This window comes from Helicobacter apodemus, assembly GCF_000765745.2.
GTDB lineage: Bacteria > Campylobacterota > Campylobacteria > Campylobacterales > Helicobacteraceae > Helicobacter_D > Helicobacter_D apodemus.
On record NZ_JRPC02000023.1, the window covers coordinates 1 to 41,187 of the forward strand.

Here is a 41,187-nt window from a genome sequence, read left to right on the forward strand (position 1 = left end):
GATAGATTATGGGCATAGTCTCTATATAGGAGGAGATCTCTCTATTATCTTAAGCCCTAAAATCACTTTAGATTTAGGAGCAGAACAGAGATTCCAAACTAAACAAAAGATTAATGGGAATCAAACCTCTAATATCCGCTCTATCCCTACCTTTTCTGTTGGTTCTACTTATAGTCTTAACCAAGATACCGCTATTTCTGTTAATGCTAACTTTGGTGGAAGCTCTGCTGCTCCTGATGCAATATTTGGATTAACCTTATGGAAAAAGTTTTAAATGATATTTCAAGCTTTAAACCTTATTTGGTTGTGTATCTATGTTTCCTTACAAGAGAAAGAATGAATTATGAAAAGACTCTTAAAATTTCTTATCTTCTTTTCTTGGCTACCCTTAGCTTTAAAAGCGGAATTTATCCTCAAATCCTATCAAGAGATAAGGAATGAGAAGGTAATAAGACAAACTTATGAGCTATCTTGTGGGGCTTCCTCACTAGCTACTTTAATAAACCTTATTGATAACCAAAAGCTTAGTGAATTAGATGTATTAAAAGTAATGAGTGAAAAAGAACTTACTACTGATATGGTAAGTTTTTTAGATTTAGAAGAAGCTATTAAAAAACTAGATTTTAAAAGTGATTCTTTTCGCATTAATGAGCAAGTCTTAAATAAACTTATTAATATTCCCTTGCTTGTTAAAATAGAAGATGATCCAAGATACCCACATTTTGCAATCATTATCAATTATCAAGGTGATTTTATTAAAGTGCTTGACCCAAGCTTTGGAGAATATATTAGCTCTAAAAGAGAGTTTTATAGTCTATGGGATAGAGAGAATAAAGGCGGATATGCTTTGGTAGTTCTTCCAAAGCAAGAGTTTAAAAGACTTGATTTTAATTTCCCTAATAAGCTTAATTTTGAAAAAAGAGTGTTTGGGAGGTTTTAGACTCATTAATCTACATAAGACTCACAAAACTAAGCTAAAAAGCTTTTAAAGCTAGAACATAAAAATCGTGCGATTTTTGTTATAATCTAGGGCAACTTTATATTCAAGAATTAGGATTATGCTTTTTAAAACTTTCTTACAAACCTTACCTGTTTTAATGGCTTATTTGCCACTTGGCATTGCATTTGGTATTCTTTTTTCTACATTGCAAGTTGCTTGGTATTTTGGAATCTTAATCGCCATTTTTGTTTTTACAGCTGCGGGACAATTTTTACTTATTTCACTCCTTAGTATAAATGCTGGATTATTAGAAATTGGTATTGCCTCTTTCTTGCTAAACATTCGCCATATGTTTTACTCCCTTGCAATTACTCCTCAAATTAAAAATTTTGGCTTAAGTAAATATTATATTCTCTTTGGATTAACAGATGAGACTTTTGCTCTTGTAAAAACTTGCCAACAAGAACAAAATTTGCAAGAACAAAATCTCTCGCTTAAAGCATTGCAAAAACATTATATAACTATTACTTTTTTCAATCATATGTATTGGGTTGTAGGTTGTGCGTTAGGGGTATTTATAGGAAAACATTTAGAATTTACACCTAAGGGCATAGAATTTTCCCTTACAGCCCTTTTTAGCGTATTAACATTATCCCTTTTGCAGAACTCTCCTAATAAAATACCTTTCATTATCGCTTTAGGAATTGGAATAGTAGGCTTATTTCTCTTTCCAAGTGAGCAATTTTTACTTTTTAGTTTGCTTTGTGGTATTTTTGTCTTACTTATTGGTAAAAAATGGATTTATCGTGGATAATCAAATACTTTATATTATTGGTGCTATTTTCTTTGCCTCTTTAGGGACAGCAATAACACGATTTTTACCTTTTTTTCTTTTAAAAGATAGAGTGGGTAGCCCTCTTTTAAAATATTTGCAAGATACTATGCCACTCTTAATTATGACTCTTTTAGTGTTTTTTACCCTTAAAGATATTCCTTGGCGGCAAACCTATGGAATCTATGAAATTAGTGGAATTTTATGTGCAATTGTTTGTTTTTTATTGTTTAAAAATTCTGTTTTGAGTATATTTTCAGGAATTATTTTTTATCTTTTGGTAATAAGGATTTTTTAAATGGTTAAAATTTATGGGATTAAAAACTGCGGTAGTGTTAAAAAAGCAATAGATTTTTTTATGAATAAAAAAATAGATTATGAATTTATTGATTTTAAAAAAACACCACCTAGCTTAGAAAAAATACAAGAATGGGCAGAAAAAAGTTCTTTAGAAGCACTTTTAAATAAAAAAGGCACAACTTACAAGAAATTAGAATTAAAGAATAAAACTTTAACTCCACCATTAATTCAAGATTATCTTTTAAAAGAACCTATGCTTATTAAAAGACCCGTAGTTGAAGTAAAAAATAAAATATTCATAGGTTTTGATAGTGAAAAATATGAGGAGATACAATGCTAAAAATCATTCAATTTAGTAGTTTTATTTCCCTTATTTTTATTTTATTGGGTTGTGCTAACATCACTCCCGCTTCTGTTTCTACGCAAATAGACTCATCCCTCCCTAAGCAAGATTTGAGACTTTATGCAAAAGATACCCGAGTTTTTAAAGATCGCTTAAAGCTTAAAGAAGACTATTTAAAGCATTTTTTCTCACCCTTTAATCAAGAGCCACAGCTTAATACTTTAGAAATTCAATGGGGATTAAGGGCTGCTTATAATAATTTAGGCTTTGGTGAAAACCTCCTCCCTTATACCATAGATTTTATAGATAATATCAAGCAAGAGATGAATCTAGAGAGTTTTCCTAACACCAAAAAACCTGCAATTATCACTCGCTCTACAAACTTAAGGGTTGTTCCAACACATAAACCACGATTTTTAGATCCTAAATTACCCGGAGAGGGATTCCCCTTTGATACTTGGCAAAATTCCTCTATTTATGCAGGAACACCTATTTTAATCACGCATTATTCACAATCTAAAGAGTGGGCTTTTGTAGAGAGTGGATTTGTAAGTGGTTGGGTAAGTGTTTTAGATATTGCTTTATTAAATCCTAACCAAATACAACTTTTAAAAAACACTCAAGATTTTCTTGTAGTTAAAAAAGACTATACCCCTATAAAAAGTTCTACTAATCATTTCTTAGAATCTGCTAGAATTGGTATGCTCTTACCCCTTATTGGAAGCACCAAAAAAACTTATGAAAGCCTTTTTTTTATCCGCACCCCTAGTGGTTATGCAAAAGTGATTAAAACCCACCTACCTGTAGAAAACTTTGTAAAATTCCCTATGCCCTTTTCTTCAGTAAATTATGCGAATCTTACTCAAGGTATTGTTGGTGAAAGGTATGGTTGGGGAGGAATGTTTGGTAATAGGGATTGTTCTATGTTTTTACGCGATACTTTAGGAAATTTTGGTTTTTTCTTATTAAGAAATTCCCAAGCACAAATTAAACAAAAAGATTTTAAAGACCGCTCTTTATATGTTGATTTATCACAAAAAACACCCCAAGAGAAAATAGCTTTTTTAAAAGAAAATGCTATTCCCTTTGCGACTTTACTTGGTATGAGGGGGCATATTATGCTTTATCTTGGAGTTTTTAATGATGAAGTTTTAGCCATTCACGATATTTGGGGATTAAGAACATTACAAGATGGAAAAGAAGGGAGAGAAATATTAGGGAGAATCATCATCACTCCCCTTGATATTGGTAAAGATATAAAAACTATTTCACAAGATTCTTTACTCATAAAACGGATTAGTGGAATGCGGAATCTTTTTGAAACAAATGAACTAAAAAATGCAAAATAGTAACTCTAAAAAAATAATTGAATGCAAAAATGTTAAATTTTCTTTTACCAAAGAACGAATTTTGTATAATGTGGATTGGGTAATTAAAGAAGGTGATTTTTGGGCTATCATTGGACCAAATGGTGGTGGAAAAAGCACTTTAGCACGTCTTTTGGTGGGATTATTAAGTCCAACAGAAGGCAGTATTATTAAAGATTCTAACCTAAAAATTGGTTATGTCCCACAAAATACTTTCTTCAATCGCCACTTCCCAATCACTGCTTTGGAGGTTGTGATGATGGGATTTTTAAAATCTAATCTTTTTGGAGGATTTTTGCCTAAAAATGCTAAAGAAACAGCCTTAAACCTTTTAGAGCAATTTCACTTACAATCTTATGCAAATAAAAAAATTGGTGAGCTTTCTGGTGGGCAGAGGCAAAGGATACTTATCGCAAGAGCATTATGTGGGAATCCTAATCTTTTAATTTTAGATGAACCAACGGCAAGTATTGATTCAAAAAATCAAAAAGAGATTTATGATTTATTGCAAAAAATCAATCAAGAAAAGACTATAATTATAATTAGTCACGATGTTTCTGTTTTATTAGGTTATGCTAGAGAAGTTTTATATGTTAATCAAAACATAAAATCTCATAATATTGGTCATTTAAAGCAAATTCATCAAACTGAACATTTTTGTGAAGTAGAAATGTTAATGGAATTTCAACATTCAAACAATTTAGGAGGTAATCAATGAATAATTCATATGATGTAGCAATCATAGGAGCTGGAATTTCTGGGAGTGCATTATTTTATGCTTTAACACATTATACAAATATTCAAAGAGTGGTTTTATTAGAAAAGTATTCAGAACCCGCAACACTTAGCTCAAGTGGAAATAATAATTCTCAAACTATCCACGCAGGAGATATCGAAACAAATTACCCTTTTGAAAAAGCTAAAAAAGTAGCACGAGATGCAGAACTTTTAGTTTCTTATGCACTTTTTCATAATTTACAAAATAAAAGCATTTTTGAATACCAAAAAATGGCAATTGGTGTAGGAGATGAAGAAGTAGAGTTTATGAAAAAACGTCATCAAGAATTTCAAGAGATTTTTCCAAATTTAGAGTTTTTCACTAAAGATACCCTAAGAGAAATAGAGCCTAATGTTGTTAAGATGCTTGATGGAAGTGATAGAGTAGAAGATATTGTAGGTTCTGGATCAAGAAAAGCTTTTTGTGCGATGAATTTCCACGCTGTATCAAATCATATGATAGAACAAAGTCTTTTTGGGGAACATAAACTAATTTGTAATTTTAAAGTTACAGATATTATCGAACAAGGGGATGGGGCTTATACCCTTAAAGCTCCCGGACAACCCCCTATCACCGCTTCTTTTGTTTTAGTTGATGCGGGTGCACACTCATTAGTCTTAGCTCAAAATATGGGATATGGATTAGATTTAGGCTGTTTGCCTATCTCTGGTAGCTTTTATTTTATACCCGGTAATAAACTACAAGGAAAAGTCTATACTGTTCAAAACCCTAAACTTCCTTTTGCAGCAATACACGGAGATCCAGATATTATCGCTACAGGAAAAACAAGATTGGGTCCTACTGCACTTTCTTTACCTAAACTTGAACGTTTTAAAAGTGGCACTTTCTTAGAATTTCTTAAAGTTTCTGGGTTTGGGGAACTCTCTACTGCAAAAATTATGTGGGATTTAATTTCTGATAGGGAAATTAGAAATTACATTTTACGAAACTTTATTTATGAAATTCCAAGTATTGGACGAAAATATTTTTGGGAAGAAGCAAAAAAGATTATCCCCTCTATTCAACCTCATGAATTATCTTATGCAAGTGGTTTTGGTGGTATTAGACCCCAAGTTCTTGATAAAACACAAAAAAAGCTAATCTTTGGTGAGAAAAAAATTAAAAGCAATAAAGGTATTACCTTTAATATGACTCCAAGCCCGGGTGCTACAAGCTGTATTAAAAATGCTCTTGTAGATATGTTAGAGATTGTAGAATACCTTGGTAAAGAAATTAAAATGGATAAAATTAAAGAAGAATTAAAAGAAGAGAGTTTGGAGTGGGTGCTTGAGTGATATTTTGCAATATACTTTTATGCAAAATGCCCTTATTGGAGCATTTTGGGCGAGTATTATTTGCGGCATTATTGGCACTTTGGTTGTTACTAATAAAATGGTATTTCTTGCAGGAGGTATTGCTCATAGCCTCTATGGCGGAGTTGGGATAGCGATTTTTTTAGGATTCCCAATTATTATTGGGACAGCCTTTTTTAGTGTTGCTTGTGCTATTTTTCTTGGAATCATGTTGTTTTATGCTAAAGAAAGATTTGACGCGTTAATTGGCTCACTTTGGGCTTTTGGAATGGCGGTAGGAATTATCTTAGTAGAATTATCACCCGGATATAATAAGGATTTTATGGGATACCTTTTTGGGAGTATCTTAAGTATCACAGATAATGATATTTACTCTATGATAATTTTTAGCGGTTTTTTATTTTGCTTTGTTTGGCTAAATTATAGAATTATTCTTGGTATTTCTTATGATAGCGAATTTACCCACTTACAAGGAATTAATACAAAAGTTTTTAATATCCTCTTAATGATTATCATTGCTTTGGGTATTGTTATTTCTATGCACTCTGTTGGACTTATTCTCATTATCGCACTTTTAAGTATTCCTGCTTATTGCAGTGAAGTTTTTACTAATTCTTTAGCTAAGATGATGATTGCTTCTAGTTGTATTTCTTTTATCGCAATGATTGGTGGCATTTTAATCGCTTATTTTTATGATTTTGCTGCTGGTGCTAGTATCGTTGTTGTGCTTTGTGTTTTGTCTTTCATTTTAATATTGGGAAATTATTTTTATCACAAACAATTTTCAAAACCTTAAAGGTAATAAAAATGGAGAATTTACAAAAAGAAATCAATCAATACAAAAAAACTGCTTCTAGGGCTGTAAAAATCGCTCTTATATCTTGTGCTATTACCATCATTTTTGCTTTTCTTAGCCTTTGGATTCTTCTTAACCAAATCACAGCAACAGCAAATCTTACAAAAAATATTAGAAATTTAGAGCAAAAAATATTAGAAATCTCTAATTCCAAAATGGAATAAAAAATGCTTTTATCCTTTTAAAAATTAAAGGAGTTTCAATGCTTTCATCAATCAATCCTTATGGATTAGGAAATATACAAACTAGGCATACTGTACCTACTACCGCAAAACAAAATGAAATAACACAAAAACCCCAATCACAAGAGATTCAAGAATTACCTACAATTTCTAATGAGGCACTAGAAATTCGTAAATTTAGTGATGGTATTAAAGGTGCTAATGAAATTATTGGTGCTATGCAAATTGCGGATATAACTTTAAACGCTCTAAGTTCTCAAGTTAAAACCCTTGGAGGGGTTAATTCTCAAAATATAGACGCCTTAGATAAAATAGCGAAGAATGCACAATTTAAGGGAGACACACTTTTTGGTAAAGAACTTACATTAAACCTTGCAGGGGAAAATGTTTCTCTTTCTCTACCTCTACCTAGTCAGTTGCTTAAAGAAAATTCCTCACTTATACAGGCATTAGCTAATAAACACGATGAAATCTCACAAAAATTAGGGCAAGTTAGCGATCTCGTAGAAAAAGCAAGTTTGCCACTTAATCAGGCAACAACAAATTTTGATTTTGAAAATTTTGATGCTAATACCTTTAAGGGCTTATTTTCTTGAACCTTAAAGTTATTATTGCAAACCTCATAAATTATTCCTTTCATAGATTCTTAGAAAAATCTATAACTTCTTCTTTAGGAAAACGAATTTTTTGAGGTATTTCATCTGTTTTCTTATGCCCAACTACTAACATTATAGAAGTTTTTTCTTTGGAAGTATCAAGCTTTAGATAAATATCTAAAGCCTCATTATTAAAGCCCCCAATAATGCAAGAGCCAAGATTTAGTGCAGTTGCTCCATTAGCTAAATTCCCTAAGGCTAAAAAAGTTTGCTCTCTTGCATAATGAAGTTTTTGCGTAGGATTCATAGATTCAATAAAAGGTTTATAAAGTTCAATACGTTTTTGGAGTTCTTCTTTTGACATATTTCTTGATTGCAGTTTTTTTACAAAATATTCCCCAAAATCTAATCGTGCTGCAACAATAATGATAGCTCCACACTTTGCAACATGCTTTTGAGAATTAGCAATTTCTGCAATTTCTTGTTTAGTTTTGCTATCTTCTATAACAATAAATCTCCAAGGCTCAAGCCCTAAAGAACTAGGAGATAATCTCCCCGCTTCTAAAATATAATCTAATTCCTCTTTGCTTAAAAGCTTCTCTTGAAACTCTCTGCACGAAAAACGTTCTTCTAATATTTTTTTAAAAATTTCTTTTTGCATATTCTCTCCTTATAAAATAAATATTTTCTAGTTTTTTTGCTTCTAAAAGTTGAAGCTTTCATCGACAATTAAATCCCCTTTTTTCAAATTTTCTAAATATTGTTGAAGCTTACGCAATAAAAAGGATTTCTCTCTTAAAGAAAGTGTTGAATCTTTAATAAGTATTTTTCTCCTCTCATTATAATGCTTATACAAAATCATAATCATCTGCCGCTTTAGCATCTCTTTGTTTTGTGTCTTAATACGTTCATCAAGTAAAATTCCAATTAATTGTGAATCTTCTAAATCTTTTTTTAAGAGTTTCTCATAAGCTTCCCTTTGAGAAAAAAACATAGAAGATTCTAAATAATTCATAACATATTCCAAAAGATCCATATCCTCTAAAACACTTTTAATAATAATCTTTTCGACAAGAGTATAATAATCTTCATTGCTTTGAAGGATTTCAGAAGTTGGTTTTATGTTATTTTTATGGACTTTTGTTGGGATTAGATGTAGGGGTAAGTGAAGTTTTTGTCCTAACCATATCCTGTATTCCTCTTGTAAAACTAAAGATAATTGGTGTAAAAACTCCAAAGATTCTTTTAAGCAAGAATCTTTTTGCATAGGATTTTTTAAATCATATTTTGCAATAATCTCCCCAAAAACAAAATCCACTAAAGAAATAGGAGCATAAAATAAATCTTTTAACTGCTTTATTTCGCCATTATTTACCATATCAGCTGGGTCTAAGCCTTTATCAAAAATTACTACACCACCTTCTTTGTGAGCTAAACTTAAAAGCATAGCGGCTTTAAAAGCCGCTATGATACCTGCACTATCACCATCATAAGCAATAATAACCTTTGGGTTTCCCTTAGCTATTAAGGGTAAATGCTCTTTGGTTAAAGCTGTTCCTAAAGTAGCCACTGCATTATTAAACCCTGCTTGGTGTAGCATAATCACATCTAAATATCCCTCTGTAATGATAATCTCCCCTTTTTTATAAATATTTTCTTTAGCTTGGGGATAACCATAGAGAAGTTGTGATTTATTAAAAAGTTTGGTTTGGGGGGAGTTAATATATTTTGCTTGGTGATTCCCTAATGTCCTCCCTCCAAAACCTACGATTTTATTTTGGGGAGAACGAATGGGAAAAATTATTCGTTGGGCTAATCGTGCGTAATAATGCTTAACTCCATTTTCATCATCTACTCCTAATATCCCTAAATTCAAAGCCTCCGGTAAAGAAATGGAATGCTTTTGTAAATATCCCATAATCTCATAATTATTAGGTGCATAACCTATTTCAAAAAGATTTCTAATAGACTCTGTAATGCCTCGTTTTTGAATATAACTCTTAGCTTCTGCATTGAGTTGTAGCTGGTAATATTCATTCATAAAATCTAAAATTTTATTATCTTCTTTGGGTTGATAAGTTTGGGCATAAGTTAAAGAAATATTATAAATTTGTGCTAGTTTTTCAAGAGATTCTTTATAAGAGATCTTTTCATATTCCATAACAAATTGGATACTATCTCCACCTACACCACAACCAAAACAATGGTAATAGCCCTTATTGGCATTAATAACAAAGCTTGGTGTTTTTTCTTGGTGAAAAGGACAACAAGCTTTATAGGTTGCTCCTACTTTCTTCACTTCTATATAATGAGAAATAACCTCTACAATATCTAACTGATTTTTAAGATTTTCTATACTCTCTTGTGTAATCAATGCTAATGAACCTTAGATTTTTAGATAAGCTTATTATAGAATATTTGTTATAATTAAAAGATAATAATTAGTTGTTTTAAGGTTTATATTTGGAATTTTTAGAAAGTATTGAATACAGAGATCCACTTTTTGGAATCATAATCCTCATCTTTTGTATAGGATTAATTAGCCTTTTTGCTTATTATTGGAATTATATTATTAGTAAAAGGCAACACCAAAATCTATTAAAATTTATGAAAAACTTTGATTATATTGGCTTTGATAAAGAAATCAAAGAATTTTTAGCCTTAAACCCAAACCCTACTTCCTCACTCATTTTTATGGCAAAAACCTATCAAAAATGTGCAGATTATGAAAAAGCTATTCGCCTTTATAACACACTTTTAAGCTCTATTAAAAACCCCGTTGATAAAATCCCAATTTTAGAAGATTTAGGCGATGTTTATTATAAAGCTGGTTTTCCTTTGCGTTCTAAAGAAATTTATTTAGAGATTCTTTACCATTATCCACGATCCCCTAAAATCTTAAAATCTCTTATTAAAATCTATGAAGAGCTTGCATTATATCAAGATGCCCTTAATGCACTAGATTGTCTAGAGGAAATAGAGGGTAAAACAAAAATGCATCATCTTTATTTACAAACAAAAATTATTGTCTCTAACCAAAATTCCACAGAAATAAAACCTGAAAAACTTGAAAAGCTCATTGAAGAGGAGCCTAAGTTATTACGTTTGGTTTTAAGTTTTTTTAAAGACTTCTATCCCTCTTATTTTTGGAGATTTATTCAAAATAAGTCCAAAGAGGAGATTTTTCAAATTTTAGATATTTTATGGAATCTTGAAAATAATGAACTTCCTAATGTAGCATTCCAAAACCCTATTCTAAACGATATTTTTCAAGCAAAAGGGTATTATCCTTTACAAAAAGGAACTAAAGTTTCCTTTGAATTAGAATCTTTATGCCTTTTACGTAAATACAGAAGTTATCAAGGGGATTTACAATTTAATTATTCTTGTAATTCTTGTAAAGCAATTAGCCCACTCTCTTTTGAAATTTGCCCGCATTGTGGAGAATTACTAAGCGCAAAAATTTTAGTTTTTATAAAAGAAAAATATGATGAAGAAAGTTACTCTTTTTTGTGATGGTTCATCTTTAGGGAACCCCGGAGCTGGTGGATGGTGTGCTATTTTATATTATAAACACCACCAAAAGATTCTAAGTGGTGGTGCAAGTAATGTAACTAATAACCAAATGGAACTTTCTGCACTTATTTTTGGGCTTGAATCCCTTAAAGAATCTTGTGAAGTCTTAGTTATTAGCGATTCAAAATATGTTTTAGATGGAATCTCTAAATGGTTACCTAATTGGATTAAAAAAGATTTTAAAAATGTCAAAAATCCAGAGCTTTGGAAGCATTTTTTAGAGGTTTCAAAATATCATAATCTACAAATACAATGGGTAAAGGGGCATAGCGGACATAGCGAAAATGAACTTTGTGATAAAATCGCTAAAGAAGAAGCCCTAAAAATTAAACAAAAGGGATGAGAAAATGCATTTAAAAAATTTTCAGCAAAGTTTAGGATATTCCTTTAAAAATACACAATTATTAAAAGAAGCGCTAACGCATAAAAGCACAAAAAAAGAAATGCATAATGAACGTTTGGAATTTTTAGGAGATGCGGTTTTAGATTTAATTATTGGGGAATTTTTATATAAAAAATTTCCGCATTCTCCAGAGGGAGAACTTTCTAAAATGCGTGCTTCTATCGTGAATGAAAAAGCTTTTGCTACTTTAGCAAAATATTTAAAAATTGGAGAATACCTTTATATCTCTAGTGCAGAAGAACAAAATAATGGGAGAGAAAAAGATTCTATTCTCTCTAATGCTTTTGAAGCAATTATGGGGGCAATTTATTTAGAAAACGGCTTAGAATCTGTGCAAAAATTAGTGCTTAATTTACTTGATAAAGTTTATACCATTTCCGATTTTAAGAATCTTTTTTATGACCATAAAACTAATCTACAAGAACTTACACAAGCTATTTTTGGGGTAATACCTGAATACATTGTTTTAGATTCTAAAGGACCTGATCATAATAAAGAATTTTTAGTAGGAGTTTTTATACAAGAGAAAGAATACGCAAAGGCTAGTGGAAAGAGCAAAAAAGAAGCACAACAAAATTGTGCAAAAATTGCTTTAGAAGTCTTAAGGGGACAACAATGAATACTTTCGGAGAATATTTAAGATTAACAACTTTTGGAGAAAGTCACGGAAAAGGAATTGGAGGGGTTTTAGATGGGCTTCCAGCGGGATTAAATATTGATGAATCTTTTATTGCGACTGAAATGGCTAGGAGACAAGGGGGAAGAAACCATTACTCCACCCAAAGAAAAGAGCCTGATAAAGTGGAAATTTTAAGTGGAGTCTTTGAGGGTAAAAGCACAGGAACGCCTTTAGGGTTTTTTATCCACAACACCTCTAGCAAAAGCAGTGATTATACTGCTTTAAAAGATATATTTCGTCCAGGACACGCAGATTTTACTTATTTTTACAAATATAGCATAAGGGATCATAGGGGAGGAGGACGCAGTAGTGCTAGAGAAAGTAGTGCTAGAGTAGCAGCAGGGGCTATCGCAAAACTCCTCTTAAAAGAATTCCAAATTACTTTAAGAAGTGGAATCCTTAGCATAGGAGATGTTACAGGAGAGGATATAGACTTTAATTTTGCCACCAAAAGTGAAATCTATGCTTTAGATAAAAAAGTAGAAGAACAACAAAAAGAAGCTATTACACAAGCTAGAAAAGCACATAATAGTATCGGTGGAGTAGCGATTGTGAGTGCTTTAAATGTTCCTATTGGGTTAGGCGAACCTCTTTATTATAAATTAGATTCTGCTATTGGGAGTTTAATGCTAGGGTTAAATGGAGTAAAAGCGGTTGAAATTGGGAGCGGTGTAGAATGCTCTAAAATGCGGGGCTCTCAACATAATGATGCGATTTATAAGGGGGGATTTGAAACTAATCATAGCGGAGGAATCTTGGGGGGAATTAGTAATGGTGATGAAATTTTGATTAAAATACATTTTAAACCAACCCCTAGTATTTTTATCCCACAAAACTCCCTTAACATTGCTAAAGAGGAGTGTTCTTGCATTATTAAAGGGAGGCACGACCCTTGCATTGCCATTCGTGGAAGTGTTGTGTGCGAATCAATGCTTGCTCTTATATTAGCAGATATGCTGCTCCTTAATAGTGCTTCAAAGCTAGAAAATCTCAAAAAAATCTATGCAAAAAACTCCTAAAAAAGCCTTTCTTTTTGCGGATAAAAAGTTAGGTATTGGTTTAGGTCATATGAGCCGCACTAAAGCATTAGCAAATTTATTAGAACAAAATCACTATCAAGCTAAAATCCTTGATTGCATATTCTTAGAATCGTTCAAGGAATCTTGTGATTTAATGAGTATTGATTCTTATACCTTACCTATAGATTCCTATTATCAAGCCACTTCTTTAGCAAGAGTTTGTATATTTTTTGATGATACATTAAGACTACCCTACCCTAAGGGCATACTATTAAATGCCTCTTTAGGGGCAGACTTACAATCTTATAAAAACAAATACCCTAACCATACCTTATGGATAGGCAAGGGATATACACTTTTGCAAAAACCCTTTTTACAGCTCCTTAATACTCCTCATAAACTACATAAAACTATAAAAAATATTATGGTTACTTTAGGGGGTGCAGATATTTTGGGTTTAACCAAATGGCTTTGTGAAGAACTTTATACTTTCAATCCAAATTTTCAAATCCATTATATTCATAAAGATAAACATCTCTTTAAAAAAGCAAAAGGTTATAGCAATCTTAATGCTACACAAATGGCAAATTTATTCTCACAAATGGATCTTTGTATTTGTGCTTGTGGGCAAACACTTAGTGAAAGCATTGCTTGTAAAGTCCCAACTTTAGGATTAGAAGTCGCTATCAATCAAAGAGCAAATTTAATAGGCTATGCAAATTGTATAGAAAGTATTAAGGAAGTTTGGACACTTGATAAAGAAGCATTAAAAACACAACTTTTACAAAGTATTATTAGATTTAAAGATCTCTCTTATAGAGAACTTTTAGTAAAAAGAGGGTTTCTCCTCTTTTGTGAAAATACTCAATGGAAAGAGGGTTTTAAAGCCCTAAAAACCCTCTTAGAATAAAAGCCTAGAATAAGCAAAAGAATGAGAGCTTTTAAAGATACTCTTTTGCTGATTAACCTCTAAGGAATGAAAAATTAATGCATTGAGTTTAGAATAGTAGTCATCATCAAATTTTTTTACTAATTGCTCTACGATATTCTCTCCTTTTTGGGTATTAGATTCAAAACTAAGAAAACTCTCTTCTAATTGATTCCACATTTTTGAAATTTCTTGAGTAACACCATTAGTGGCATTACTAAGTGCCTCTAAGGAAAAAGAATTGTTTTGTGAAAAACTTAAACTACTTTGTTGATTGCTTTGCGCGCTAGAAAGCGTGAAATGAAGGCTAATATTTTGAATATAAGCTTTGTTGGCAGAAGCTTGTAAGCCTTGAAAATTGAATTTATCATAAGAAGCTTGTAATTTTTTAGAATCTTCTTCATTATCTTTAGCGATTAAATCAATATGGTGAATTTGCCCTGCTTTACCGTCATTAAATAAAAAATCTGCAGTTTTTTGTTTAATACCTAATAAGTCTCCCTCTTCTCCTCTCATCATCTCTTGAGCTTCTTTTGGGTTAAGATAAATCACACCAATACCTTTTTCTCCAAGACCAACTAGCTCTCCCTCACCCTTTGGGTTGGGAATCCAAATTCTTAGCTTGTCATAAATGGGATCGTTTTTATCAATTCTTCCATCTCCATTGGTATCATATTTTGCTAAGTCTTTAAAACCATCTCCACTTTGAGTTCCAAAAAGCTCACTGCCATTATTAATAATTCCATCATTATTTTTATCTAAAGCTAAAAATCCTGAACCCTTCTTTAAAGTAGAGATTTGATCTTTTTTACCATCACTATCTAAATCAAAACTCATCGTAATATCACTAAGCTCTGCTCCATTTCCCTCATAATCAATAACCAAAGGATCAATAGGTTCATTGTATTTAGTGGGTTGTTGAATCCTATCATTTGTAGAATTAATTTGAAGATTTTGCATAAAACTTTGTGAGAGATGAATATTTATATTCAAATCTCTTTTTATCCCGTCTTTCCCTATAATGCTTCCTTGTATAGAAAGATCTAAAGATTGATAAAACCCCTGCTTAATGCTTAATCCACTCCCTAAATTAAAGCTGGGACGACTAAAATTTTTATTCAATAAAGACTCTAAATCATCAAAAGAAGACTTAGGGGGATTAGCATTCTTATTAGAAAATAATTCCTCCCAAATCTTTACCATTTCATTTTTTATTTCAGAGACTTTCCCTAATGCTTGATTAATAACTGCTTTTTGAAAGTCCTCTAATTTTTGATTTGACAAATCTATTGAGGAGGAAATATTAGCTGCTTTTTGCCCTCCCTCTTTTTGATTGGTAATTTGTGGAACACTATTTGCTTCTTTTTTTGTAATCTCTTCTCCTAAAGCACTCTGGTTGGTCGTAATAAATGAGGCTTGTAGAGAAGAGAAGCGAATATTTGCTTCCATTGCTTCTCCTTGTTTTAAATAAATTAACATTGACTATATCGACATTTTATTGAAAAACTAAATCTTTTTACTAAGACCCCAAATCAATAATAAAAAATTATGAGTTATTTTTAGATTTTAAAAGCACTCCACTTTCTAAATGTTGCGTATGAGGGAATTGATCAAAAAAGGCTAAAGCAGTAATTTGGTGTGTTTTCCTTAGACACTCTAAATCTTTTAGGAGTGTAGCTGGATTGCAAGAGATATAAAATATCTGATTGAATTGCTGCAAAAATCGACAAACCCTCTCCCCTACTCCACAGCGAGGTGGATCTATTAAAATAGTGCTGAAAGTATATTCTTGCAAATTAATGGAATCTAATCGCCTAAATTTTCTTTGAAAGGTCAATGCTTCTATACACTCCTCTCCACTTAAACGCACAAATTCTATATTAGAAATTTTATTTTTAGAAGCTGCAAATTTTGCTGCTTGAATCGAAGTTTTAGAAATTTCAGTAGCCAGTATTTTTCTAAATTTTTGCGATAAAGGGAGGGTAAAATTCCCACAACCACAATACATTTCTAATAAATCTAAAGAATCTTTTTCTGCCTTAGACAAAATCCATTCAATCATTTTTACATTAATACTAGGATTTGGTTGTGTAAAACTCCCTTCATCATAACGATAAAAATAATATTTATCGGCAACCTCTAATTTCTCTATAACATAATCCCTATCTACAACTAGTTTAACTCCTCTGGAGCGACCAATTAATGCTATTTTCATCAAAAGCTTTTCTTCTAATATTTTCTTTAATTTTGTCGCTAAAACTAACCAAGATTGCTCAAGTCTCCTATGGTAAATAAAAGTTATTAATAGTTCATTTTGCTGTGTGGATAATATCTCTAAAGCAAAAAGCTTATTAATAAACTCCCTAAAATCTCTTTGGTGAAGAATGGGGTGCAAGACTTGTAAAAATTGTTGGATATTCAAAACCAAATTTGGGCAATTTTGTATGCAAACAAACTGCTTACCCTTACGCATAGTATAAAAAAACCCATTATCTTTATGGTAGATTCCTAATTCACAACGTGCTCTAAAACTACTCTCTGAAGATAAAAAAACTTCATAGGGATCAAAAGCAAGAGATTTTGCGACTAAAGCTATTTTATCCTCTAAAGGATATTCTATACAACCCCCACAAATTCCCAAATAATCACAAGTCATAAAATATTAATGAAAACTTTGCACGAGGTTTATTGTTAAGAGATTAAACCCATCTACTAAAATAAAAATTAAAATTTTAAAAGGTAGAGAAATCATTGTTGGTGGTAACATCATCATACCCATAGCCATTAAAATAGAGCTAATTACCATATCAATTACCAAAAAGGGTAAATATAATAAAAATCCAATTTGAAAAGCGGTTTTCATTTCACTAATAATAAAAGCAGGTAGAACTATACTTAAAGGGACATCATCGACACTTTGGGGATTCTCCATTCCCCTAATACGATAAAAAATGGCTAAATCTTTAGGTCTAGTATTTCTAATCATAAAATCTTTAAAGGGGGCTGCTGCAAGCACAAAGGCTTCATCATAAGGTATTTCTTTGGCAACATAAGGCTTAATGCCTTTTTCATAAGCCTCTTTTGCGATAGGCTCCATAATAAAAATTGTTAAAATCAATGCAAAAGAAACTAAAAGTTGTGTAGGGGGAGATTGTTGCGTTCCCATAGCGGTGCGTAAGAAAGAAAATACAATAAGAATCCTAGCAAAACTTGTAGCCATTAAAATAAATGAAGGTGCTAAAGCTAGTAAGGTGAGAATAACGACAATATTTAGGGTCGTTACTAAATCTCCTGGCTCTGTTGGCACCCCTAGTGTTAAATTTACCATTGGAATTGTAGGAGTTTCTGGAAGTTCAGGTGGTGCAGCTAACAGAAAAGATGGGAAAATTTCAATTAATAACCATAAAGAAAAAAATAGCTTCATAAAGTCTCATTTGGGTTGTTGGTTGGGATATTGCTTTCCCGTTGTTGTATAGTTTTTTCTAAAATATTTTGATTTTTATGCAAAGATCTATTATCAGGATAAAATCTAAACTCTACACGACGATTAATGGCACGATTCTCTTCATTGATATTGGGAAATACAAAATTATTGGCTCCACCCCCTAATGCGGTTATTTTTTGTGGATTTACATTATTTTGCATAAGAATCCTACTAACACTTGCAGCCCTTAATGCACTTAAGCCTAAATTATCTTGATATTGTGCGGTGGGTTTAACTACTCTATCATCGGTATATCCAATAACATCCATATGAGTATTAGGTGGAATTTTTTGTAAAATTAGAGCAAGTCTTTTTAAAAATAAAATCTCATCAGCACTAGTAACACTATAGTCATCTGGCTTAAAAAGTAATTTTCCATGAAACCTTAAAATAAATCCTTCAGTCCCATTATCAATAATACTAGAGGGACCTAAAGAAACTTTTACATTTTCTTTAAAATCTAAAATCTCACTTTCTATTTTTTTAACTTCTTCTGTGGTTTCTGGATCTTCTACCATATCAGCTTGTTGTTGAATCCTTGTATTATCAACTTCTATCTTAATGCCACCACTTAAAAGGCTTAATGCACCATCAACACTACCTTCGGCTTCTGATAACTTTTTAGCATCAAAGGTAACCATTGAAAGCAATAAAATAAAAAAAGTGAGGATTAAAGTAACCATATCCCCATAAGTTCCAAGCCATAAGGGTAAGACATTAGGGCAATCACAAGGTGGACAACGTTTTGCCATATTATCTCTTACTCAAACGAACTTACGCGTTGATTAGGGGGTAAAAAGGTCAAGAGTTTTGTTTCTAAAGAGCGTGGATTATCTCCAGCTTGAATTGACATAACTCCTTCAATAACAAGAAGTTGCACAAGTGCTTCATCATTAGCCCTAACGACTAAAATATTAGCAATAGGCGCTCCTAAAATATTTCCAATAAATGAACCATAAAAAGTCGTTAAAAGGGCAACAGCCATAGCAGGTCCAATAGATGCAGGATCAGACATATTTAAAAGCATCGCCACTAATCCAATAAGTGTCCCAAGCATTCCATATGCCCCTGCATAAGAACCCCAAGTATCAAATAATCCGGCATTAGTTTTATGGCGATCTAGAGTTCTATCCATTTCAATTTCTAACAAATCCCGAATGCTATCAGGTTCTGCCCCATCAATTGCCATACCAAGCCCTTTACGCAAAAATGAATTTTCTTCTTGATTAACTTGTTGCTCTAAAGATAATATCCCATCTCTTCTTGCTTGGGTGGAATAATCTACCAACCTTTTAATTAATGCTGGAACATCAAAAGTTTGTGGTTTAAAAGCAATCATAAAAAAAGCAACACTTTTTTTCATCGTTTCCATTTTATAAGCAATAAATAAACTTGTAATTGATCCACCAACTGTAATCAAAATGGAGGGGGGATCCAAATAAGGTGCAATTCCTACCCCAAGCATCATCGCCGTTCCAAGCAAGATAAGTGATAATGACATACCAATAACCGTTGCTATATCCATTGCTAAAATCCCTTATAAAAATATTCAAATTACTTTAATGTATAAAAGATTTAATTTTAAAATTTATTGTGTTAAAATCTTATTAAATTTTTCTAACTAAAGTATGGACTTCAATTCTATGAAAAATACTTCTTTATCAATTATTATCTTAGCTGCTGGAAAAGGCAAAAGAATGCAATCACAAACCCCAAAAGTTTTGCATAAAATTTGCGGAAGGGAAATGCTCTATTTTAGTATAAAAGAAGCCTTAAAATTAAGTGATGATGTGAGTATTGTTGTAGGCTTTGAAGCTAAAAAGATTCAAGCAAAAATGAAAGAATACTTTGATAATAATATTGTCTTTTTAGAACAGGACTTAAAGAATTATCCCGGCACTGGCGGAGCGTTAAAAAATTATCATCCAAAATACCAAAAAGTATTAGTATTAAATGGCGATATGCCCTTAATCCAATCCGAAGATTTAGAAAAGTTTGTTTCTATACAATCTGATATTATTATGAGTGTTTTAGATTCTCCTAATACCTATGGATATGGTAGAGTTGTTATAAATAATGAAGAGGTTTTAGAAATCATTGAAGAAAAAGATGCTAGTGCAGAAATTTTAAATTTGAGCACTCTTAATGGCGGTATTTACTGCTTTAGTAAAAGTATTTTAGAAGATTATCTCCCCAAACTTCAAAATAATAACGCACAAAAGGAATATTATCTCACAGATGTTATTTCTCTTGCTAAAAAAGATTCTAAAAAAATCACGCCTATTTATGGAAAAATAGAAAATTTTAAAGGTGTCAATGATAAGCTAGATTTAGCTAAAGCAGAAGAAATACTCGGTAATAGGATTAAAGAATATTGGCTTAAAAAAGGCGTTAGAATGAATCTTATAAATACCATTTATATTGAAGATTCTGTAACCTTTGAAGGAGAATGCGTTATAGAAAATGGAGTAAGTATTTATGGGGATAGCAAGATTATTAACTCTCATATCAAAGCTCATAGCATCATTGAATCAAGTATTATTGAAAATAGCGATATAGGACCCTTAGCACATTTAAGACCACAAAGCATACTTAAAAAAACTCATATTGGTAATTTTGTCGAAATTAAAAAATCTACACTTAGTGGAGTTAAGGCCGGGCATTTAAGTTATATCGGAGATAGTGAGATTGATATAGGAACAAATATCGGAGCAGGATTTATCACTTGTAATTATGATGGCAGAGATAAACATTTAACAAAGATTGGAAAAAATGTATTTATTGGGAGCGATACTCAAGTAGTATCCCCAATTTGTATTGAAGATAATTGCATCATTGGGGCAGGAAGCACCGTTAGAAAAGATATAAAAGAAGGAGAATTGTTTTTAACAAGGGGTGAGGAAGTAAGAAAAAAAGGGTTTTTTTATGATTTTTTTAAGAAAAAAAGCATAGAATAATTTTCATTAAACACTACAAACACTACCCAAAGTAGAAAAATAAGGAGTTTTATATGCAAGTTAGATTAAATGGAAAAAATATCTCAACACAAACAACAACTCTACTTCATCTCTTACAAGAATACAAAATTGACACTAAAAGCATTGCTGTTGCCATTAATTTAGAAGTTATTAAACGAGATAAATGGGATACTCACTCTCTCAAAGAAGGTGATACTATTGAATGTTTAACATTTTTAGGAGGGGGGTGATCAATCATAAATTTCAAACTACCCTATAAACTTAAAAATCATTTAAGGAAAAATAATGAAAATTGCTGCTTCTATTATTGGAGCTGGAGGTTATACAGGGCTAGAGCTTATAAAGCTACTTATTAATCACCCCATTTTTGAACTCGTATCTATTTATGGCACAGAATATCATGAAGAATTAAGCACCCTTTATCCTAGTTTTAAAAAAATTCTTTCAATGCCAGTTTTACAGACCAATATCCAAAGTATTGTTCAAAGTTCTAAGGCTGTTTTTTTAGCATTGCCTCATCAAAAAGCTATGGAATACATTAAAATACTCTCAAAATACGAAATTAAAATTATTGATTTATCAGCAGATTATCGATTATCTCTTAATCAATATGAAGCTTTTTACACACGACATCTTGATGCAGAAAATCTTAACAATGCTATTTATGGTCTCCCAGAATACAACCGCTCTTTGATTGCTAAAAGTAACTTAATAGCAAATCCAGGTTGTTACCCAACAGCCTCACTTTTAGCCATATTGCCTTTTATTCCTTATTTAGATAACACACAGACGCTTTATATTGATGCAAAAAGTGGCGTAAGTGGAGCGGGTAAAAAACTTGTTCATGCCTCACATTTTGTAAATATTAATGAAAATCTTTTTGCATATTCTCCTATCACTCATCGGCATTCACCTGAAATTGATGAACAAATCACAAAAATTACCAAGACCTCTATCAAAATCCTTTTTGTCCCCCACCTTATTCCGCTTACTAGAGGAATGCTTGTCTCCATTTATGCTAGACTCAAAGAGATTATTAATCCTTTAGAAATACTCCAACAACATTATAAAGAAGAAAATTTTATTAGAATCTGTGATCATTGTGTCAAAATTAAAAATGTTGTAGGAACGCATTTTTGTGATATTTATGCCAAAAATGATGGGAAGGATTTATTTATTACTGCAAGTATTGATAATCTTTTACGAGGTGCTAGCTCACAAGCAGTAGCTAATGCAAATTTAATGTGTGGTTTAGAAGAAACTTTAGGTTTGCCAAAAATTGCCTATGTTCCCTAATCTTATAACTATTAAAGAGAATGCTATATTTATTGCTGATTCTCATCATCATAGCCTTTATCGTAATACTTTAGATAAATTTTTTCAATCTCTCCTGCTTCTCCCTAGAAGACAAATCTTTTTAATGGGAGATATTTTTGATTTTTTAGTTGGTGATATTTCTCAATGCTTAAAAGATAATCAAAAAACACTAAATATTTTAGAGCAACTTGCCTTAAAACATGAAATCTATTATTTAGAGGGAAATCACGATTTTCTCCTACAAACAATCCCTGCTTTTAAAAATATTCGTTGTTTTTCTATCCAATCTCAACCTATTTGCTGTTTTTTAAACCAAAACAAAGTTTATTTGGCCCACGGGGATATTCTCTTATCGTGGCATTATAGATTTTACACAATATTAATACGTCAAAAAATCACTATTAAATTTTTACATCTCTTTAAAAATATCCTTTATCCTTTCTTAATTAATCATTTAAAGAAAAAGACGCTAAAAGAATCCTCTAAGGATTCTTCACATTTCATTACTCAAAGAATCTTAAATTATATTAAGCAATATAATATTCAACAACATTCTTATATTATTGAAGGGCATTTTCATCTTAATAAAAATGTAAATTTTCATACTATGAACTATATTGGACTACCTCTTTTTGCTTGTAAAAAAAAATATTTTGTTGTAGAATATGAGAATAATTACCTATCCTTAAAAATGAAGGAGTTTTAGTTGGCAAGTTTTGAAAAACAAGATACTTTAAAAGCAAGCAGTAATGAAATAGAGCTTGTTGATTTTCGAATTTATAAATTAGAGAAAGGTAAAATTTATGAAGGAATTTATGGGATTAATGTCGCTAAAGTTAATGAGATCATCCGCCTACCACACTTAACTGAATTACCTGGTGCACCTGAATATATTGAAGGTATTTTTGATTTGCGTGGGATTGTCATTCCTGTGATTAACCTTGCAAAATGGATGCATGTGGAAGTCCCAAAAAACAAAAAAATTAAGCCTCGTGTTATTATAGCAGAGCTTAATGATATTGTAATTGGCTTTATTGTTCATGAGGCAAAACGTATTCGAAGAATCAATTGGAAAAATATAGAACCCGCTAATTTTAGCTCCTCATCTAGCACAAATTCAAAATTAGATAAGGGAAAAATTACAGGTATTACACGAATTGATGGAGGGGAAGAAGTTTTACTAATTCTTGATTTAGAAAGTATCATTCAAGATTTAGGTCTTTACCGTCCAGAAATTAACGCTGATCGTAGTTATACACAATTTGGAGGTTTAGCACTAATTTTAGATGATAGTGCAATTGCACGAAAAATTACCAAAGAATTTTTAGAAAAAATGGGCTTTGATGTTACAGAAGCTAATGATGGAGAGGCTGGTTTAGAAAAACTTGAAAAACTTTATGAAAATTATGGTGAAAAACTTTCGCAATTCTTAAAAGTTATCATTTCGGATATTGAAATGCCAAAAATGGATGGTTTTCATTTTGCCAAAAAGGTTAAAGAAGACCCAAGATTTGCTAAATTTCCTATTATCTTTAGTTCCTCTATTAGTGATAAATTTAGTAAAGAAAAAGGTGAAAAAGCAGGAGGAGAATCTTATCTTGTGAAATTTGATGGAAATAAACTTCACGATGAGATTTCAAAAATTGTTAGTAAATATGATAAAGAATTAGAAAAGTTCTAATTTATACTTTAAAAGAAAGGGATTTATATGGATGAAATGCAAGAAATAATGGAAGACTTTTTAATCGAAGCATTTGAAATGATTGAACAGCTCGATCAAGATTTAGTTGAGTTAGAAACTAGACCAGAGGATTTAGATTTACTCAATAGAATTTTTAGAGTTGCTCATACTATTAAAGGTTCAGGTTCATTTCTAAACTTTTCAGTTCTTACTCATCTTACACACCATATGGAAGATGTTTTAAACAAAGCAAGACATGGGGAATTAACAATTACTCCTGATATTATGGATATTGTTTTAGCTTCTATAGATTTTATGAAAAAACTTCTTAATGCAATCCGTGATACAGGAACAGATGCAAATACAGGTTTAGATTCAGATATTGCTGTAGTTGTAGAAAAACTTGATGCCATATCAAAAGGAGAATCGCTATCGACTCAAACGTCTGCAGTAGAATCTCCAGTTGCTGATACTATACCCATAGAAGAAGAGCCTGAACTTGATTATGCCAATATGTCTCCAGAGGAAATCGAAAAAGAGATTGATCGACTACTTAGTAAGCGTCAAGAAGAAGATAAAAGAAAAAGGCAGCAAAAAAAAGCAGAGGGCAAGAGCGAAGAAATTCAAGCTCCAGTAGAAATTAAAGAAAATGCTCCAGTTACTCCTGAACCCGAAATTGCTACTGCTACACCAGTAGCATCCACTCCTGCAAAGCCTGTAGCTACTACAAAAGCCCCCCCTAAAACAACAACTCCATCGCAAGATACTAAAGCTCCTGCTACTGCTGTTGAACAGACTATTCGGGTTGATGTTAAAAGGTTAGATAGCTTAATGAATCTTATTGGTGAGCTTGTATTAGGAAAGAATCGACTGATTAAAATCTACAATGATGTAGAAGAGCGGTATGAAGGGGAAAAGTTCTTAGAAGAACTTAATCAAGTTGTGGCAAGTGTTTCTATGGTAACAACTGATATTCAATTAGCAGTTATGAAAACAAGAATGCTACCTATTGGGAGAGTTTTTAATAAATTTCCAAGAATGGTTAGGGATCTCTCAAGAGAGGTTGGTAAAAACATTGAACTTATCATTAGCGGAGAAGAAACAGAACTAGATAAATCTATCGTTGAAGAAATAGGCGACCCTCTTGTGCATTTGATTAGAAACGCTTGTGATCACGGAATAGAAACCAAAGAAGAAAGGGTTGCTGCGGGAAAAAGTGAGCAAGGGACTGTGGAATTAAAAGCTTATAATGAGGGGAATCATATTGTTGTTGAAATAAAAGATGATGGAAAAGGAATGGATCCAGAAGCTCTCAAAGTTAAAGCAATTGAAAAAGGACTTATTAGCGAAAAAGAAGCAGATACTATGAGTGATAAGGAGGCTTATTCTTTAATTTTTAAAGCTGGTTTCTCCACAGCAAAAGTCGTTACAAATATTAGCGGACGTGGTGTTGGTATGGATGTTGTAAAGACTAATATTGAAAAACTCAATGGTATTATTGATGTAGAAAGTGCTTTTGGAGAAGGCACCACTTTAAAACTCAAAATTCCTCTTACACTTGCTATTATTCAATCTTTACTAGTTGGTGTGCAAGAAGAATATTACGCTATTCCGCTTGCTTCTGTTATCGAAACTGTTAGAATCTCTCAAGATGAAATTTACACGGTAGAAAACAAAAGTGTTTTAAGACTTAGAAATGAAGTGCTTCCACTTGTGAGATTAGCAGATATTTTTGGGGTCAATGCTGTTCTTGATAATTCTGAACAAGCCTATGTTGTAGTAATTGGTCTTGCGGAAAATAAAATAGGAGTAATTGTTGATTTTCTCATTGGGCAAGAAGAAGTTGTTATTAAATCACTTGGCTCTTATCTCAAAGGAACTGAAGGAATTGCTGGTGCAACCATTCGAGGAGATGGTAGAGTAACGCTTATTGTAGATATTGCAGCAATGATGCAGATGGCAAAACAAGTTAAAGTTAGCATTAGTAATCTCATACAAGAAAATGAATCTAAAAAAGGAAAAAGTGCTCCTAGCGATTACCAAGTTTTAATTGTGGATGATTCAATGACTGATAGGGCTATTATGAAAAAATCGCTTAAACCTCTAGGAATTACTTTAACAGAAGCCACAAATGGGGTAGAAGCACTAGATATAGTTAAAAATGGAGATAAAACTTTTGATGCTATTTTAATTGATATTGAAATGCCTAAAATGGACGGCTATACATTAGCGGGTGAAATTAGGAGATACGCTAAGTTTAAAAATCTACCACTTATTGCCGTTACAAGTAGGACAAGCAAAACTGATAGAATGCGTGGAGTTGAATCAGGTATGACAGAATACATTACTAAACCCTACTCTCCAGAATACTTAATGAATGTTGTAAAAAGAAATATCAAATTTACTATGGAGGTAACTGAATAATGAGTAATCAATTACAAGATATTCTACAAAAACAACAAGAGCAAAAAAAACCAGCTGCAGAGAATGAAGATGTTATTCAACTTGTAGCTTTTGTTGTAGGCTCTGAAGAATTTGCTTTACCCATCTTAACTATTCAAGAGATTATCAAACCTTTTGAATATACTAGAGTTCCAGGAGTTCCAAATTATGTTTTAGGTGTATTTAATATGCGTGGTTGGGTTATTCCTTTGATTAATTTACGTCTCAAGTTTGGATTACCTTTTGAAAAACCGACAGAGGATACACGTTATATTGTTATTAAAATTCAAGAAGAGAGAGCGGGATTTGTTATTGATAGATTGACAGAAGCTGTAAGAATTAAAGAATCAGATGTAGATCCCACTCCTGAAACCATTAGTCAAGATGAAAGCCTAATTTATGGAGTAGGCAAAAAAGATGATAGGTTAATTACTATTTTACGACCTGAAGAGCTTCTAAAACGTACTTTTTAGACTTTCTATTGTTAGAATTATTTAGGCTTATGATTTCGTAGTAAAATATTATATCTTTGTTGTAAAATCGGATTATTAGAAAGGTCAAAATTATCAATAATCTTTTTTACATCTCTTTCATCCAACAAATCTAGAGCTTCTTTTAATAGGATACTAAAAGCTAATTCATCTTCACTATTAACAATTTCAGCAAATTTCTTTGTATAATCCTTAATTAATGTTTTTTCTTCATTTTCCCTATCTTTATCCTTTAGCAAAACCGCTTCTATATTTTTTAAAACAACAATTTTTTTATTTTTAAGAACAGCCTTTTTATAAGCATTGGTTAAAGACATAATACGTTCTATAATCTGATTCTTTTTATCTTCATCTTCATAATATTCCTCATAATTCTCATATAAAAAATCAGGGAAATAATCATGAATAATTTCAAATTTTAGTTGGGATATTTTAGTAAATTTGCTTTGATTATTATTTTTTTTCATTGTATGAATAATATCTCTTAAAAAAGCAATATCCTCTCGTTTTTTGCTATAAATACTCATTTGTTCATATTGTTCTTCAGGTGGATATTCCCTACATAATTCTTCTATTTCTTCTAATAAACTTTCTTGGTAGTATCTATACACTAATTCTATAATCTGTGTTATTTGTTTATAATACTTTTCGCTAACTTGGGACAAAACTAATTCGACAGCTTCATTCAGTCCATAAAAAGCAAAGATTTTTTCAATAGCTTCATAAAGTGTAAAAAAATCTATTTCTTCTTTTATAGCGTGGGATATATTCTCTAATTCCTTGCTAATATACTCACTTGTATTATCAGAAATAATCTCCACTTGCTTCTCGCTAGGCATCATTTCTAAAAACTCTAAGATTCTATTTTTACTGATTTTTTTTGATAATTGAATAAGCTCTCTTGTTGACATTACTTCTAAGGTTGCTTTAGAATACCCATAATTAGATAATTGGTAAATCATCTCTTTTCGTTCAATCAATGTAACTCCTGCCAAACCCTTAAGGCTTGAATATGCTCTTTGGTATCGTGGCACCGAATAATATTAGCCCCATTATTGAGTGCTTCTAAATGAATGGCTAAAGTGCCAGCTAAACGCTCATTAACATTAGATGGAATAATTTTATCAATCATAGATTTACGACTAGCACCCACTAAAAGTGGATAACCAAAATGAAAAAAATGCTTTAAATGCTTGATTAGTTCGCAGTTATGCTCTAAGGTTTTTCCAAACCCAATCCCGACATCTAATATAATATGTGTGTTTCCATTTTTATAAAGTTTTTCTATTTGTCGCATAAAAAAACTATCAATTTCTAAAAATAAATTTTCATATTGCGGATTATATTGCATTTCTTTAGGGTTTCCTTGCATATGCATAATCACACATTCACATTCATAACCACGAACAGCTTCAAGCATTTTTGGGTTTGTAAATCCTGTAATATCATTAACCACGCAAAAACCATTTTCTAAACAAAGCCTTGCAACTTCTGGAGTGTAAGTATCAATACTAAATTTTACCTTGTTTATTAAATTTTCTGCAACAATGAATTCTACAATAGGTTTAATCCTACTCCTCTCTTCCTCTGCATTTATCCAAGCACTTCCAGGACGAGTAGAGGCGCCACCAATATCAATAATATCAACACCCTCCTCTATCATTTCTAAGATTCGTTTTCTAGCACTTTGTAAGTTTTGCCTGGAATATTCATAAAAACTATCAGGGGTTACATTAATAACCCCCATAATACCAAAAGGATATTCTAATTCTTTGAAGTGCTTCTTAATTACTAAAGCAAGATTTTTTAACCCAAAAGGTTGAATTTGCAACTTTTTTAAAAGCACTTTAGCTTGAGATTTGGTAATCATCAAAATCCCATCATAAAACTCTTTAGCATAGACTATGGCATCTTTTGGGAGAGCAAAATCTCCTCCACAAGCTAAAGCTTCTTGTTTAAGAATATTTGCTGCAGGCGCCTTAATACCATAAAGATAAAAACTAAAAATCTCATCTTTTAAGGAGAGTATCTCATAACCTATTCCATCACAATGAAGTTTTTTTAATTCCTTTTTGCAGTTTTTTAATCGCTTCACAAACATATTATTCCCTAATGATGACTTCTAAAGTCTAAAATTTCTTTGTTTAACTTTTAAAACCATCAATAATAGCACTAATAAAATATTATGATGTTTTTCTTTTTGGCTATCCCACACTAGAGCTTCTTCAAATACCCTATGTTCTTGCTCATTAAAAAATAGCCCACTTTTGATACAATCCATATATAAAGCTTCAATCTCTGATTTTCTCTCGCTGCTCCCAAACTCTTTTTGCCTTTCTTTTAAAAAATCATAAACTTTTTGGAGATTTAAAGTTTGAATCTCTAAAGGAAATGGGGGTAAAGGAGTTTTTTGTATTTTATTCATAATAGGGATTCTTGAACGTATTGTTGGCAATAATAAAGATTTCATTTTTGTAAAGAGGATAAAAATAATTTGGCTTGGTGGCTCCTCTAAAACCTTTAAAAGAGCATTTTGCGCAGGAATATTAAAGCTATTTGCGGCAATTACAAGTGTCTTTATTCCATTACTTGCAATATAACTCTCATCAATAATAGCCCTAGCTATTTCTATATTCAAATCCTCTGCACAAAAAAGTCTAAAAAACTGGGGATTATTATTCTCATAATAAATATTTGCTTCTTCTATGGGGTTTTTAGTCAATAAAATATGGCTAAAAGGATATTGCATATTTATTCCAAAGAGATGCGCCCAAACATTGCTGCATCAATAGTTAAATTAAAGATTCTAAACATTTGCATAAGTTTAATATCTATAAGAGGATCTGTAGATTGCAAAGTAAAACTATTTTGTAAATTAGTATCAAATAGCCATAAAAATCCATCTTCACGATTAAACACAAATTTAGCCCTTGGTGCATCATTTCTCCCAACATACCAAAAGAAATAACGTCGCATAAAAATATTATCAAAATAATCATCAATAAGAGCCATTTCTGTATCATCTTTATGGAATTTGTCAATTTGAGGAAATAAAGAATGAATGCTTAGTATGGGCAAATAAGGACGATTGCTATTTTTATTAATAGAATTAATAATATAATGGATAAACCATTCCCTATCCCTATCAGTAATTAAAATCAAACTCTCACCATTAAACATTCTTTGTAAAGTTCTCTTAATAAGAGGAATCCACTCAAACTTACGCTCTTCTAACCAAGTAGGACGACTTACATCGTGCCGAAGCGTATGAATGGTCCAAGAAGCAATATCTTGCATTATTTTTCTAATTTATAAATGCTATGTAGTGTCCTAATAGCAAGTTCTGAATATTTAAGTTTAATAATCATAGAGATTTTAATCTCACTTGTGCTAATCATCATAATATTGATATTATCCTCCGCTAGTGCTTGAAAAGCTTTAGCGGCTACTCCACTATGAGACTTCATACCTACACCCACAATAGAAACTTTTGCAATATCAGAATCATAATCAATACTTTCAACATTATCTTCAAAAGATTTTAAAACGCGTTTGGTATTTTCTAATTCTACTTCTGGGATGGTAAAGTCTAAATCTGTTTTTCCATCTCTACCAATGGTCTGCACAATCATATCAACATTAATATTGGCCTCTGATAATGTCCCAAAAATCTCTGCAGCAATACCAGGTCTATCCTCTACATTACAAATACTCACTCTAGCTTGATTCTTATCTAGTGCAATCCCACTAACAATTGGGTGTTCCATAATTAACTCCTCTTTAGTAATTAATGTGCCCTCATTATGATTAAAACTATTTCTTGTAACTAAATTAACATTGAGTTTTTTTGCCATTTCAACCGAGCGATTAAGTAAAACTTTAGCACCCATTGAAGCAAGCTCTAACATCTCATCATAACTAATCTTATCAATTTTTTTAGCTTTAGGTTCGATTCTAGGATCTGTAGTATAGACCCCATCAACATCGGTATAAATCTCGCATAAATCTGCCTCTAAAGCCCCCGCTAAAGCAACAGCGGATAAATCACTCCCTCCCCTTCCTAGTGTTGTTACTTCACCTTTAGAAGTAACACCTTGAAAGCCTGCAACCACTACAATATAATCCTTAGCTAATAATGCATTTAACCTTGAAGTATCAATCATTTGAATCCTAGCTTTTGTATGGGAATTATCTGTAATCATACCCGCACCTCTACCACTTAAAGAAATTGCTTTATAGCCTAATTCTTCTAAAGCAATCGCTAAAAGCGCACTTGTAATCCTCTCACCCGCACTCAAAACCATATCCATTTCGCGTTCATTAGGCAGTTTAGAAAAAAATTTTGTATAACCTAAAAGTTTATCGGTCTCTCCACTCATTGCTGAAACCACTACAACAAGACTATGCCCCGCTTTTTTGGTTTCTACAACACGAGCAGCAACATTTTGAATCTTCTCACAATCCCCAACACTTGTGCCACCATATTTTTGAATAATTAGCATTTATAAATACCCTTTCTTTTTAAAATACTCTAAAACCTGCTTATAGACGGGTCGTTTAAAATAAGTGATATAATTAAAAACTTCATCAATTGTTACAAATTTATATTCATCAAATTCTGGTTCTTCTGTATGGATATTGATACTCCCCTCCTCTTTTAAACGCACTAAAAAATATTTTTGTATTTGTCCATCATAAGGATACATTTTTTTGACAACTAAAGGAGGAAAATCATAACTAATCCATTGAGGATATTCTGCGATAATATCTATAGCATCTGTCCCTATTTCTTCTTTAAGCTCACGATATAAGGCTTCTTTAGGGGTTTCTGTTTTATCAATTCCCCCTTGAGGAAATTGCCAAGCATTTTTAATATCAGTGCGACTTGCGATAAATAATTCACAAATAAGAGGGTATTTTGGAGAGAGTATAATAGCAGCTACATTAGGGCGATAAGTTTTTGTTTCTTTTTTCACTAATATTCCTAACCAAAATATTTCTCTAATAATAATTTAAAACTTTTTAAACGCAGTTTATATTAAGTTTAATTTTTATAAAATCTTGAATATTTCTTTAATTATCAATATAAGGTAATAAACAAAATCATTAAGGCTTCTCTTGCAAAAGCAAACATTATCAAAAAAATCTCAAGAAAAATATAACAAGATTCTTAAAATAGCTTTTAAACTTTTTTTAAAGTATGGTTATGCTAAAACAAGCCCACAAATGGTTATAAAACAAACAGAGGGTTCATTAGCCACCATCTACAAACTCTTTGGGGATAAAAAAACTTTATTTTTAGAATCCCTAAAATATGGCACGAAAGATTTTATGGAAGCACTAGATAATAATCTCTCTCGTATTGATAAGTCTAATTTAAGTTTAGAAGATTTTTTAAAAAAATATGCACAAAATCTTTTTAATGAGATGTTTCAAAAAGATTCTATTGCTCTACAACGTATTATTATCATAGAGGGGTATCATCAACCAGAGATTTTTAAAATTTTTGAAGCTGTTTGTATTAAAAAAGCAAATTTCTACCTTATAGAAGGGTTGAAAATTTATTGTCAAAAAAACAATTTAAAAATCAAAAATCTTGAAGAAGCTCAAGATTTTTTTATCAATCAAATCATTCATCCCTATTTTTATTATATAATTTCCAATTCAAGCTATACTCCTCCAAGGACCAAAGAGGAGATAGATAAAATTATCCAAAGAGGCGTTAAAATGTTTATGTTTTATTTAAAAAATTATGAGGAGTTTTAATGAGTATTGATACCGATCTTTTAATGCATTTGCAAAAACTAGCAAATATCACCTTAAAGACAGAAGAAATAGAAAAAATCAAAGATAACTTAAATGAAATTATAAATTTTATTGAAAATATCAATAACCTTGATTTGGAGGACATTCCTACTTTCTTTAGCCAAAGAACGACTGCTTTAACTATGCGGGATGATATTCCTATTAATAATCCTAGGGTAGCTCAAGATATTTTAAAAAATGCTCCAAAAAGCGAAAATAACTTTTTCATCGTGCCTAAAATTATTGAATAATGGAAAAATTAAGCATTTCTTTAGATAAAATCCAGATGGATTCTTCTTGGAAAGAATTCCTTAAAGAAGAATTTTTTAAGCCCTATTTTTTAGAAATAAAACAACATTTTATTCAAGCAAAACAAAAAGGGGCTATCATATATCCTCCCGCCCCACTCATCTTTAACGCCTTTAATCTCACACCACTCCCAAGCTTAAAAGTTGTTATTTTAGGACAGGATCCCTATCATAATAAATCCCAAGCAATGGGACTTTCTTTTTCAGTTCCTAAAAATATCCCTCTCCCCCCCTCTCTTAAAAATATTTATAAGGAATTAAATGAGGATTTAGGGACACCCCCCTCTAGTAATGGTGATTTAAGTAAATGGGCAAAACAAGGCGTGCTACTTCTTAATAGTATTTTAAGTGTAGAGGAGAATAAACCCGCCTCTCATCAACATTTTGGTTGGCATCTCTTTACGGATGATGTTATAAAAAAAATTAGTCAAGAAAAAGAGGGGATTATATTTTTATTATGGGGAAATTATGCAAGGGCAAAGAATAATCTTATTGATAACAAAAAACATTTTATATTAGAAGCCGCTCACCCATCTCCACTTGCTAAAAGTGGTTTTTTAGGCTGCAAACATTTCTCAAAAACCAACAAAATATTACAAGAACAAGGTAAAGTCCCTATTGATTGGCAAATTGACTAAAAACTCTCCATAGGCATTTGCAATTCTTTATTAATATTTAAAATTTTTAAAATCTTTTGATCGCTCTTTGTTAGAGTTTTGAACTCTACTCTACGCGATAATTCTTGACTTTCAAGAGGTTTGGCAAAAGAAAGTCCATTAGCCCGCAAAACCTTAATAAGCCATTGTTTATGAGGACTAATATTGGTATATTCAAAACAATATTTTAAAACTTCTAAAGCTCTTGCTTGTGATAATTCAGCATTTGCTAAATACCTAACCTCTAAGCTATCAGTATTTTTCCACTCTGTAGAAGTGTGTCCCTCAATCCTAATCTCTTCAATATCATCTTTATATTTTTCTTGACTTAAAATCTTAATATATCGTGGAAAAAAATCATCTAATATTTCTTTAAAACGTATTTTAACAACTTTTTGCCCTTGATCAAACAAAATATCCGGCTCTCTAAAACGTACGGTATTATCGGTATCAATTTCTGCATTCCATTCTTCTAGGTTATTAGAAAACTCCGCAATTAAATCATTATAAAGTTTCACTTGTAAGTTTTGATGAGTTTTAGCTATATCACTCATTTGTCTATTAAGCTCTAAAAGTTCAGCATTTTGCAAGGCAAGCCTTTTTTCTGTGGAACTAATAACCACCATATAAGAAACCGCAACGAGCAAAAATATCATCATAATCCCTGCCATCATATCCGAGATACTAATCCATTCACTACCCTTGCTATTGCTTATCATTAGTTTCTTGCTCCCATAAGCTCTTTTATTCTACGCAAAAACCATTCATAATCCTGACGAAACCCTAGAGTAATATTAGATAATGCACTATCAAGATCCCCTAAGGATTTACAAAGATTCTCATTTAAGTTTGAAGTTTGAAATAAAGAAGAAGTAATATTTTCTTGCATAATTTTTAAAATCCCATCAATTTCTTTACGATTATTCTCTAAAGAATGATAAGTTTCATCTAAAGCTAAACCTAAATTTTTTTGCAAATTATTAAATTCATTTAAAAGCTCTGCACTTGCATTTTTTGGTAATTCTAAACTTTTCTTCGTTAAGAGTGAGAGCATTTCCATATAACCTTTTGCCATAGATTCTAAAGAATCTTTGATTTTTGCTTCTAAGCTAGAATATTGCTTAATAACTTCTTTAGAATGCGAATCTAATTGCGTTTTAGAATTTTGCAATAATTCTTTTGTAAAGTTTTGGGTTGTTTTTGCAATAACTCTCAAATATTCCTGTAAGTCGTTTTGTAAATTTTGATGACTTTGTAAGGTTTGGTCGTATTTTTTCTTCAATTCTTCAAAACTCTTTTGGTTTAAAGTCATAAGTTGATTTTGATAGCTTGTTGTTGTATTTTTCAAATACGCAGCTAAAGCTTCTAAAGCATTTTTATAAGATTCTCCAAAGCTACTACGCATTTGGTCTTGAAATTCCCTATTACATTCACTACCCTTTTCAATCATCGCATTAATATGTTGCCTAAACCCATTTATATTATGCTGCATTAGATCTTCAAAACTCTTTGTATGCTGTTTGTTATACTCTAAAATACGATGGATACTATTATGCATTGTATCAGCAGTTTTATTGAGGCTTTGCGTAATAGTTTCATTACTATGTATAAAAGATTTTTCTATGTTTTGAGTGCTTTGGCTAAGGGTATTAGCAGTATCATTTAGGAGTGTATCAAGACTTTTAGTAGTTGTTGTCATAGTAGATTCAATCTCTTTTGAAAGTCCTATTAATGCTTCTTTATTAGTTTTAAAATTTTCCTCTAAAGTTTTAGTGGTATTGCCTAAGAGGGTATCAAAACTAACAATAGCATTCCTAATATGCTCTTCAATAGTATAAAAATCTTTGCTAAGTTGCTCACTTGTCTTTTGGCTTACTTCTTGCAAGCTTGTATTAGCTTTGTCTAAAGAAAGTTCCATATTTTGTATATGCTTAATAAGTAAATCATCACTTCTTTTTGTTTGGCTCTCCATAAGTAGTAAAGATTCCCTTTGGGTATTATCTAGCTTTTGCAAAGTATTATCAAAAATTTCCCTAATTCCTCCTATTTTCTCTTCAATCTTAAGCTGTATTTGTGTTATCATTTCCGCATTTTTTTCTTTTAGCACTAAATCATTAGCGTAAATTTCTTGCGTGTAGTGTTGGATTTCATCTTTGATAGCTAATGTAAAGTTTTGAATATTTTCTTTATTTTGTGTTAAGTATTGTTGATTAAAGTTTTCAAATTGTTGTTGAAGATTAGTTAGATTATCGCTAGTTTTTTGATAATCTTCCTCTAGCACTTTTAAGTTAATAGTTAATAATTCTTGCGTGTTGCTCTGATGTTCTTTAAGGCTTTGTTTGAAAAACTCCCTTAAAGTTTCAAGATTTATTTTTGTTAAATCTAAAGTTTGAGAATGGGAATCCTCTAAGGTTTTTGTCAATTTTTCTACGCAATGCAAGGCTTTACTTGCGTCTTCGTGCATTGTAGAAAATCCGGCTAATAGGTGAGATAATTTTTCATTTTCTATTCTTGAAGCTTCAATACTATGGGCTAAAGATTCATAAACTCTCAAAATCTCCTCATCGCGTTTAGTAATTAATTCCAAAGAGTTTGTAGAGCTTTCAAAAACACATAAAGTGTTTTTTAAATGCTCCCCTAGACTTTCTACAGAGTCTTTATAATCCTCTTGCCACTTAACCATTGAAGAAACCGCATTATTAAGCTCCTTAAAGTTATCTCCAAATTGATCGCTAATGCGTTGATTAAAATCTTTAATAACTCCCTCTAAAGCAGCAATTAACTCTTTAGAAGCCCCTTGCGCTAAATGGTGCATTGCTTCTTTTAAGGATTGATTAGTAGTTTGAAAAGATTCTTTTAACACAAGAAAATTTTGGGATTGTATTTGGTAATAATTCTCTTGCAGTTTATGGGTTTGTTTATTTTGCTCTAAAATCTTTGAGAGATTTTCTAAATCCGTTAATTTATCCAATTTAGAGATTTGAAGTGAAAAATACTCTAGCATATTTTCAAAATCACTTTTAACTGCTTTGCTCTTTTGTATGATAGCAAGTAAAATAGCTAATCCCATACCTAAAATCGAAGTATAAAAAGCAATTTTTAATCCCCCCAACAAAAAAGGCACAGAGCTTTCAATATTCACAACATCAAAATTTTGTAACCCCACAAATATACCTACAAAAGTCCCCAAAACCCCAGTGCTCATAATAATGGATTTAAAATCGCGATGCTTTTGCTTCCCATAACTAATAAAATCCCAAATCGCCAGTGCAACCATAATGAGGGTAAAAATTATATTAATGGCAATGTTTTCCATTTACTTCCTTTTTCTCCTCTTATCATTATCAAAACGTTCATCATCTAACCAATCAGGCTTTTGAATAGTAGGTCTTTTACGATTTATCATATAAAGCATAAACCGAATCACAAAAACTAGCATAACAAAGGTAATAATTGCAGAAATAATAGTCCCTAAATCATAGCTTTCTCTAAACATTAGGGTTGCTCCACTTCAATATCTACATTCATCCTATCAATCTTATTAAGCATTCCAATAAGTGCAATAAACTTTTCAAAATAACTCTTAGAATCACCCCTTAATAAAATCGCTGTATCCTTTGGCATTTCCAATAATGCTAACTCTAGTGCTTCTAAAGTCGTTTGATTTTTATCTAAAAAATAATTTCCTTTTTCATCAATAGTAATTTCTACTTGTTTTAAATCTTGAGTAATCTCACTAGCTCCTTGTGCTTGGGGAAGATTAATAGGAATCTTACCTTGTGCAATGAAAGTTGCACTTGTTAGCACAATTACAAGCAACACAAGCATAATATCAATAAATGGGACAACATTAATAGTATCCATTCTTTTTGCATTCTTCATTTTTACTCTTTTATTTATCTTTTTTTAATCTTTTTCTTTTAAAGCTTCCCATTTAGCGATTAAAACTTCACTCTGCCTAAGCAAAAAATTATAAAAAACAATAAAAGGAATCGCTACAAGCAATCCTCCAGCAGTTGCGTATAAAGCTAAAGCAAGACCTGTCATAATAGCCCCTGTATCCACTACCCCAGATTGTCCAATTTGAACAAAAGTTAAGATAATTCCAAAAACTGTCCCTAATAGCCCAACATAAGGTGCATTAGAACCTATTGTTGCAATAAGCGTTAAGTTTTTAGATAAATCAACTTCTAACTCTACTTTTTTATTATAAGATTTAAGCATAATGCTACGATAGAATAAAACACGTTCTATAATAGCCCATAAAGCAATGATACTCATCGCTAACAAAACACCAAAAATTCCATATTCTACAATATCTTTTAAAGCTAATCCAAACAAATTTACTCCTTACTTTTTATAAAATTCTTTTAAGCTCTGTGCAATCTCTCTTTTTTGAATCTTTCCTTTAAGACTTTCTCGTTTATCGTGGAGATTCTTGCCTTTTGCTAAGGCAATTTCAAGTTTTGCTTTATTTGTTTTATTAAAATAAATCTTTAAAGCTACAATACTCATTCCTGCTACTTGAGTTTTCCCAAAGAGTTTATCAATCTCTTTTCTATGCAAAAGTAACTTTCTAGGACGTTTTTCATCAGGCTTGTAATAAGGATTGGTTGTCCCTAATGTTGCAATATGGGCTTGAAACAAAAAAGCTTCACCTTGGATAATTTTAACAAAGCTATCTTTTAAATTTACCCTTGCCTCACGAATAGATTTTACCTCACTACCCTTTAATTCAATCCCTGCTTCATATTTTTCTAAAATAAAAAAATCATAATTAGCCTTTTTATTGGTTGCAATTATCTTCATACTGCTCTCCAAAAACAACTGCCACTACCACTTAAAAAAAACCCTTCCTTAACCCAATGATTAAGATTAGGGTAAATTTTAAGTAAAGGGGCTAATAAATCATTAATCTCAAAAGCAGATTTTTCTAAAATTTTATTATTCTCTAAATAAAACCAATTTTCTTGACTAGGCTTATAAAAGTTTTTAGAATATTCCTCATAGATTTGAGCGGTATTACTAGGAATATTAGGATTTACAATCTCTACTTTTAAAGCTTCTTCATCATAAAATTCCACTACTTCTCCTCTCCCACTTACATTAGCCATTGTATATCCACTGACAAAAAAAGGCACATCACTCCCAACTCTGCTTCCAATTTCACAAAGCCTTTCTCTCTCCAAATCAAGCTTGCAAAAATCATTCACCCAACACAAAAAACTTGCCGCATTAGAACTTCCTCCGCCTAATCCCCCACCACTTGGTATTTTTTTATTAACAACTACTTGTAAATGTGAAAGGATTTCTCTTTGTTGTTGGTTTAAAAAAGGCAAAATCTCTTTATAAGCTCTATAAATAGTATTTCTGTCTAAAGAACAATCAAAATTTCCTAATATTTCAAACTCTTTAGAATCTAAGCTTATCTCCATCTCATCATACAAGTCTTTATAAAGCATAAAACGCGAAGAAAGCGTATGATAATCTTGACCTTTGTAAGCCATTTTACCCGTGATTTTCAAAAAAATATTAATTTTTGCAAAAGATTTTATCATAAACTTCTTTTCTTAGCACCCATTAACTTGCCAATATAATCCCCTTGCTTACTAAGAGATTTTTTATTCTCCTCTAAAATAGCTAATTTCAATTCTTCACGCAAAATCAATAGATTAGGGGGAGCTTCAAATCCTAATTTTACATTTCCTTTATCAATGGAGACAACCTTAATAACGATATTATCACCAATACTGATACTTTCATTTTCTTTTCTTGATAAAATCAACACAAGGAAATCCTATTTACTAAATATTCTATATTTTTTTCTTGGTATAAAATTATAGAAAAAAATTCCTCAAATTTTACTATATATTTACCTTCTTTGTAAATTTTTAAATCCTCTTTAGAGATTCTTTTTCCATTAAAAACAGCTTCTTTAAGATTCTCTTGACACTTAATAATAGGAAAAGGCAAAATATCCAAAGGATTTAGTTTTTTTTCATTTTGATAGACTAATCCCCCCTCACTTAATCGCTCCAAATAACTAAGTGAGCCAAAACAATCAAGCTCTCTAGCGATTAATTCTCCTAAAGAGCGGATATAGCTGCCCTCACTCACCCAAACTTTAAAACTTAAAAAAGGATGAGAGTAATTTAAAAATTCTATTTTAAAAACTTCCATTTCTTGAGCTTTTAAAACCACATTCCCCCCTGCTCTAGCAATTTCATAAGCTTTTTTTCCATTAATTTTTTTCGCACTATATTTTGGCGGGATAAAAGAGACTTTACCACAAAAACTTTGCAACAAAGATTCTAGCCTCTCTTCTTTAAATCTCTTAATATTATGAATCTTTTTAATTCCTTCAATATCTAAGGTATCACTCTCTAATCCTAGCCAAAGTGTAGCTTGATAAACTTTAGGATTCTTATCTAAAAATGTAAAAAGTCTTGTATATCTCCCATAAGCAATGATTAAAGTCCCACAAGCAAAAGGATCTAAAATCCCGCTAAACCCAGCTTTTTTAACCTTATCACGTTTTTTAAGCTGACTTAAATAAGCATTAGAAGAAATAAAGAGAGGTTTTTTGGCAACAAAGATACAATTCAAACTTTCCCTTTAAGCTATAATTATTAAAAAGGATTTTTATGAAAAAGATTTTATCATTTTTTCTTTTAGGGTTTATACTCTATGGTTGCTCTTATAAAGAAAATATCGCCACACAAACCCCGCTTATCCCATACCCTATGATTATTTATCAAAGCACCTCTAGCACTTCTCCTATCCCACAAGATTTAATCCAAACTTTCCAAAACCGCTTCAAAATACTTTTTAATCAAAACTCCGATAATGCCATTACGCAAGTAGAATATTTTTTCACAGATTTTTATAATGAATCTCAAGGGGATTTTTCACCTAATGCTTCTTTTTCAAGGATTGCAAGATATATCTTTACACTCCATATTAAAATCTCATACCCCAACAATATAACAAAAATCCTAAAAAGAGATTATGAATTTCCAGTTATAAGCTTCAATCCCCTTTATGATTCACATTTTGATAAACTCATTTTAGAATCCTTAAAATAACGCAATTAAAAGAATACTCTTAAGAATCGATATTTTAGAGTTTCATTTCCTATCTTTAAAAGCTCTTGATGGGTCTTTTTATTCTTCAATAACTCATTGAAATGAAATCCAACCCCACCAAAAGCAATTATTATAAAGAAAATAAGAATCCTAGAATTTATATGGATAAATGTTTCTTGAACTTTATAATAATTCCTTTGATACTCTTTGTAAAATTCTTTTATATTTCAAACTAAAAGATTAAAATAAGACTAAAAAACTTTTAAATAAGAATAATCAATAAAACAAATCAATAAAAACAAAATATCTAAACAAAGTAAGTAAAACCAACCAACCCTAACCAAACAATAACCCCACTAAAGCTTTCTTATATACAACAAAAGAAAGCTTGATTGAAACTAAATAAAACCCTTAAAAGATAAAGTAAGTAATACTAACTAAGAGTAAATAAAAGCACTAAGCTTTATTGACTCTTAATCATTATCTTTGGTTTAGTGTGGTTTTTAAGTATTATCTTTACTATGTATGAGAGTAACTAAGAGTAAGTAAGACTAAATAAAAGTAAGTAAAAGCAACTAACCCTAACCAACCAATAACCCTACTAAAGTTTTCTTATATACAATAAAAGAAAGCTAATGATAAAGAACTTATCTTATACTTTATTGTAAGATTAGGTTTAATTACTAGGGAATAAGTTTAAGTAAGGGTATAAATAGAGATGGAAGTATCCCCCTACCACATATAATTAAACTTCCCATATCCTGTATGCATAGTTGTATTCTTAGTCCAATTCATCCCATAATTTAAAGAGAAATAAAAAGCATCATT

General features: G+C 31.3%; 48 protein-coding genes and 1 pseudogene. 27 read left to right on the forward strand and 22 right to left on the reverse strand.

Annotated elements, in window-relative coordinates; all coding sequences use genetic code 11:
* From LS72_RS08345 to LS72_RS08395, 11 genes and pseudogenes are all read left to right on the forward strand, one after another.
* A pseudogene (locus tag LS72_RS08345) lies at nucleotides 1-274 on the forward strand (hypothetical protein); the annotation flags it as partial.
* 69 nt (nucleotides 275-343) lie between these two features.
* Nucleotides 344-940: a C39 family peptidase gene (locus LS72_RS08350; protein WP_138155260.1), complete on the forward strand. Its 597-nt coding sequence runs from the start codon at nucleotides 344-346 to the stop codon at nucleotides 938-940.
* A 118-nt stretch (nucleotides 941-1,058) separates the two neighbouring features.
* Nucleotides 1,059-1,754 carry an AzlC family ABC transporter permease gene (locus LS72_RS08355; protein ID WP_034554922.1) on the forward strand — a complete coding sequence of 232 codons (696 nt, stop codon included), beginning with the start codon at nucleotides 1,059-1,061 and terminating at the stop codon, nucleotides 1,752-1,754.
* A complete protein-coding gene (locus tag LS72_RS08360) occupies nucleotides 1,747-2,070 on the forward strand; it encodes a branched-chain amino acid transporter permease (RefSeq protein WP_238700780.1) in 324 nt (107 codons plus the stop codon). The genes LS72_RS08355 and LS72_RS08360 overlap by 8 nt, the downstream gene beginning before the upstream one ends.
* Nucleotides 2,071-2,412, forward strand: coding sequence for an arsenate reductase family protein (locus LS72_RS08365; RefSeq protein WP_034554921.1), 342 nt, complete (start codon nucleotides 2,071-2,073; stop codon nucleotides 2,410-2,412). It begins immediately after the preceding gene.
* The gene (locus LS72_RS08370; protein ID WP_194145586.1) at nucleotides 2,406-3,764 is read left to right on the forward strand and encodes an SH3 domain-containing C40 family peptidase; all 1,359 of its coding nucleotides are present in this window, start codon (nucleotides 2,406-2,408) and stop codon (nucleotides 3,762-3,764) included. Before LS72_RS08365 ends, LS72_RS08370 begins: the two co-directional genes overlap by 7 nt.
* Nucleotides 3,754-4,500: a metal ABC transporter ATP-binding protein gene (locus LS72_RS08375; protein WP_034554919.1), complete on the forward strand. Its 747-nt coding sequence runs from the start codon at nucleotides 3,754-3,756 to the stop codon at nucleotides 4,498-4,500. Before LS72_RS08370 ends, LS72_RS08375 begins: the two co-directional genes overlap by 11 nt.
* A complete protein-coding gene (locus LS72_RS08380; protein WP_138155261.1) occupies nucleotides 4,497-5,855 on the forward strand; it encodes an FAD-dependent oxidoreductase in 1,359 nt (452 codons plus the stop codon). The genes LS72_RS08375 and LS72_RS08380 overlap by 4 nt, the downstream gene beginning before the upstream one ends.
* Nucleotides 5,848-6,669 (forward strand): metal ABC transporter permease, encoded by an 822-nt coding sequence (locus tag LS72_RS08385; protein WP_034553962.1) that lies wholly within the window; start codon nucleotides 5,848-5,850, stop codon nucleotides 6,667-6,669. Before LS72_RS08380 ends, LS72_RS08385 begins: the two co-directional genes overlap by 8 nt.
* Nucleotides 6,670-6,680: 11 nt before the next feature.
* Entirely contained in the window at nucleotides 6,681-6,893 is a 213-nt protein-coding gene (locus tag LS72_RS08390) for a DUF5408 family protein (RefSeq protein WP_034553960.1), read from the forward strand.
* A gap of 38 nt (nucleotides 6,894-6,931) precedes the next feature.
* A complete protein-coding gene (locus LS72_RS08395; protein WP_034553959.1) occupies nucleotides 6,932-7,507 on the forward strand; it encodes a flagellar FLiS export co-chaperone in 576 nt (191 codons plus the stop codon).
* 40 nt (nucleotides 7,508-7,547) lie between these two features.
* Here LS72_RS08395 and LS72_RS08400 read toward each other — a convergent pair whose 3' ends face one another.
* Both LS72_RS08400 and dnaG read right to left on the reverse strand, forming a co-directional pair.
* Nucleotides 7,548-8,168, reverse strand: a complete 621-nt coding sequence (locus LS72_RS08400) for a nitroreductase family protein (RefSeq protein WP_034553957.1) — start codon at nucleotides 8,166-8,168, stop codon at nucleotides 7,548-7,550.
* Between the two features lie 42 nt (nucleotides 8,169-8,210).
* On the reverse strand, nucleotides 8,211-9,881 hold the full coding sequence (dnaG, locus tag LS72_RS08405) for a DNA primase (RefSeq protein WP_034553956.1): 1,671 nt from the start codon (nucleotides 9,879-9,881) through the stop codon (nucleotides 8,211-8,213).
* Between the two features lie 89 nt (nucleotides 9,882-9,970).
* Between dnaG and LS72_RS08410 the strand changes: the two genes are divergently transcribed.
* Genes LS72_RS08410 through LS72_RS08430 form a run of 5 tightly spaced genes read left to right on the forward strand, consistent with a single transcriptional unit; the run spans nucleotide 9,971 to nucleotide 14,094 of the window.
* Nucleotides 9,971-11,023 carry a tetratricopeptide repeat protein gene (locus LS72_RS08410; protein ID WP_034553954.1) on the forward strand — a complete coding sequence of 351 codons (1,053 nt, stop codon included), beginning with the start codon at nucleotides 9,971-9,973 and terminating at the stop codon, nucleotides 11,021-11,023.
* On the forward strand, nucleotides 10,998-11,426 hold the full coding sequence (rnhA, locus tag LS72_RS08415; protein ID WP_034553953.1) for a ribonuclease HI: 429 nt from the start codon (nucleotides 10,998-11,000) through the stop codon (nucleotides 11,424-11,426). Before LS72_RS08410 ends, rnhA begins: the two co-directional genes overlap by 26 nt.
* A gap of 4 nt (nucleotides 11,427-11,430) precedes the next feature.
* Nucleotides 11,431-12,105 carry a ribonuclease III gene (rnc, locus tag LS72_RS08420; protein ID WP_034553951.1) on the forward strand — a complete coding sequence of 225 codons (675 nt, stop codon included), beginning with the start codon at nucleotides 11,431-11,433 and terminating at the stop codon, nucleotides 12,103-12,105.
* The gene (gene aroC / locus LS72_RS08425) at nucleotides 12,102-13,184 is read left to right on the forward strand and encodes a chorismate synthase (RefSeq protein WP_034553949.1); all 1,083 of its coding nucleotides are present in this window, start codon (nucleotides 12,102-12,104) and stop codon (nucleotides 13,182-13,184) included. Before rnc ends, aroC begins: the two co-directional genes overlap by 4 nt.
* Nucleotides 13,168-14,094, forward strand: coding sequence for a hypothetical protein (locus LS72_RS08430; protein WP_034553948.1), 927 nt, complete (start codon nucleotides 13,168-13,170; stop codon nucleotides 14,092-14,094). The genes aroC and LS72_RS08430 overlap by 17 nt, the downstream gene beginning before the upstream one ends.
* On the opposite strand, the gene LS72_RS08435 is transcribed toward LS72_RS08430, so the two are convergent.
* The 5 genes from LS72_RS08435 to LS72_RS08455 all read right to left on the reverse strand — a co-directional run bounded on the left by LS72_RS08435 (nucleotide 14,086) and on the right by LS72_RS08455 (nucleotide 19,121).
* Entirely contained in the window at nucleotides 14,086-15,561 is a 1,476-nt protein-coding gene (locus LS72_RS08435) for a hypothetical protein (protein ID WP_034553947.1), read from the reverse strand. The two genes, LS72_RS08430 and LS72_RS08435, sit on opposite strands and share 9 nt — an antisense overlap.
* Before the next feature lie 97 nt (nucleotides 15,562-15,658).
* On the reverse strand, nucleotides 15,659-16,768 hold the full coding sequence (gene trmA / locus LS72_RS08440; protein ID WP_034553946.1) for a tRNA (uridine(54)-C5)-methyltransferase TrmA: 1,110 nt from the start codon (nucleotides 16,766-16,768) through the stop codon (nucleotides 15,659-15,661).
* A gap of 6 nt (nucleotides 16,769-16,774) precedes the next feature.
* Nucleotides 16,775-17,536: a flagellar type III secretion system pore protein FliP gene (fliP, locus tag LS72_RS08445; RefSeq protein WP_034553944.1), complete on the reverse strand. Its 762-nt coding sequence runs from the start codon at nucleotides 17,534-17,536 to the stop codon at nucleotides 16,775-16,777.
* Nucleotides 17,533-18,348: a flagellar motor protein MotB gene (locus LS72_RS08450; protein ID WP_034553943.1), complete on the reverse strand. Its 816-nt coding sequence runs from the start codon at nucleotides 18,346-18,348 to the stop codon at nucleotides 17,533-17,535. Before LS72_RS08450 ends, fliP begins: the two co-directional genes overlap by 4 nt.
* Before the next feature lie 8 nt (nucleotides 18,349-18,356).
* The gene (locus LS72_RS08455; protein WP_034553940.1) at nucleotides 18,357-19,121 is read right to left on the reverse strand and encodes a motility protein A; all 765 of its coding nucleotides are present in this window, start codon (nucleotides 19,119-19,121) and stop codon (nucleotides 18,357-18,359) included.
* Nucleotides 19,122-19,239: 118 nt separating this feature from the next.
* Between LS72_RS08455 and glmU the strand changes: the two genes are divergently transcribed.
* Genes glmU through LS72_RS08490 form a run of 7 tightly spaced genes read left to right on the forward strand, consistent with a single transcriptional unit; the run spans nucleotide 19,240 to nucleotide 26,487 of the window.
* Entirely contained in the window at nucleotides 19,240-20,553 is a 1,314-nt protein-coding gene (glmU, locus tag LS72_RS08460; RefSeq protein WP_138155262.1) for a bifunctional UDP-N-acetylglucosamine diphosphorylase/glucosamine-1-phosphate N-acetyltransferase GlmU, read from the forward strand.
* Nucleotides 20,554-20,606: 53 nt separating this feature from the next.
* The gene (gene thiS / locus LS72_RS08465) at nucleotides 20,607-20,804 is read left to right on the forward strand and encodes a sulfur carrier protein ThiS (protein ID WP_034555405.1); all 198 of its coding nucleotides are present in this window, start codon (nucleotides 20,607-20,609) and stop codon (nucleotides 20,802-20,804) included.
* A gap of 55 nt (nucleotides 20,805-20,859) precedes the next feature.
* On the forward strand, nucleotides 20,860-21,870 hold the full coding sequence (gene argC / locus LS72_RS08470; RefSeq protein ID WP_138155263.1) for an N-acetyl-gamma-glutamyl-phosphate reductase: 1,011 nt from the start codon (nucleotides 20,860-20,862) through the stop codon (nucleotides 21,868-21,870).
* A complete protein-coding gene (locus LS72_RS08475; RefSeq protein ID WP_034554519.1) occupies nucleotides 21,860-22,597 on the forward strand; it encodes a UDP-2,3-diacylglucosamine diphosphatase in 738 nt (245 codons plus the stop codon). Before argC ends, LS72_RS08475 begins: the two co-directional genes overlap by 11 nt.
* Nucleotides 22,598-23,572, forward strand: a complete 975-nt coding sequence (locus tag LS72_RS08480; protein ID WP_034554520.1) for a chemotaxis protein — start codon at nucleotides 22,598-22,600, stop codon at nucleotides 23,570-23,572.
* A gap of 27 nt (nucleotides 23,573-23,599) precedes the next feature.
* The gene (locus LS72_RS08485; protein ID WP_034554521.1) at nucleotides 23,600-25,996 is read left to right on the forward strand and encodes a hybrid sensor histidine kinase/response regulator; all 2,397 of its coding nucleotides are present in this window, start codon (nucleotides 23,600-23,602) and stop codon (nucleotides 25,994-25,996) included.
* Nucleotides 25,996-26,487 carry a chemotaxis protein CheW gene (locus LS72_RS08490; RefSeq protein ID WP_034554522.1) on the forward strand — a complete coding sequence of 164 codons (492 nt, stop codon included), beginning with the start codon at nucleotides 25,996-25,998 and terminating at the stop codon, nucleotides 26,485-26,487. The genes LS72_RS08485 and LS72_RS08490 overlap by 1 nt, the downstream gene beginning before the upstream one ends.
* A 17-nt stretch (nucleotides 26,488-26,504) precedes the next feature.
* Here the strand turns inward: LS72_RS08490 and LS72_RS08495 are convergent, their stop codons facing one another.
* From LS72_RS08495 to LS72_RS08520, 6 genes are read right to left on the reverse strand one after another with little or no spacing between them, the layout of a single operon-like run.
* On the reverse strand, nucleotides 26,505-27,500 hold the full coding sequence (locus LS72_RS08495) for a hypothetical protein (RefSeq protein WP_238700781.1): 996 nt from the start codon (nucleotides 27,498-27,500) through the stop codon (nucleotides 26,505-26,507).
* Nucleotides 27,482-28,606 (reverse strand): dihydropteroate synthase, encoded by a 1,125-nt coding sequence (folP, locus tag LS72_RS08500; RefSeq protein ID WP_034554523.1) that lies wholly within the window; start codon nucleotides 28,604-28,606, stop codon nucleotides 27,482-27,484. Before folP ends, LS72_RS08495 begins: the two co-directional genes overlap by 19 nt.
* A 21-nt stretch (nucleotides 28,607-28,627) precedes the next feature.
* Nucleotides 28,628-29,254 (reverse strand): DNA polymerase III subunit delta', encoded by a 627-nt coding sequence (locus tag LS72_RS08505; protein ID WP_034554525.1) that lies wholly within the window; start codon nucleotides 29,252-29,254, stop codon nucleotides 28,628-28,630.
* Between the two features lie 2 nt (nucleotides 29,255-29,256).
* Complete coding sequence (locus tag LS72_RS08510) at nucleotides 29,257-29,802, reverse strand: HobA family DNA replication regulator (RefSeq protein ID WP_034554526.1); 546 nt, start codon at nucleotides 29,800-29,802, stop codon at nucleotides 29,257-29,259.
* Nucleotides 29,802-31,007, reverse strand: a complete 1,206-nt coding sequence (locus tag LS72_RS08515; protein WP_138155264.1) for an aspartate kinase — start codon at nucleotides 31,005-31,007, stop codon at nucleotides 29,802-29,804. The genes LS72_RS08510 and LS72_RS08515 overlap by 1 nt, the downstream gene beginning before the upstream one ends.
* Entirely contained in the window at nucleotides 31,008-31,481 is a 474-nt protein-coding gene (locus LS72_RS08520; RefSeq protein ID WP_034554334.1) for an RNA pyrophosphohydrolase, read from the reverse strand.
* Between the two features lie 142 nt (nucleotides 31,482-31,623).
* On the opposite strand from LS72_RS08520, the gene LS72_RS08525 reads away from it, so the two are divergent.
* Genes LS72_RS08525 through ung form a run of 3 tightly spaced genes read left to right on the forward strand, consistent with a single transcriptional unit; the run spans nucleotide 31,624 to nucleotide 33,256 of the window.
* Complete coding sequence (locus LS72_RS08525; RefSeq protein ID WP_034554336.1) at nucleotides 31,624-32,271, forward strand: TetR/AcrR family transcriptional regulator; 648 nt, start codon at nucleotides 31,624-31,626, stop codon at nucleotides 32,269-32,271.
* Nucleotides 32,271-32,561, forward strand: coding sequence for an Asp-tRNA(Asn)/Glu-tRNA(Gln) amidotransferase subunit GatC (gatC, locus tag LS72_RS08530; protein WP_034554337.1), 291 nt, complete (start codon nucleotides 32,271-32,273; stop codon nucleotides 32,559-32,561). The genes LS72_RS08525 and gatC overlap by 1 nt, the downstream gene beginning before the upstream one ends.
* Nucleotides 32,561-33,256, forward strand: coding sequence for a uracil-DNA glycosylase (gene ung, locus LS72_RS08535; RefSeq protein WP_034554338.1), 696 nt, complete (start codon nucleotides 32,561-32,563; stop codon nucleotides 33,254-33,256). The genes gatC and ung overlap by 1 nt, the downstream gene beginning before the upstream one ends.
* Here the strand turns inward: ung and LS72_RS08540 are convergent.
* The 9 genes from LS72_RS08540 to truB are packed head-to-tail and all read right to left on the reverse strand — an operon-like array spanning nucleotide 33,253 to nucleotide 39,880.
* A complete protein-coding gene (locus LS72_RS08540; RefSeq protein WP_034554340.1) occupies nucleotides 33,253-33,993 on the reverse strand; it encodes an OmpA family protein in 741 nt (246 codons plus the stop codon). The genes ung and LS72_RS08540 overlap by 4 nt on opposite strands.
* Nucleotides 33,993-36,590, reverse strand: coding sequence for a hypothetical protein (locus tag LS72_RS08545; protein WP_034554342.1), 2,598 nt, complete (start codon nucleotides 36,588-36,590; stop codon nucleotides 33,993-33,995). Before LS72_RS08545 ends, LS72_RS08540 begins: the two co-directional genes overlap by 1 nt.
* A complete protein-coding gene (locus tag LS72_RS08550; protein ID WP_034554343.1) occupies nucleotides 36,591-36,770 on the reverse strand; it encodes a hypothetical protein in 180 nt (59 codons plus the stop codon).
* A complete protein-coding gene (locus tag LS72_RS08555; protein WP_034554345.1) occupies nucleotides 36,770-37,156 on the reverse strand; it encodes a biopolymer transporter ExbD in 387 nt (128 codons plus the stop codon). The genes LS72_RS08550 and LS72_RS08555 overlap by 1 nt, the downstream gene beginning before the upstream one ends.
* Before the next feature lie 24 nt (nucleotides 37,157-37,180).
* Nucleotides 37,181-37,615, reverse strand: a complete 435-nt coding sequence (exbB, locus tag LS72_RS08560; protein ID WP_034554347.1) for a TonB-system energizer ExbB — start codon at nucleotides 37,613-37,615, stop codon at nucleotides 37,181-37,183.
* 9 nt (nucleotides 37,616-37,624) lie between these two features.
* Nucleotides 37,625-38,083 (reverse strand): SsrA-binding protein SmpB, encoded by a 459-nt coding sequence (smpB, locus tag LS72_RS08565; protein WP_034554349.1) that lies wholly within the window; start codon nucleotides 38,081-38,083, stop codon nucleotides 37,625-37,627.
* A complete protein-coding gene (locus tag LS72_RS08570) occupies nucleotides 38,080-38,832 on the reverse strand; it encodes a 4-(cytidine 5'-diphospho)-2-C-methyl-D-erythritol kinase (RefSeq protein WP_034554350.1) in 753 nt (250 codons plus the stop codon). The genes smpB and LS72_RS08570 overlap by 4 nt, the downstream gene beginning before the upstream one ends.
* Complete coding sequence (gene csrA, locus LS72_RS08575; protein WP_034554352.1) at nucleotides 38,829-39,062, reverse strand: carbon storage regulator CsrA; 234 nt, start codon at nucleotides 39,060-39,062, stop codon at nucleotides 38,829-38,831. The genes LS72_RS08570 and csrA overlap by 4 nt, the downstream gene beginning before the upstream one ends.
* Complete coding sequence (gene truB / locus LS72_RS08580) at nucleotides 39,056-39,880, reverse strand: tRNA pseudouridine(55) synthase TruB (RefSeq protein ID WP_034554354.1); 825 nt, start codon at nucleotides 39,878-39,880, stop codon at nucleotides 39,056-39,058. Before truB ends, csrA begins: the two co-directional genes overlap by 7 nt.
* A 38-nt stretch (nucleotides 39,881-39,918) precedes the next feature.
* Between truB and LS72_RS08585 the strand changes: the two genes are divergently transcribed.
* Complete coding sequence (locus tag LS72_RS08585) at nucleotides 39,919-40,359, forward strand: hypothetical protein (RefSeq protein WP_034554355.1); 441 nt, start codon at nucleotides 39,919-39,921, stop codon at nucleotides 40,357-40,359.
* Nucleotides 40,360-41,187: the final 828 nt, after the last annotated feature.

Coding starts and splice junctions, on each gene's coding strand:
- LS72_RS08350 (WP_138155260.1), top strand. CDS start 344: ATGAAAAGACTCTTAAAATTTCTTATCTTCTTTTCTTGGCTACCCTTA.
- LS72_RS08355 (WP_034554922.1), top strand. CDS start 1,059: ATGCTTTTTAAAACTTTCTTACAAACCTTACCTGTTTTAATGGCTTAT.
- LS72_RS08365 (WP_034554921.1), top strand. CDS start 2,071: ATGGTTAAAATTTATGGGATTAAAAACTGCGGTAGTGTTAAAAAAGCA.
- LS72_RS08370 (WP_194145586.1), top strand. CDS start 2,406: ATGCTAAAAATCATTCAATTTAGTAGTTTTATTTCCCTTATTTTTATT.
- LS72_RS08375 (WP_034554919.1), top strand. CDS start 3,754: ATGCAAAATAGTAACTCTAAAAAAATAATTGAATGCAAAAATGTTAAA.
- LS72_RS08380 (WP_138155261.1), top strand. CDS start 4,497: ATGAATAATTCATATGATGTAGCAATCATAGGAGCTGGAATTTCTGGG.
- LS72_RS08390 (WP_034553960.1), top strand. CDS start 6,681: ATGGAGAATTTACAAAAAGAAATCAATCAATACAAAAAAACTGCTTCT.
- LS72_RS08395 (WP_034553959.1), top strand. CDS start 6,932: ATGCTTTCATCAATCAATCCTTATGGATTAGGAAATATACAAACTAGG.
- LS72_RS08400 (WP_034553957.1), bottom strand. CDS start 8,168: ATGCAAAAAGAAATTTTTAAAAAAATATTAGAAGAACGTTTTTCGTGC.
- rnhA (WP_034553953.1), top strand. CDS start 10,998: ATGAAGAAAGTTACTCTTTTTTGTGATGGTTCATCTTTAGGGAACCCC.
- rnc (WP_034553951.1), top strand. CDS start 11,431: ATGCATTTAAAAAATTTTCAGCAAAGTTTAGGATATTCCTTTAAAAAT.
- aroC (WP_034553949.1), top strand. CDS start 12,102: ATGAATACTTTCGGAGAATATTTAAGATTAACAACTTTTGGAGAAAGT.
- LS72_RS08430 (WP_034553948.1), top strand. CDS start 13,168: ATGCAAAAAACTCCTAAAAAAGCCTTTCTTTTTGCGGATAAAAAGTTA.
- LS72_RS08435 (WP_034553947.1), bottom strand. CDS start 15,561: ATGGAAGCAAATATTCGCTTCTCTTCTCTACAAGCCTCATTTATTACG.
- trmA (WP_034553946.1), bottom strand. CDS start 16,768: ATGACTTGTGATTATTTGGGAATTTGTGGGGGTTGTATAGAATATCCT.
- fliP (WP_034553944.1), bottom strand. CDS start 17,536: ATGAAGCTATTTTTTTCTTTATGGTTATTAATTGAAATTTTCCCATCT.
- LS72_RS08450 (WP_034553943.1), bottom strand. CDS start 18,348: ATGGCAAAACGTTGTCCACCTTGTGATTGCCCTAATGTCTTACCCTTA.
- LS72_RS08455 (WP_034553940.1), bottom strand. CDS start 19,121: ATGGATATAGCAACGGTTATTGGTATGTCATTATCACTTATCTTGCTT.
- glmU (WP_138155262.1), top strand. CDS start 19,240: ATGAAAAATACTTCTTTATCAATTATTATCTTAGCTGCTGGAAAAGGC.
- thiS (WP_034555405.1), top strand. CDS start 20,607: ATGCAAGTTAGATTAAATGGAAAAAATATCTCAACACAAACAACAACT.
- argC (WP_138155263.1), top strand. CDS start 20,860: ATGAAAATTGCTGCTTCTATTATTGGAGCTGGAGGTTATACAGGGCTA.
- LS72_RS08475 (WP_034554519.1), top strand. CDS start 21,860: ATGTTCCCTAATCTTATAACTATTAAAGAGAATGCTATATTTATTGCT.
- LS72_RS08485 (WP_034554521.1), top strand. CDS start 23,600: ATGGATGAAATGCAAGAAATAATGGAAGACTTTTTAATCGAAGCATTT.
- LS72_RS08490 (WP_034554522.1), top strand. CDS start 25,996: ATGAGTAATCAATTACAAGATATTCTACAAAAACAACAAGAGCAAAAA.
- folP (WP_034554523.1), bottom strand. CDS start 28,606: ATGTTTGTGAAGCGATTAAAAAACTGCAAAAAGGAATTAAAAAAACTT.
- LS72_RS08505 (WP_034554525.1), bottom strand. CDS start 29,254: ATGCAATATCCTTTTAGCCATATTTTATTGACTAAAAACCCCATAGAA.
- LS72_RS08510 (WP_034554526.1), bottom strand. CDS start 29,802: ATGCAAGATATTGCTTCTTGGACCATTCATACGCTTCGGCACGATGTA.
- LS72_RS08515 (WP_138155264.1), bottom strand. CDS start 31,007: ATGCTAATTATTCAAAAATATGGTGGCACAAGTGTTGGGGATTGTGAG.
- gatC (WP_034554337.1), top strand. CDS start 32,271: ATGAGTATTGATACCGATCTTTTAATGCATTTGCAAAAACTAGCAAAT.
- ung (WP_034554338.1), top strand. CDS start 32,561: ATGGAAAAATTAAGCATTTCTTTAGATAAAATCCAGATGGATTCTTCT.
- LS72_RS08540 (WP_034554340.1), bottom strand. CDS start 33,993: ATGATAAGCAATAGCAAGGGTAGTGAATGGATTAGTATCTCGGATATG.
- LS72_RS08545 (WP_034554342.1), bottom strand. CDS start 36,590: ATGGAAAACATTGCCATTAATATAATTTTTACCCTCATTATGGTTGCA.
- LS72_RS08550 (WP_034554343.1), bottom strand. CDS start 36,770: ATGTTTAGAGAAAGCTATGATTTAGGGACTATTATTTCTGCAATTATT.
- LS72_RS08555 (WP_034554345.1), bottom strand. CDS start 37,156: ATGAAGAATGCAAAAAGAATGGATACTATTAATGTTGTCCCATTTATT.
- smpB (WP_034554349.1), bottom strand. CDS start 38,083: ATGAAGATAATTGCAACCAATAAAAAGGCTAATTATGATTTTTTTATT.
- LS72_RS08570 (WP_034554350.1), bottom strand. CDS start 38,832: ATGATAAAATCTTTTGCAAAAATTAATATTTTTTTGAAAATCACGGGT.
- LS72_RS08585 (WP_034554355.1), top strand. CDS start 39,919: ATGAAAAAGATTTTATCATTTTTTCTTTTAGGGTTTATACTCTATGGT.